Source organism: Corynebacterium sp. SCR221107, from assembly GCF_027886475.1.
In the GTDB taxonomy this organism is placed as follows: Bacteria; Actinomycetota; Actinomycetes; order Mycobacteriales; family Mycobacteriaceae; genus Corynebacterium.
In genome coordinates, this window is the sequence record NZ_CP115670.1 from 2760970 (window position 1) to 2818640 (window position 57671).

Genomic DNA, 57671 nt, shown 5'->3' on the forward strand with positions numbered 1-57671 from the left:
GGCGATGGCGTCAACGACACCCCAGCGCTCGCGCAGGCTGACATCGGCGTGGCGATGGGCGCGGCCGGCTCTCCTGCCGCGATCGAAACCGCCGACGTGGCGCTCATGTCGGATCGCCTCACCCGCCTGCCCTATGCCTTCGAGCTCGCCCAGCGCACGGTTGGCACCATGCGGCTGAATATCTCCCTCGCCCTGGCCACGGTGGCGCTGCTGCTCGCTGGCGTCATCGCCGGTGGGGTCACCATGGCGATCGGCATGCTCGTTCACGAGGCCAGCGTCCTCGTCGTCATCGGCATCGCGATGCTGCTCATGCGCCCCACGCTTAGGGCAGCTGACCGCACCCAGGCTGCGCCCGCGGAAGTTGAATCACCCGCCGATAGGCGTCGGCAAGCAACGGCTACTCGCCCAGCGTGATCTGCTCCATGACGGTTTCGGTGACCTCGAGGCTTGGCTGGCCTGAGCGCTCCAGCTGCGGGGTCATGCCGAAGTACTTCTCCAGCCCCTTGACGTTGAACTGAGTGGTGGTATAGACGGAGTTGTCGCCGGTGTTCCACTGAGAGACCAGGATGTTCATGTTCGACAGCGTGGAACCCGGCACGATGAAACCGCCGTAGAGCTGCGTGAAGTTGCTTGCGGTCTGGGCGGCACCCCAGCCGCCGGTACCGGCGATGACCACGTTGGCCGGGATGATCGAGTCCCAATCGGCGGTGATGCTGCGGGCCGCGCGCACCTCGATCGCCATCGTCTTTTCGTTAAAGAGCACGAGCACCCAGTAGCCGTCGATATAGCGCAGAGACATCTCCCCGGCTTCGACGTTGGTATAGATCACCGGGCTGGCCGTCGATCCCCACGAGCGGGAGGCGGGATCGTAGAGCTGCCACTTGGTGCGATCGCCGATCTCTGCCGGCCTAAAGCGCGACAGGTAGACCGGGTCATTGCGCTGGAAACGGGTGGACATCACGTAGATGTAGCCGTCCGGACCGCGCTCCCAGGACAGGAGATCGCCCATGCCGTCCATGTAGCTCTTTGAGGTGCGCCCTGCATTGCGCCAGGTTTGGCCGTTGTCATCGGAGGCGAAGATCTGAGTGGAGTCCACGTTCCCGATGCCGCGGTTCCAGCTACCTTGCATGTACAGCACCCCGTCGATGTTGATGATGTCCGAGGGCAGGAAGGTCAGCATATTGGTGTGGGTGTAGCTGATGAGCTGACGAACCTGCGTGCCGGAGTTGAGCGGGCGCTCGATGGTGATGGTGCCGTCCGCACCCATCGTGGCCACCACACCAACCGGGCTCATCCACGTGCCCTGCAGCCGCTCGGCGGTGAAGGAATCGCCGAAGACGATGGCGAATTCTTCCCCGTCCATGATCGGCGCCATGACACCCAGGTCGCTGCCGACCAGCCCAAGGTCGCCGGTTTGCTGGCGGCCGATAATGTTTCCGACCTTGGTCACATCCAGCCCTGCGGTAATCGACGTGACCCAATTGTCCACCGGGTTAGCGGTATTTGCCGTCTTCTGGGAGGACCCGCCCGAAGATCCTGTGGCCTGGGCACCCGCCGGTGCGGCCAGTGCCATGCTCGTGGCCGCCACGATGAGGGTGGCGGCCATCAGTGAGTTTCGGCGAGGGGAAAAGTGCATGGGGAAAACCTTCGGGACATTGTCAAAAGGGGAAAACTCACCGCCTAGGCTAGGCGATGGTGCGTGACACTCGCAAAAAGGAGGCGCATGGTAAGCATGTTTGTGCTTGCCGACGCCTCCCCCACGCCACAGGTGCGTGCTGCCTACATGGGCGAAATGGTGTGCTTCTTTTCCAGATCCTTTTCCTGCTTGTCCGCAAGCTGGCGCAGTGCCTGGCGCAGCATGATCCTGGTCTGGTTTGGCTCGATGATGGCATCTAGGTAGCCACGCTCGGCGGCGACATAGGGGCTGGTCATGTTCTCATCGTAGAAGTCCATGAAGACTTTCTTCATGTAGTTGCGCTGGTTCTCGTCCTCGATCTGGGCGAGCTGCTTGCCCTGGATCATCACCACGGCCGCCGCCGAGCCCATCACCGCGATCTGCGCAGTCGGCCAGGCCAGGTTGATATCGCCGGTCAGATTCTTCGAACCCATGACGGCATAGGCTCCGCCGTAGGCCTTGCGCACGATGAGCGAAATCTTCGGCACGGTGGCCTCCACGAGGGCGAACGCCAGCTTGGCACCACGGTGGATGAGGCCAACCTGCTCCTGCTGAACACCCGGCAGGTAACCGGGGGTATCCACCACGAAGATGAGCGGGATGTTGTAGGCGTCGCAGATGCGGATGAAGCGGGCTGCCTTGTCGGCGGCGTCGGCGTCGATGCACCCAGCGAACTCGAGCGGCTGGTTGGCGACAACACCCACGCTGCGTCCGTCGACGCGCGCGAAGGCGGTGATGATATTCGGTGCGAAGTTCGGCTGGATCTCCTGGACGTCATCGCTGTCGAAGAGCTTGTCCAGCAGGGTGTGCATGTCATAGCCGGCGTTGGTGTCGTCCGGCATGAACTTGTCCAAAGCCTCGTCACCGGCAACGTCCTCGTCGGCAGGCGCCCAATATTCCGGTGCCGGATCGTTGCAGGTCAGCGGCAGGCGATCGAGCAGGTCGTGGACCCAGTTGAAGGCGTCTTCCTCATCGCGGGCGACGTAGGAGACGTTGCCGTTGAGCTCTTGCTGTCGCGCGCCGCCGAGTTCGGCGGAGGTGATCTCCTCGCCGGTGACCTCCTTGATCACGGCGGGGCCGGTGACATACATCTCGGCCTCACCATCGACGGCGATGACGAAGTCCGTGGTCACCGGGGCATACACCGCGCCACCGGCGGACTTGCCCATCATGATGGAGATTTGCGGGCTGCGCCCGGACAGCGGAAGTTGGCGCCGGGCGATCTCTGAGTACATGGCCAGCGAGGTCACCGCGTCCTGGATGCGGGCGCCGCCGGAATCCTGAATGCCGATGACCGGGCAGCCGATCTTAATCGCCATGTCCATGACCTCACAGACCTTGCGGCCGAAGGTTTCGCCGACGGAGCCACCGTAGACGGTCTTATCGTGGGCGTAGACCGCGACGGGACGCCCGTCAATGCGGCCATAGCCGGTCACCACGCCGTCGGAATACGGTGCCTCCGGGTCATCCGGGGTGCGCCCGAGGGCACCGATCTCGACGAAGGAGCCTTTGTCCAGCAGCCGGTTGATGCGCTGACGCGGGGTGGTGCGCCCGGCCTCATCGCGCTTAGCGCGGGCGCGTTCGCTGCCCGGATCCTGTGCCTTTTCCAGACGGGCACGTAAATCCGCCAGCTTATCGGCTGTGGTGTTCAGGCTCACTGTGGTCTCCTGCCTTATGTGTGTTTGGTCCCGGACTTGGCGCTACTTGTTCCCCAGCTCGGCGATGCGCTTGGTCAGCGCCACGCCGACCTTGCCGATCTCCGGCTCGTCGACGACCGCCAGATGGTCACCCCGAAGGTGAACAATCTCCAACTCATTAACGATAGTCGACCAGCCGCCGTCTTCCGCAATTTCGGCGTAGGCCGGTTCCAACTCGATGGCGCCGTCATGCATCCGCTCCGCGCGGAAGAGGATCACCGGGGCATCAACGTCAACCCAGCGCTGCATGTCCATGCGGTCGAGGATGCGGTTGTCCACGAAGGAGGCACGCTGATGTTCAAGCACGCCTGCGGACAGCCCATGCTCGGAGGCGTCGGTGTTGGCCAAGAACTCCGCCATCATCGTCAGCAGCGCGTCCTCGCCGGCGGTCTCCAGCAGCTCATAGGGAACCGGGAAGTCCAGGCCGTAGGTCTTCTTGGCGAAGCTGGAGTAGCGCTCCCAACGCTTCTTGGTCTCCTCCATGGTGTCCGGAGTCGGGTTCTTCGGGGAGACCGTGTCCAGCAGCGCGATGGTGGCCACCTTAACGCCCGAGTTCGTCGTCTGCAGCTGATGTGCGACCTCGTAGGCCAGCGCACCGCCGAAGCTCCAGCCGCCCAGGATAATGGGCAGGCCGTCGGAATACTGCTTGATCTCGTCCAAGTACTGTGCGGCGCGTTCCTCGAGGCTGCCCTCGAGGCGTTCGACGCCGTAGACCGGCACCTCCGCGGGCAGTCGACGCATGAGGGGCTGGTAGACCACAGACGAGCCACCGGCCGGGTGGAACATGAACACCGCGGGCGCGGTCGAGCCCTCCGGGCGGGCGCGCAGCACGCGGATGTTGCCCTCGACCTCGGTCTCGAGGCCTTCGCGCACGATGTTAGCCAGCGGCTCTAAGGTATCGGCACCCAGCACGTCATCGACGGTGACGGTGGCGCCGGAGCGCTCGGTGAGGCGATCGGCGATCTCCTTGGCCTTATCCTCCCCGATGGTCGGCAGATTGCTGGTGACACCGGCTGCCGCCACGCCCGTCATGCCCGCCCAGGTGGCGAACACGAGGCGCTCGGAGGCATCGCGCGGGGCCACGCCCACGCCCTTGGCACCGTCGTCGCCCACGCCCGCGTTTTCTTCAGTGGCAATGGTGTCGGCCCCTGCCTCCTGCTCAGGGCTCTCGGCCACGCCAGCGGTTCCGGTGCCACGCTGGGCTACGATGCCCTCAACCAGCTTGACCGCGTCCGCCACCGAGGCGTCGCGCAGGGCTTGGACCTGCAGCTCGGGGATGTCGAAGTCGTGCTCGATGCGGTTTTTGATGCGCATGCCCATGAGCGAATCCAGGCCAAGGTCGATCAGCGGCAGCTCACGCGGGAGGTCTTCGACGTCATAGCCCATGGCCTCGGAGACGATCGTGCGCATGCGTTGTTCCACCGTCTCCCCGCTGGAGGGATCCCACTTGAAGGTCTCCTCGCCGACGAAGTCGGAGGGCTCCTCGTGGGCGAGCTCACCTCGCGGTGCCTCGATGACCGGGGCATCTACCTGCAGCCCCGCCTTGGCGGCGAAGCCCTCGGCGATGAGCACGGAGGCCTCGTCCATGATGCGGTGGACGGTCACGCTGACACCGCCGACGTTGGTGGAGACCACGGTGGTCAGCTCGCCCGTCGGCGGTAAGGTGCCGCGTTCCTCCACGGCGATCAGCGCCGCGCCCGGGCTAACCTGTTCGACGGCTGCCTCCAGCAAGGCGACCGGGCTCGGCACGAGCTCGGCCGAGACGCTAAAGGCGATGCGCCCGTCGGGAAGCGTGACCTTGGCGCCAGGCAGCTCGGTCTCGCCGCCGGTGGCGGGACGGGCGGCGGTCCAGTAACGGCCCTTCTTCCACGGCATACCCGGCGCGGCCAGCAGCTCGCCCTCGCCGTAGAGCTTGCCGAAGTCGATCGGCGCGCCCGCAACATACATCTTGGCGAGCAGGTCGCGCAGGGTCTCGCCCGCGGGGAACTTCCGCTTGAGGCTAAACAGCAGCTGCGCATCCGGCTTGCCGACGCTAAAGGCGGTGTTCATCATGCCCATCAGCGCCACCGGGTTCGGGGAGATTTCCACGAGCATCGTGTGGCCCGCGGCAAAGGCCTGCTCCGTGGCGTCCTGGAACCACACCGAGTGGCGGGTGCAGGTCAGCCAATAGTCCACGTCGTGGACCACGCTGCCCGGCTGGTAGACCATGCCGCGATTGACGGAGCTAAACAAGGTGGTGTGCAGCGGTTTCGGCTCGATGCCCGCGATCTCGCCGGCGAGCTCGCCGAGCAGCGGCTCGACCGCGGAGGTGTGGCCTGCGCCCTTGACGTTGAGCAGGCGGGCGAACTTGCTTTCGGCCTCCAGCTTCTCCACGAGTGCCACCACGGCCTCGCGCGGGCCGCCCACGGTGGTCATGCCCGGGCCCGCGTAGACGGCGGGCTCGATGCCCGCGAACTCGGGGTTGGTGGCGATGAACTCGTCGAGTGCTTCCACGGAGAACTCCACCACGGCCATCGCGCCGAGTTGGTCCTCGGGCAGGGACTTCTCCCCCTCGCCCATCAGGCGCGAGCGGTGGCAGGCGATGAGCATGGCGTCCTTGTCGCTTAGGCCACCGGCGGCGTAGGCAGCGGCGATCTCGCCCATCGACATGCCCATCACGCCTGCGGGCTTGGCACCGAGCTCGGCGAGCAGGTCGGTCAGCGCGATCTGGATGGCGGTAATGGCCACCTGCGCGGTCTCGGTGTCGTAGGTCTGCTCGTCGTCGGCGACGAGGTCGAGGATGGACCAGCCGGACTCGAAGCCGACGATCTCGTCCAGCTCGGCCAGGCGCGTCTTGAACCACGGCGAGAGTTCGACTAAGTCCTTGACCATCTTGCGGTGCTGGGAGCCGAAGCCGGAGTAGACGAACACGGGGCCTACGGCCGAGGGGGCGTCGGCCGCGGCAATACCCACGGAGACCTTGCCGTCGGCGACCTGGCGCAGGCGCTTGACCGCATCGTCGACGGTGTCGGCGAGCACGACCGCGCGTGAGCGTCCGTGGTTGCGCTTGGCGAGGCTGCGCGCCAGCGGCACCAGCTCGGCGTCCGTGCGCCCGTCCAGGAAGTTCGCAAGCTCCGCCGCTGCGTGCCGACGCCTCGACGGCAGCAGGCCAGACACCGGCAGTGCGACGGCGGTGCCGTCGGCAAGCAATGCCTCCTGCGGGGTGTGCGTGGCCTCCGGGTAGTCGGCCGGGTCGAAGGAGGAGACGACCACGTGGGCGTTGGTGCCGCCGAAGCCGAAGCCGGAGACGCCGGCGAGCTTGCGGCCGGAGTATTCCGGCCACTCCCGCGGATCCTCGACCACCTCGAGGCGCTCGGCGTCGAAGTCGACGTAGCGGTTGGGCTCGGTGAAGTTCAGCGACGGCGGGAGCACGTCATGTTGCATGGAGAGCACGGTCTTGATGAGCCCGGCCGCGCCGGCGGCGGACTCGGTGTGGCCGAAGTTGGTCTTGGCAGAGCCTAACAAGGTGGGGCTGGCCACGTCGCGGCCACGGCCCAAGACGGCGCCGATAGCGGTGGCCTCGATGGGATCGCCCAGGATGGTGCCGGTGCCGTGGGCCTCGATGTAGTCCACGAGCTTCGGGTCCACGCCCGCGTCGGCGTAGGCGCGCTGCAGCACGTCGACCTGCGCGTCCGGGTTCGGGGCGGTCAGCCCGTTGGAGTGCCCATCGGAGTTGACGGCCGAGCCCTTGATCACGGCGAGGATCTCATCACCGTCGGCGATGGCATCGGCCACGCGCTTGAGCACGAGCACGCCGGCACCGTCGGCGCGCACGAAGCCGTCTGCGTCATCGGAGAAGGCGTGGACCTTGCCGGTGGGGCTAAATACGCCCAACTCACCGAAGGCCGTGGAGGCGAAAGGCGAAGCCATGATGTTGACACCGCCAGCCAAGGCGAGGTCGGCCTCGCCGTCGCGCAGGGCGCGCACCGCTTGGTGGGTGGACACCAGCGAGGAGGAACACGCGGTGTCCACGGCGACCGAGGGGCCGCGGAAGTCGAAGGCGTAGGACACGCGGTTGGCGATGATCGAAGAAGCGGCGCCGGTGAGCGCGTAAGGGTGCGACTCGGTGGAGTCCGCGGCGATCAGCATGCCGTAGTCATTGTTGGTCGAGCCCATGAACACGCCGACCTGCTTGCCGCGCAGACTTGAGGCCGGGATATGGGCGTTTTCCAGCGCCTCCCAGCTCAGCTCCAAGATGATGCGCTGCTGCGGGTCGATGTTGACGGCCTCCAGCGGGGACAGGCCAAAGAACTCCGGGTCGAAAGAGGAGATGTCGTCGAGGTAGCCGCCGGTGAAGTCCTGCTCGGCCATGCGCTTTTGCATGACCTCATCGCCGGCGTATTCGCTCCAGCGCCCGATCGGCAGCGGGCCTAGCCCGTCGCGACCCTCGATCAGCATCTGCCACATCTCGTCGATGTCATGCGCGCCCGGGTACTTCGCGGCCATGCCGATCACGGCGATGTCGTGGTTGCCGGGGGTCAGGGCGGAACCGGAGCCTAGCGAGGTGCGAAACGCCGCGGGTGCGGACACGCGGGAGGCCTGCTCGCCTTCGACCAGGCGGGTCGCCAGGGCTGCGATGGTGGGGTATTCATAGGCGATGGTGGCATCGAGGCTCACACCCAGCAGGTTCTCCAACTCGCCGGAAAGGATGACCACATCGCGCGAAGACAGCCCGAAGGACTGCATCGGCTTGTCGTCGGTGATCTCCTCGGCGGGCAGGCCCGTGGTGCTCATCACCCAATTGCGCAGCCAGGTGCGCAGCTCGGCAACCGTCATGGCCACCTTGTCGGCGCCGGATGGATCCTGCTGATCATGCATCGAAGAAAGTCCCTCGTTCCATAGGCGACACCCTCCCTGAGCTGGGATTTTAAAACACAGGCGGGAAAGGTCACCGTTTTATAACATAAGTCTGTCTATTCTATATCGTCCCACCGGCCACAAACGTTTCACCGGCGGCGCATCATTCTTGCCCGCAACCAATTGGGATGACAAAAGCACACCTAGTCGCGTGGCTCCGAGGCCAACAGCGCCTCATAATCGCCCACCGCCGCGGCGGCCTGGGTGATAGCTTGCCCCACCCAAGACTTCAGTTGCGCATCGCTGGCACCGGCAGGGGTCAAGATGGTAACTACCACCGCCGCCCCGATGCCCTTAGGCTCTTGCACGTGTCCGTCATAGAAGGGCTTCGGCGTGGCCCAGCGATTGCGGCGCGCGAAATCCGCACACCAGGAAAAGACCTTCTCCCTCTCATCCAGCGGGAGGAAGTGGCTGGGGTAGCCCGTTACAACGAGGGCATGCTCGGCAACCCCAGCGCTCAGCGAGATCCGCACGTCCTTATAGGTCACCGCGAGCATAGAGGCATCGGGGTTGGCCATGAGCGTGAGCCCGAGCGCCTCCACCGCCTGCTGCAGGCGCAAAAAATCGATTGTCGCCTGAGTCATGCCCGCTCCTTGTGCCAGGTCACCAATTCGGGGAAGCGCTGGTTGCACATGCCGACTGCGGCCGCGTGCAGCTGCAGCTGGGTGTGCAGCAGGGCGTCTAGCTGCTCGTAGTCGAGCCCCTCGGCCAGCGGGTGGTCGGACTTGAAAATGACGGAATCGACGGCATCCTCGAAGGCCATGGTGGGGGCGATCAGGTGGGAGTTTTGCTCGAGCACGAAAGCCTGCACCTGCTCGCGCAGGTGTGCTGGGACCTCAGCGCGCCAGCGGGCGGTGGAGCTCAACAACTGCTCGCCCACCTGATAGAACACCGCGAAGTCCTCGAAGGGGATGACAATTCCCTCCAGCCCGTTGGGGTCGTCGACGCGCGAGTGCCGCGCCTTGGCGAAGGCGGCCTCCACTCTCTCGAGCGTGATCTCGTTCATGCCTACTACGGTACTCACCTACCCTGCCACCGCACGCCGACGCATCCCTACTAAACCCAGCCCCGCGCAGGCCGCACCGATGATGACCAGCAAGATGGTCTGCGGCACGTGGGCGTCGGCAAGCGTATAGGTCATGCCGAAAGGCGAGGCCGCAACCAGCCACTCCGGGAAGGAAAACAGCTCCCCGAAGGTGGAAATCAGCGCGGCCACCACCACCGGCAGCCAGGCGAGGTTGGCCATCCGCGGCGCCACGCCCACCAGCAGGGCGCTTATTCCTAGGAAGAACACCGTGGGTCCCAGCTGCGAGGCCACGGCCTTGCCCAGCACATCCCACAGCTGCACATCGAGGCTCAACGCCCCGCCTGCGAACACGCCCAGCAGCATCAAGACGAGCGTGGCGAAGACCACGGCGATCTCCTCGGCTAGCGGGCTGATGCGCGCCCGCCCGGCCGCGCGGAAGAGGTCAACCTTTCCCTCGCGCTCCATCGAACGATGCCCCAGCATGAGCGAGACGGTGGCCACGGTTATCAGCATCGCAGAAAACATCGTGATGTAGATGATAAAGCCGCTAATCAGGTCCCCCTCCGGCACGAGCTGCGCGAACATCTGCCCGGTGTTGGCATCCTGCGCGATCATCTCCTTAATCGAGCCCGACAGCGAGACCATGAACGCCTCCACCGCCGTCACCGCGATTAGCCACGTCACCCGCGGGCTGCGGCTTAGCCGCCACAGGATCGCGGGCACCGTCGCATACTCGCGCGCTTTCCTTGCTTTCCGACGCCTACGGTTGCCGACCAACGATTGCGAATAGGGGCGGTGGGCGTCGGCAAGCGCGAGTACCGCGCAGGCAACCAGGCACGCTCCTGCCACCCCGGCGCACGCGGCGGCGCTGTTGGCACCATAGGGGTCGATCACCGCCTTCCAGCCCAGCGGGCTGAGCCAATTGAGCCACGCGGCATCATCGGTGGCGTCCGCATAGGCGCGCGCGCAATAAGACAGCCCTAGACTAGCCATCCCCACCCTCCCCGGAGAAGACTGGGAGAAAAGCTGGAAAAGGCCAGCTAGAAGCACCGAGCCGCAGCACGATAGCGTCACCATCAGCGCGAAAAAGCCCGCACCCGACCAGGTGAGCTCGTCGAAGATGAGCGACTGGGTACCCAAAGCCAAAAAGGCTAACACCCCAAGCCCCACGCACAGCGCGACCGAGGACACCAGGGCCGCGGAAAGCGGGACATGCCGGCGCGAGCCCGCGGCGCGCACGAGCTCCAGCTGGCCGGACTGCTCCCAGCCACGATAGACCGCCGAGAAATGCAGCACCGCCATGACCGCCCCCAGCAGCACGATCCACAGCGCCACCTCCCAGTTGATGAGCTGGCCGAGCGTGCCCGGCTCCCCCAGCACCCCGTACAGGGCACGGGTGGCGGTGTTGGTGCGCATCGATTCCACCAGCACCGCGCGGTCGTCGACGTTGGGATAGTAGTTGTAGTAGGCCGCGGGGAACATCGCCAGGCAGGCCCCCAAGCTCAGCAGCCAGATGGCATTAACCTTGCGGCGCGCCCGCAGCTGGAACCGGGCCAGCGCTAGAACCTCACTCATGGCCGGCTTCCCTGGTAATGGGACCGGAAGGTCTCCTCCAGCGATTCGGTCTGGCAGGCAAAGTCCTGCGCCCCGAGTTCGACGAGTTCCTTGAGCAGTGCCGGGACCTCATCGCGGGCGGCGGTGCGCTCGATGCGCTCCCCGTGGCGGGTCCAGGTGCCCAGGTGCGCGGGCGGATCCTGCAGCAGGCGCACGGAAATCTTTTCCGCGCTCAGCCGTGCAATGTCGGACATGGCGCCGGATTCGATGGCTCGCCCGGACTTGATGAGGGTGACCGAGTCGCAGAGCTTTTCCACCTGGCTCATGATGTGGCTGGACAAAAGAACCGTCACGCCGTTGCGGACCATTGCCCGCGCCTCATCGACAAACACCTGCTCCATCAGCGGATCCAGGCCCGCGGTGGGCTCGTCGAGCAACAACAGTTCCGCCGGCGCCGACAGCGCTGCCACCAGCATCACCTTGCGGCGGTTACCCGTGGAATACTCCTTGATCCGCTTGCCGGTATCCAGGCAGAAAGCCTCGATAAGGTGGGCCTCGCGCGCGCGGTCGCTGCTGACACCGCGCAGTCGCTCCAGCACCCGCAGGGTTTCCGCGCCCGTCAGCTGCGGCCACAGGCTTACATCACCGGGCACGTAGGCCGTGCGCTTTAACACCTCCGGATGCTGCCACGGGTCCTGGCCAAGAACGCGCACCCGCCCCGATTGTGGCTTCAGTAGGCCCAGCAGCGTGCGGATCGTGGTGGACTTGCCCGCCCCGTTGGGTCCGAGGAAGCCGTGGATGGTGCCTGGTAATACCTGCAGGTCAAGATGGTCGAGTACGAGGGCGGGACCGAAACCCACACACAGGTCGCGCACCTCGATTGCTGGTGTGGCGGCAGCGAGAGTAGCCATGCATTCAATCGTATACGCGCATACTGACGCACAAAGGGAAAAGGAGCCAGGCACACTGTGCCTAGCTCCTCACACCCGGGGTGGTACGAACGCGGGGACTAGCCCTCCAGGTAAATCCGCTTGTTTACGCGGCGCGCGATCTTGCCTGAGGAGGAACGCGCGATGGTATCCGGATCCACCATCCGGATATCCGCAGGTGTCACGCCGTGGGCGTCGACCACCGCCGCGCGGATTGCCTCGATGGCTGCGGCGTCGCCCGAAGGGTCGGCCTGCTCGTCGCGCTCGGCCAAGATGATGAGCTTTTCCACGTCGTCGCCGGGGATGGCGAAGGCGGCCACCGCGCCCGCACGCACCTGCTCGGAGGCGTGGTCGACGGTGTACTCGATGTCGGCCGGGTAGTGGTTGCGGCCGGCGATGATAACGAGGTCCTTGAGGCGGCCGGTGATATACACCTCATTGTCCACGATCACCGCGAGGTCGCCGGAGGCCATCCAGTTGTCATCCGGCGCGCCCTGTGCGCGGGAGTTTTCCGGCAGGCGGCCGGCCAGGGTGTTGCGGAAGGTCTCCTCAGTGTCGGCCGGGCGATCGAGGTAACCGGCGGCGGTGTTGGCGCCGTTGGTCCACAGCTCGCCGACGTGGCCGTCGGGAAGCTCCTGCTTGGTCTCCGGATCAACAATGACCAAAAACTGCGGGCGCACGACCTGACCACAAGAGGCGATCGAGACAGCGTCCGGACCCTTGTCCACCAGCTTGGCCTGGCCCTGCGCCAGTGCCTCGCGGTCGAACTGGCCAAACAGCGGGCGATTCTCGGTCTGCGGGGTGGTCACCAGCAGCGATGCCTCCGCAAGGCCATAGGATGGGCGCATCACATTCCGGCGCAGGCCGAACGGGCCAAAGACCTCGAAGAAGGCGTCCACTGCCTTTTCTGTCACCGGCTCGGAACCGATTACCAGGCCCTCCACGGCGCTGAAGTCCAGCTGCTCACCGTCGGCCGGCTTGCCGTAGCGGGCTGCAAGCTCGAGTGCGAAGTTCGGAATCACGGTGTAGACGTTGACATCGCCGTCGTGGCGGTTGAGCTGGTCAATCCAGCGCTTGGGCTGCTGAATGAAATCGCGCGGTGCCATCAGCTCGAAATCGAGGCCAAGGATCGTGATGAAGGCGGCCAAGATGATACCCATGTCATGGTGCAGCGGCAGCCAGCTCACCAGTCGCAGCGGGGTCTTAAGCTGCACCGCGGTAAAGATCTGCAGCACGTTGGTGATGATCGAGCGGTTCGTCAGCACCACGCCCGCGGGAGTGCGGGTGGAGCCGGAAGTGTACTGCAAGAACGCGGTCAGGTCCACCGGGGCCACACCCTTGGCCGCCAGCGCTTGGCCTGCCTCGGTGGCAAAGGGGTTCACGAAGCTTGCCGCAAGGGAGTCCGGCAGCGAATCCACCGCCAGGATGCGCGGACGCTCGCGTCCCGGCACGCTGGCAAAGAAGCTGCGCACAGCAGCGGCCGAGTGGGAGTTGGTCAGCACCACCTTCGGGGAAGAATCTCCGATGACGGCTTTCAAGTGATCGGCATGGCCTGGCTCCGTCGGATCATACAGCGGGATTGGCACCATGCCCGCGTAGAGGGCGCCGAGGAAGCTGAACAGGTACTCCGGGGAGTTGTTGCACAAGATCACCGCGCGGTCGCCGATGGTGCCCACCTGCTGCAGGCGCGCGGCCACAGCCTTGATGCGGGTGTTGATTTCCTTGCGCGTGTAATCGCGCGCGACACCTTCGCGGGACTGGGTGAAGTCCCAGTAACGCATCGTGGTGCGGCCGTCGGTACCCTGCGCGGCCTCCGCCTGGTAGAAAACCTCACACAGCCCGGCGAGGGTCAGTTCTGGCTTGAGGGAGATATTTCCCGTTTCGTCAAAGAATTGGCCCATGGCCGCATGTAAATCCATTGTTCTCCTTGGATTGGTGTCAACGTATCAGTTACTTCATCGTAAGTTTTGTTCCCAATATTACTTTTAGGGAAAACTTTTTTTCGTTGAGCTTCACGTGCCCCAAATGTTACACCCGGCCCAGGTTGCTTTCCGACGGTCACCGCGCCGCAGCCGGGTACGGTTACTGAGAGTGTGGTAAGTCCTATCAATGTGTCGCATTGTGGTTGTAGCGCCTATGAACCCATTGCGTTTCGATTTTTTGGCGTTTGTGGACCGCGGACCGGCGGGAAGTTATCCACAGGACGGTGCTGAGAAACACTCAGATGGTCGGGTTATCCACAGGCCCCAGGCCAGCTACTCGAGGAATCCTTGACACCTCGTTAGCGTTGAGGGCATGAATCCGATCGACCAGCTAGCAGCAATACTCAACAACCCGCTCGCCCTCATCCAGGACGCCACCGGGTCCACTACCGCTGCCCTTGTCGCACGCGGACTACCCGAAAACACAGCCACCCAACTGAAAACCCTAGCCAAGGTGTACTACGGCACCACCTCCTACACCAGGATGCAAGCCACCTGCCGGGAAACCATAGACTCCCTCGGGCTCACCCTCGCCCACCTCGAAATCATCGAAAACTGCACCCGCAGAGTCAAAGGCGACAAAACCACCTGGCAACTACGCAGCGAGCTGATCAACCTCGGCAACCTCTCCACCGGACAATTCGCCACCCAAGCACGAAAAATCACCAACGGCTACACCACCCCACCAGCACCGTTGGCCAAAGGCGTGTACCTCAACCGCAACCGCAACAACCTCTGGCAACTAAAAATCAACGGCGAACCAGCCGACATCGACCTCCTCTACGAAACACTCAAAGACCTCCCCGACCCAGCCAAAAACTTCCCCCACACCGGCACCATCACCAAAACACTCCGACCCATCGTCGCCATCCCCCTAGACAAACTCACCACCGTCCTCGATGCCACCAGCGATGAAACCACCTTCACCTGCTCCGACGGAGTCACACGCACCAGCACCCAAATCGTTGCCGCCCTACTAGATAAAGAATGGGGGTTCGGGCTTATCCACCCCGTAGAAGGACCCGTCGACCTCGTACGCTCCTCCCGGTTCGCCAACAAAAAGCAACGCGACCTAGCCACCCTGGAATCCTTAACCTGCGCCCACCCAGACTGCAATCAACCAGCAGACACATGCCAAGTCCACCACATCCACGCCTGGAATCGCGGCGGGACTACTACAAGCAGCAACCTGACGATGCTGTGCCCCTTCCACAACGGAAAAAACGACGATGACCCCAGCAAACCCAAACACGGCCGCATCGAAAGAACAAACGGCACACCCACCTGGACCTACCCACCCTGGCACCCCAAAGCCTAAACACACACAAAAGGCCCCCACCAGGGGGCCTACGAGGCGTGCCGAGATTAGCCGATGAGCTGTTTTGCCCAGTCCACGATCCACAAGCTAGCCGTGGTGCCCGGGATGACATCCGGGTTCGTGGCGTAGGTGGCATGGGCAACGTTTGGCTGGATGAGCGACTGAGCACGCGCCAACGCATCGTTGACACCAATCGGCGCATCACAGATGGAATCACCGGGGGCACAGATGTTGAATACGCGGTCGTTGAGTTCGCCGAATCCGCCGACGCGCTCGCCGCGCATGGTGGCGCCCGGCACCACTGCCTGGACGACTAGGTTGAGAGGCTGCAAGGAGATCTCCGCCCCGACACCGGACACCGGGTTGCCGACAGTCTGGCCCACACCATTCTGCCTGCGGCCGTCGGCAACAAGGGCGACACCCCTTACGCGTTCGGCCGGGATGACTCCCGAACCCGTTCCGATTTCGTTGGCGATATCGCCCACGATCACTGCCCCCTGGGAGAAGCCGGTGAGGATAAAGTCCGTCAGCGGGCACTCCGCATGGGTTGCCACGAGCTCCGCATTGAGGGTGTTGGTGCCCTCCGTACGGGAGTCGTCGTAGCTCATCTCCTGCATGGAATTGATGTTGCGGAATTGCGCCGTATACGGCAGCGTCCATACCTTGACCTGATCCGCCGGGTAAGTGGCCTGCAGAGGCTGCGTGATCGTCAGCATGTAGGAAGCCGGGTTGGCGGTCGGATTGACCGGATCGTCCATGGCGCTGGACTCCCAGGTACCCGGCGCCGCGATGACCTCCACGTCCGGGCACCATTCCGGCTGCAACGGGGAGGTCGGTGCGGCGGTTTCCGTTCCCGTCTCGCTGGATCCGTTGCGGTTATTAACCCAGCGGGTAATCCCGGTGAGGATGAGCACCAGCACGAGGATGGTGGCGATGACGGTAATAGCTTTCTTCATAACTTCCTAGCAGTACGCGCTTCGTGCAGCGGTTTCAATCGCGGCGATGGTGTGCTCGTGGTCGAGGCTGGTGCGGCCTTGCTCGATGAGCTGGCCTGCCAGCCCCTGCACGGTTGCAGGTCCAAGGCCTTCTGTCTCACCCACACAGACGATGCCCGCGGCACCGAGCATCTGGGCCTCCACGCCGGTGACGTCCACGCCAGCTTGGGTGAGCTGGTCGATGAAAGCGCGTTCCTTCGCGGAGAAGTTGTCGGTGGTGGCTGGTATCCCGCTGATTTGCTGCCCCTGATCTAGCATTGGCTCAGCGGTATCGATTGCCGAAGCGCTTGCCGACGTCCCCGTGGCCGTCACCGTTGCCGACACGCTTGCCGATGACGTGCTTGAGGAGCTGCTGGCTGCAGCAGTGTTCGCTTGACTGCGGGTCAACGGGGGGATGGAGGTCTGCTCCGAGTTATCCACCGCCGCACCGCCACACGCCGCAAGGGTGGTTGCGGATGTGAGCATGACGGCGGCCATCAGCCTAGATCGCATGCTACTTCAGGTCTTCCTTGACTACACCTGCGACCTCGGTGATGGTGCCGTGTTGGAAGGTGACCGTGGAGACGCCAGCGGTGTTGGTCTGGTCGCTGGTGGGGTATCCGTAGGCACCCTGCTCCCACTGCTTGGTGCCCCAGGCGTTGAAGATGGCGCCCTTGAGGATGTAGTGAGCCCCGGTGGTCGCAGACCAGTAGATGTTGCCGTTCTCGAACTCCTGGAAGGCGCCGCCGTTGATGAGGCGTTCGTTGCCGACCGGGTAACCGAGTGCGGAGCTGGCCGTGTCCATCTCCCCGTACTTCTTCGCGATCTCGCCGCGCAGCCAGTAGTTCTTGCCGTCGGCGGTGCGCACGACATAGCCGTTTTGGAATTGCTGGACCAGGCCGCCGTCGATCGCTTCGGCCTCGGCGGTCGGGTAGCCCAGGTCACCGTTTTCCCAGTTGAGCTCGCCCCAGGCGTCGATAATGTCATTCGGCACGGCGACAGCGCCAGTGGTGGGCGACCAGTAGATGTTTCCGTTTTGGAAGCGCACGAAGCGGCCACCGTCCTTGATCGCCATCTCTTCGCTGGTCGGGAAGCCTAGCCAAGACTTCTCGGCGCCGAGTTGGTTGTAGAGCGCACTGATGGAACCCCACAGGGCGTGGGCGCCGGTGGCGGTGGAGTAGAAGACTCGGCCTTCGAGGAAGTCCTGTGCCTTGCCGCCTTCGATGTCGTATTCGCTGGTCAAGCATCCTCCCAGAGCTGCTGCATTGGCGGAGGCCACGTCGGCAAGCTCGCCGCCGGAGGTGCATTCCGTGCCGCGGTCGGCATCGCTTAAGCCCAGTGCGGTGGCGGTCTGCGACCAGGACTGTGCCATCTCAAACTGCCAGTAAGGCCAGTCATGGACGCCGGTTGGGCGGAAGACGGCGGTGACCGGAATTCCCGCATCCTTGGCGGCTCGGACGAAGGTATCGGTGGTCATGCGCGATAGAGCCTCGAGTCCCACGCCTGCATAGTTGGCAGGCCCCTTGGCCACGGATCCCGCGGTGCCATAGTCATCCTTGCCGGAGCCTGCGGAGACGTAGACAGACATGCCCTTAAGATCCGCGACGCCCAGCTTCGGGTCGTGGTCGATCCAGTCCTGAGAGCCCGCCTGGCCCCACATGGCGGTGGAGTCAAAACCACCGGCATCGCTCTGCGCGGCCGCAATAGCGACGGGCATGCCAAGTGAGGTGGTGTCCAAGTAACCGGAGAAGGAACCGACGAACTTGAACAGGGATGGGTGGCGCTCCGCAATGTTGACGGCGGCGGTGCCACCCATGGACAGGCCGACGATGGCGCGGTCATCGTTGGTGCGGAAGCCCTCGCGCAGGACGGGGATCAGCTCGTTGATGAGGAAGGACTCCCACTGGTAGTTCTTGCCGTTGTTGGGCTGCTGCCAGTCGGAGTAGAAGGAAGACTGTCCACCCACGGGGAGGATAACGTTGATGTTCTTGTCGGCGTAGAACTGCTCGACGTTGGTGTTGATGGTCCAGCCGGACTCATCATCCTGGGCGCGCAGGCCGTCCAGCATCCAGATGGATGGGAAGGTGCGCGAGGAGTCACTGTTCCAGTCGCGGGCCAGGAGCACCTGCACCTGAATGAGTTCCTTGGGCATGGCCGCAGACTTGATGAAGATGGCGATGCGGCGGCTGGTCAGCCAGTCCACGTGGTCGACGCTGACGCCTTCGGGCAGGCCGGAGATCACCGGGTAGGTGGTTTTGACCGGGGTGCGGGTGGTGCCTGGATTATCCAGATAGTCGGTGGAGCTGCCCAGCGCGGAGCTGAGACCCCCGAAGTCTTGGGCCTGGGCGGCCGGGGGCAACAGGCTCGCACCCAATGCGAGGATCGTGGGAACGGTCAACACTGCGATCCGAGCCGGACCGCGCTTCTTCGATGCGGTGTCGCGCATGTACTTCATCCTTATTCAGGTGTAGAGGTAAGTGGTGCTTTGATGGGTGGCACTAGCTTCTCCTACCGCCCGAGGGTTCCCCTCCCCCGGCCAAGTAGCATCAACATAGCTTTTATGTCTCCCTCGTTCTCTTCGGCATGTGGGTACCGGGAGAAGCAGCAGACAAGACGCACTCAAGTTTAAGTTGAACTTGAGACTTTGGGTAGTGACACTCCGTAACTTTAGTCCCAAGAACTGACATTCTTTCACTTTTTTCTCACCACCGGGACTTGGCTTTGACATTTCCCAGCTGAATGACAAGGACGCAAGCACCGATTAGAACCGGTGCTTGCGTCCCTGCGAAAGATTCTTACCAAGCGTTCATGACGTTAAGAATCTGCCCCTGAGACTGCCGTAGCTGATACTCCCATTGCAGCCAGTTATGCAAGCCGGAGATCGGATAGTTAACAGTCGGATTAATACCGGAGGCGCGGGCCTTGAGCTCCCACAGGGTGGTGGTGTAGCGCGAGAACCACTCCAGCGGAATACCGTTGGCCACAACATTCGCCGGGTAGCGCTGGAAATCGGCGGCAGCGGGCAGCCCGTTTGCAGCGGAGATGTAGACGTCGGTGTTGCGCAGGCCGTCCATGTTCAGGTACGGGTCATTGGCGAAGCGGGTGGGGGTAATCCATCCGCCGTACATGTTGTTGAAGTTGAATGCGCCCGCATCCATCATCGCCAGCGACAGCAGCGGTCCCATGCCGGGGTGGCTCATGGTGAGGTAGCCAGAGTAGGACAATGCCTGGCGGAACTGATCCGGGTGGCGGGCAGCCAGGTTCAGGGCTGCGGTGCCCCCCATGGACAAACCGGCGATGGAGTTGTTGTTTCGAGCCACGCCGAAGTTAGCCTCCAGGTAGGCCGGCAGTTCCGAGGTGAGGAAGGTCTCCCACTGGTAGTTGCCGGTACCGTCCATTTTTGCTGGTCCTTGCCAGTCGGCATAGAAGGAGCTTGCGCCACCCACCGGCATGACGAGGGTGATGTTGTTACCTACGAACATCGACGGGGCGCTGGTCTCCACGGTCCACGCGTTAGCCCAATCGGTGGCGCGCATGCCATCAAGCAGGTAGAGGCCGGCGTTGCCGCCGCGCTCGGCCGGCTGGATCTGCACGGCGATGTTGTGTCCCATGGATGCCGACCAGACGTCACAACGCTGCACCCAGTAGCCGTGAGCATCCCAGTCACAGCTTCCGGTGGCGTCGGCACGCAGCCAGTCACGGTTTGCGGCGGCTGCCGTTCCGGCTCCGGCAACCATGAGGGAGGCTGCAGTGGCAACGGCGGCGACGGAGGCAGAAATCTTCTTTATGACGCCTTTGATTCCGGCGGATAAAGTCATGTCTCTCCTTGGCGTTTCTCTTCTTCGTTCGGCTTTACTTCATCATTCTCTTGGCATGTCGCGAAGCGAGACCGATTCGTTACAATGCAGACAGCACTTATCGTAGCCCATATAACGGTTGAATAAACAACGCTTTTACTTTTCAACAACATCCCTTGCCCCCACTTTCCGGCGCTACCTGCCCTTTTGCCCTTCACACTACTGGCGCGGCTGGTCGAGCTTGATCTCATAATCCCAGCGAATGGGCTGCGGATCATCGACCGGAGTCTGGTCGGCGTAGGAGTAGACGTCAGGGTTGAGCTCGAGGGTGCGGCCAAGCGTGAGCGAGAACTTGATGTTGGAGAAGAATCGGGAGGCATTCATCGGCGCACGGTAGGAGGCAAACAGGCGCTGGAAGTCCTCCGTGTAGAGATCCTGGCGGGCCTGGACCACGCCGTCTTGGTTGTAGTAATCCGGGGTGGCCTCGACAGGCATGGCGGAATCGGCGAGCTGCCATTCGATGGGCAGATTCTTGTCGTGGCCGATGCGCCCGTCGGGGTTGCGCGGTTGGCGGGCCGCGATCGGGTTGGCCAGGCCCATGTTGTCCACCACGCGCACATTCAGCGGGGAGTTCATGCCAGTCATGCCGAGGTTGATGAGGGTCATCGTCAGTGGGGTGCCCGCCAGGTCGGTGTCTTCGGTGGTGCGCGGCAGCGTCTTCCAGCTCACGGTGCCGCTGTCGGGGTCGACGCTGTACTGGATGAACTGGGAGTCGTTGTTGGCTAGGCCTTCTTCCATCGCCTCCTGCCATCCGTTCAGCGCGCCCATGCCGAGGTAGTCTTGGGCGGTTTGTGGCGCATGACCGGTGGCGGTCAAGATCGTCCAGAAGGCGCGTTCATCGACCACACCCAGGTTGACGGTGTCTTGAGGGAGGGTATAGGGGTGCCCACCGATGACGGCGGACCCCGACCACCAGATGCCACCGGCCACCGAGGCCAGCGCGCCGGCGTGCGCGAACCCGAATCGTGTGTCCGTGTCCCACACCTTGACCACCGCCACCGGTAGAAGCAGGGTGAACATGGGAAGCAGCAGCATGCGTCCGTGCATGAAGTCGCCGCCGACGCGCAGCACGTAGAGCACGTGCAGGCTTGCGCAGACTACCACGAGCACGATGATGCCCACCGTGCTGCGCAGTCGAAATCGGCTGGCCACGCGGTGGCCGTCGGAAAGCAATTGCAACACCACGAACGCACCGGCCAGCGCGGCGGCGGCAAGACCCAGATACAGCGCGTAGGGGTCGGCGAAGTCGCGTAGGTACTCCATGCCGGATCCCCACGCGGATCCCGATGCCGACTTCGCTACCGCGGTATGCGGCACGATGAGTCCGTAGTAACCCATGCGGAAGATTTGGTAGGCGGCCGGGATCGGCAATGCCCATGCCAGGATCGCGGCGGCCTTGCGCGCGCCACCCGCGGTCACCAGCAGCAACAGCCCGGTCATGCCACCGTAGAGGGCGAGCTCCGGGCGAACGAGCCAGGACAGACCCGACCACAGAGCCAACAGGTAGGTTGCCCAATCGCGGCTGGGCTTGGCGTGCGCGCCAGGCGCACTGTCGCCCGCCTGAACCCAGCGTACGAGCAGCAGCCATTGCACCGCGATCCAGAAGATGCTTAAGCCCCACTCCAGTCCGGAGGTGGCAAAGTCCCTGGCCGGCGGGGTGGCGATGTACATGAGCCCGCCCAGCGGGACCAGCAGCGCGCCGGTGCGGTAGAGCTTGGCGGTGGCCCAGGCGGCGATCGCCAGCGCGAGGGTGGTGAGGGTAAGCGCGCACCACATGGCGATGGTTTCCAGCGGGGCATCGCTGATGAGCGCGACCACATATATAAGGTATTGCCAAAGCGTTGAGGTGTTGGTTTCTACCCTCTCCCCGGCGTTGAACACGGGCCCGTTTCCGGCGAGCAGGTTGCGGACGGTGCGTAGGACAATGAGCCCGTCGTCGCTGATCCAGCGACGGTGCCATCCGCCAACGAACCCCAGCACCCCGACAGTCACCGCCGACAGCACGGCGGTGACAACAGTAAGGTCGCGCGCTTTAGTCATGGGGAAAACTCTAGCAAAGCCCACCTGCGGCCTCGCTTTACCTTGCCCGCAGGCCGGTGAGGCTTTCCGACGTCCACCCCGCCGCACTCCGATAGGGTCTTCTGAAGCAAAAAAGACCCCGCCTGCGCGGGGTCGAAGCGGTACTAAATTACAGCGCCGGGGTGATGTAGACGGCCATGATGATGCAGGCCACCCAGGCAAGCGCGAGGATTTGCAGGGCACGGTCGGTCAGCGCCAGCTCGTCGGGGGCGCCGCCGTTGCCGCGGTCGATGTCCATGGCGTAGCGCAGGATCGCCACGGTAAACGGCACCATGGAGATCTGGTACCACACGGCACCGGCGCCGGTGGCGGCGCTTGCCATCTCAAAGCCCCACAGGGAGTAGGAAATGACCACGGCCGAAGCCGCCAGCGTCCACACGAAACGCAGGTAGGTCGCGGTATAGCCCTCGAGGGCCTTGCGGATCTTGGCGCCGGAGCGCTCGGCGAGCAGCAGCTCGGCATAGCGTTTGCCGGAGGCCATAAACAGCGAGCCGAAGGCGGCCACCAAGAGGAACCACTGAGAAAACTCGATGCCCGCGGCGACACCGCCGCCCATCGCGCGCAGCATGAATCCGGAGCTGACCAGCGCGATGTCGATGACCGGCTGGTGTTTCCACCCGAAGCAGTAGCCCAGCTGCAAGACGATGTAGACGGCGATGACGATGGCCAGCCCATGCCCGGAGCTTGCCGTGTAACTGATGGCGAGCGCTGCGATGATGAGCACCACCGCCATCACATAGGCAAGGTTGACCGGCAGCACGCCCGAGGCAATCGGGCGGAAGCGCTTGGTGGGATGGGCGCGGTCGGCCTCCACGTCACGGGCGTCGTTGATGAGGTAAATGGACGACGCGGCGAGGCAGAACGCGATGAAGGCGATGGCTACGTCGATGAGCGTGGACTTGTTGAACAGGTGCTCAGCACCCGCCGACATCGGCGCGGCCAACACCAGCACGTTTTTGACCCACTGCTTCGGGCGCAGGGCCTTGATCATGCCGTCGACCAGGTTCTTCGGCGGCTTGCGCTTGGATTCTACGTCGGCGACCGGCGCGGTTTCCACGTCAAGCCCGAGGGTGTGTGGCTCCGATCCAATGATGCGATCATTATCGGCCATGTTCTTAGTTTGCCTTCCCGTATCGTGCGACAGCCTCCGCGGTCGCGGCCCCTGCGACGGCGCCGGTGAGGACGTCGGTGGGGTAATGCACCCCGAGTACCATACGCGAAATCATCATCACCGGCACACCGAGCAGCGGCAGGGGGTTGTGGCTTAGCTTCGCCAGGCTCACCAGAGCCGCCGAGGTGGAGGTGGCATGTGAGCTGGGGAAACTCAGCTTGCTGGGGGTGGAAACCCCGATGCGGATGCGCTCGTCGTGGGGGCGCTTGCGGCGCACGACACGCTTGACAACCACGGAAATCGCATGCGCGATGACAGCGGCCACGGCCAGCCGCACCCAGTCGGCGCGGCGCTTGCTATCAACGAGTGCGCCCACCGCGCCGAGGGCAATCCATCCCAGGGCGTGCTCGCCGAAGTGAGACAGGCCCCGGGCCAGCGAAAGCACGCCCGGCTTGTCGGCGATGGTCTCCTGGAGGGCGACCAGCAGGTCCGCCTCGTTGACAATCTTCTTATTACCCACCGAAGCCACCGTTAGCTCTCCCCACCCGGCTCGAAGATGGCGGACCATGCCGTGCGGCTGGTCAGCTCGCCGTGGGCTGCCCGGTAGGTGGCCTTGAGTTCCTCGAAGCGCTCGGCGACCTCCTTTTGCAGGCGGCGGGACTCGGCAAGCAGCTCCTTGGCCTTGTCCAGGTCACGCTTGCGGTAGACCACGCCGCGGCCGTCAGCGGTAGTCACGGTCGCGCCGTCGAGGCGCGACAGGCTAAACCAGCGGGCCTCGATGGGTGCGAGGTTGGCCTGCGGAACCTCCCAGTGGGCCGGGTCGGCCTTGGTAAGCGAGTGCTTGAGGCCCTTGGCCAGCCACACCGCCTTCTTTACCGGGGCCAGGCGCCCGCCGATGTCCTTGATCGGCACGCCGGGGATGCCGGAGGGCTTGGGCAGGTCGGCGGCGGTGGGCAGGACCACGGCGTCCGGGTAGCCCTTGCGGATCGCCGCGATGCGCGGGAGGGAGGATTCGAGGATGTCGAAGAGCTGGTCGGGGCCCGCGAGGAAGTCCTTCATGGCCTCGTTCTGGATGGCCACGGTGGAATACTCCAGGCACAACAGGTGCTTGATCGTGGCCTTTTGCATGCTCTTGATGATGCCGTCGACCGGGCCCTCGTGGTAGTTTGCCGCGACCACCAGGCGGTTGCGCAGGTGGAAGTAGGCCTGCCAGTCGATGGCGTCGTCCTTGTCGGACCAGGCCATGTGCCAAATGGCGATGCCGGGCCAGGTGGCCGTCGGGAAGCCATGCTTGGCGGCGCGCAGGCCATATTCGGCGTCGTCCCACTTGATAAACAGCGGCAGCGGCTGGCCAATCTCTTGGGCCACCACGCGCGGGATCATGCACATCCACCAGCCGTTGAACTCGGCGTCGATGCGGCGGTGCAGGTCCACGGAGTTGGGCATGTCGGGCTTGTCGCCGGGCTTGCCGCGGTCGGACAGCGGGTGCGCGGAGAAGTCGTGGTCGTAGTGGACGTGCGGGGCCGAGGTCCACATGAAGTCGTGGCGGCCGATGACCTCGCCCATGGTGTGCAGGTGGCTGCGTTCCTGGAGGTTGAGCATCTGCCCGCCGACGAGGATCGGGCTCTTGGCGTAGCGGGCCACCTGAAGCGCGCGCAGCACGGAGTCCGGCTCGATGGCGATGTCATCGTCCATATAGAGGATGTAGGGGCTTTCCGCGGCGCCGGCTGGCTTGGTGCCGTCCACGCCGCCCAAGGCCTCGTACATGATGCGCGAGTAGCCGCCGGAGCCGCCGAGGTTGCCCTGCCGGAACTCGAAGAAACGGTCCCCGAAGGCCGCCACGGCCTGGGCGTAGCCGGGCTCGTCGGCGGGGTGCTTGTTGCCCTGGTCGGGCATGATGACGGTATCGATGACCGCGTCGACCTCGGGGTCGCTGGCCAGGGCCTCCAACGCGGCCACGGCGTCGGCCGGGCGGTTGAAGGTGGGGATGCCGACGGTCACGCGTGGCTCGAAGGGGCCGACCCGCTGGCCGTCGGGAAGCACCTGCGCACCCGGCGCAGTGGGGGCATACCAGCCGGCCTCGACGATGCGGGCGTCGGTCTGCGCGGTGAGGTCGAACCAGAGCCAGCCGCCGTCCTCAAAAGGCTGCAGGGACAGCTCGAATTCGACCGCGTCGTCGCTGACCACCGCACCCTCGACCGCTATGCGGGCGCCGTCGATCTTGGAGCGGTAGACGTCCACGCGGGCGGTTCCCTCGATGACCACGCGCAGCACCACGGTGTCGAGCTGCGACCAGCGGCGCCAGTAGCTGGCGGGGAAGGCGTTGAAGTAGGTCAGGAAGCTCAGTTCGTTGCCTGCCTTGACCGCGATGGATCCGCGATCTTCCCATGCCGCCCGGCTTGTGTTGTGCTCGTCCTCGATCAGGTAGAGCCTGCGCACGTCATAAGGCTCGCCTGCGCGCGGGAGCAGGAATCTTTGCAGCTTCTCTACGGCCTTGGAGGCCTGGGTGGCCAACGTGTCGGTGCCGGTGTCAGCGCTCATGTAAGGCGGATACCTTTCTTCGAAAGTCTGTTTTGCCCGTCTAGGTAAAGGGCACAGTATATATCCAGCATAGTGGGTGGCATAGACGGTGTCGGCGACACACGCACCACGCCACAGCAATACTGCGATGCTGCAATGCTGCAACACGAAGGCGCTCGTGGTGTGCGCTATGACTTCAGCCGGGTTTCCTAGCCCCCGATGCAGGTTTTCAGTAGAGTCGGGTTCAGCACAGCCACAGCGTCACTGCCCTGCTTCCCACTTGCTTGCCGACGTAGCCCGCCGCCGCATCGCTTCGCACAGACGGCCTGGTACCGGGGGCGGTGAGTGTGGAAGTCACTGAGGAGGAGAATGTATGCGCGTCCGATTTGTCGTTTTGTCCCGTCCACCGGTAATTTTTGCCGCCGGAGTGGCGTTGTTGTGGATGATTGCCCTCACCGCCATATCGGCGCTGCCGCTCTATGCCCACGCCGGAGTAGGCGCAATAGCGCACGCGCAGTCCGTGCAGCAGGTCACGGTCTACGATCCGGACAACGTGCTCAGCGACCAGGAGGAGGCCCGGCTGGTCGAGGAAACCCGCGCGCTGGAGTTTGCCACCGACGTCCCCCACGTGGATTACATCGTCAGCGCCACCGCCACGGAACCCTATGACGATTGGATCAAGGACTTCGGCTTACAGTCCCATCGCGAGCTCATCAACGCCGAGGGCAATAAGTTCGCCGACGGCCACGTCATGTTCACCGTGGACACGAATCTGCGCCGGATGGGCACCTACGTGGGTGAGGACTTAAAGGAGCCGCTGGGATACCTCAAGCACGCCAACGAGTATTCGGATTCCATGCAGGAGGACTTCCGCAACGGCGACTGGGTGGGCGGGCTGCTCACGGGGGCATCCACGGTGGCCGATTATGACCTATCGGACGATGAGTTCGGCGCGGATGATTGGGCCATTGTCGGTGGCATCGGCGCGCTTGCCGTCGCCGCGACCGGCGGTGTGGCGACGAAGGTGCGCAGGTCCAAGCGCAAGAAGGCGCGGGACAACTATGAGGTGGTCGCGCGCAACTACGGTCGGTTGGCCGGCGAGTTGGACTCCATCGACGTGCGTGCGCATTCGCTGTCTTCCCCCATTGCCGACGCTGCCCTGCGCCGTGAATGGGAGGAGATCCGCGACGGCTTCCTCGCCCACCACGACGCCATGATGGCGCTTCCGGAAAAGGCCGACGACAAGGCCATCTATGCCCGCCGCAAGGAGTTCGCCGAGGCGGCCGCGAGCGTCACGTCACTCAAGAATGCCGAAGCCAATATCGAGACCATCTTCCAGATGGAAAACGGCAACACCGACACCCGCCTCAAGGAGCTGCTCACCCTACACGAGGACCTGCTCAAGGCGCAGGTTGAGGCCCAGGATCCCACGATCGCGGCGCGGATTAGCACCCTTGCCGATCGCTGCCAGGCACTGATGAAGAACCTATCCTCCCCCACCCTCATGGATGAGTATTCAATGATCGTCTCCGAATTCAGCACGCTCGGCCGCGCGCTGGCGAAGAAGCAACTGACCAAGGCAAACCTGGATACTCATCGCGCCCCTGGCCTGGCCTCCAGCGGCTGGCACCCCGGCTATGGCTACAACAACTACGTGCCCTACGTCATGATCTCTACCTGGCACAATGACGCAGTCAGCGCCGCTAGTTCCAGCTCCTCGAGCAGCGCCAGCTTCTCCGGTGGCTTCTCCGGTTCGGGTTCCTCGGGCAGCTTCTAACCCGCGCGGACTGTGCCTTTTCCTGCGTGCCGACGCCCATGAGGCCCCACCGGTGAAGGCTACAGCCCCAGCCCGGCGCCAGCGCGTCGCCGTGGCACCGTGACTCCCAGATTCGCACCACCTGCCACGACACCCACGCCCACGATCGCGCCGGCGAGGATATCCGTTGCCCAGTGGACCCCCAGGTACACCCTGCTGGTGGCGATGAGGATGGCCGCAATCCACGCCAGGGGGAGCCACGCCTTACACCAGCCTAGCCGCCAGGCGAGCACGCTCAGGATGGTAGCGAAGGCGAACGCACAGGTGGCATGTCCGGAGGGGAAGGAGTAGTTATGCTCGGCTACCAACCGGTACTGCTCTGCTGGGCGCTCTCGCCCAACGATGACCTTCAGCAGGCTGCTTGTGCCCCAGGCTAGCCCCTGGGCGATAAGGGGGAAGGCGGCAATTCGGAACCCTTGGCGTCGGTAAGCAAGAAAAGCCGATAAGACAGCGGCCGCAACGAGCACGACCGCCGGGCGCCCGGCATGCGTCAGCGCCACCACAAAGGGGGTCAACCCCTCGTGGCGGCGCTGAATGACAAAGTGCAGGATGGCCGTATCCACGGATCTCAATCGTAGATCAAGGCGCGCTTAGGCGACCTGAAGCTCCTTGAGCAGGCCACGCACCTGGTTCTCGATGTCGTCGGCGATGGCGCGGACCTCGTGGAGTTGCTTACCCTCGGGGTCGGCGACGTCCCACTTCACGGTGCGCTGGCCAGGAACGCCCGGGATCTCATCGACACCCATGAGCACAACCACGTCCGAGCTATGGACTACGCGCGGCACGATACCCTTCTGATAAAGGTGCTGGTGGTCGATGCCGCGCTCGTTGAGCACCTCGATGACCTGCGGGTTGATACCGCCGGTGGGGTGCAGGCCAACCGAGCGGTAGACCACCTTGTCCCCTGCCAGGTGGCGGGTGATGGCGGCGGCCAGCTGGGAGCGGCCCGCGTTGTGCTCGCAGACGTAAAGGATCTCCTTGCGCGAGGTCGAGTTCGCGCTGTTGGCCTCGGCAAGGTCGTGGAGGCGCTCGCTGGCGTCGCGCTCGACCATCACGGGAACAAAGTCGGCGATCTTGGCGTCCTTGTGGGACTCAATGGCCTCGTCGATGACGCGATCGATCGTTTCTGCGTCAAAGGCGTGGCCGTAACGGCGGTGGAGGTCCTCGCGCACGATGGCAAACTTATCAATCATTTCGTCAACCTCTTGTTCATGTAGTTCACCTTAAATTTACATTAATAAGGGTGAATATGCATAAATAGACAAGCCACCGTAGCACGGAAATCCCCCTCCCCATGCACAGGATCACACCGGCGCGGCCACCAACCTCAATTCAAAGACAACAAAAGGCACCAAACCGCCCACAAAAAGGCGGCATAGTGCCTGGTAGTGGCGCGATATTACGCGTCGTCGCCGGTCAGTGCGTTGTGGCTAAAGCCAGCAATCAGGGCACCCACGATCGGCGCAACGAAGAACAGCCACACCTGCGACAGCGGCTCAGAGCCGGCATAGACGGCAACACCAAGGGAACGGGCCGGGTTCACGGAGGTATTGGCCACGGGAATGGAGATCAGGTGGATCAGCGTAAGCGTGAGGCCGATGGCCAGCGGCGCGAAACCAGCCGGTGCCCGCTTGGAAGTAACACCCAGGATCACCCAGAGGAAGACCGCAGTGGGCACAACCTCAATGAGCAGCGCAGCCATCATGGAATAGCCATGCGGCGACAGGTCGCCATAGCCATTGGTGGCAAAACCGGACTCGACGGCACTGAAGCCGTCCACACCGGAGGCGATGACATACAGCACTCCACCGGCAACGATGCCAGCCACCAGCTGGGTAATGATGTACGGAATAACGGCGGCCGACTCAATGCGCTTGGCCACCCAGCAGCCCAGGGTCACAGCAGGGTTAAAGTGACCACCGGAGATATGACCGACGGCATAGGCGCCGGTCACCACGGTCAAACCGAAGGCCAAGGCCACGCCGAGGTAGCCAATACCAACTGGGAAGCCAGAATCCGTCTGCGCGGTGGCAGCTAAGACGGCGGAGCCACAGCCACCGAAGACAAGCCAGAAGGTACCGAGAAATTCAGCCCAGAGGCGCTTGGACATGGGAACCTACATGAGAGAAGTCTCCTTTTGAGATGAAAAAGCACAAGGTTGTACACTCTGAGAAATGGAGCAAATCCCTACCCCACTTTCTTACATTCTTCTAAGCGTTTCACAGAATTGATATATCCGCAAACCCTGCGGAGATTCCTTCGCTCCCATTGTGACCCCGAACACAATGCTGTGACTGTGGAATTATTGCGGGCGGGGCGCCCTTCTTCACAAACCCTTCACAAGTTCACCACCCAAAGGTGAATTTCAGGTTTGCCCGAGTTGAAGAACTGTAGAAAAACGCAAGGCCAGATGGGGTACAACCCCTTGGGAACAAGTTTTTTGAAAGGTCTTCCGTTTCAATCATCTTGTGTTTATTATCTTCTCCTAACTAAGCGTCTAGATTGGAGATTCCCTTGTCCCAAAGCTTTCTCGGCTGGCATCGACTTCTCGATTGGCGGCCCTCCTCCGTGTTTGCACGTATCGGAATCGTGCTGCTTCTCGTCGCGCCAATTTCCATTGCCGGAACGATGATGTGGGCGATGTGGGACCCTTCAAAGTACATGCGCGACATTGAGCTCGCCGTGGTCAACGAGGATGCCGGCGTCACCGCCGGCGGCGAGTACACCAACTACGGCGAGCAGATCGTCGAAGGACTGCTGGAGACCGAGTATCTCAACTTCACCGCTACCAGCTCCGACCTCGCGGAGGAAGGCCTTACCCGGGGCAAGTACATGATGGTTGTAACCATTCCCCAGGACTTCTCCGAGGAGGCCGTAACCATCATCAGTGACAATCCGGTGCGCCCGGAGATTGAGTTCGCCTCCAATGACTACTACGGAACCAACAGCTCCGTTATCACCGCAAGCCTCACGCCGAAGGTGCAGACTAGCGTCGAAAACGCGATCACGAAGAAGTACGCCGATAAGGTCATAACCGGCCTTGGCAAGCTCAGCGGTGGTCTCGGGCAAGCGGCCGAGGGCGCCGGCAAGCTCGACGAGGGTGCCGCGAAGCTGCAGGCAGGCGGTGCACAGGCGGTCGAAGGCATCGCCAAGGTGGATGATGGTGCCGGCCAGCTTGCCAATGGCATGGATTCTTTGGTCAACGGCACGGCCCAGCTTGCCGACGGTGCCGGCCAGATCGAAGGCGGCGTCACCCAGCTCACCGACATGCTAATCCCCATGCTTACCCAGGCACAGCAGGTCACCCCGGAGCTCTACCAGGCCGAACAGACCTTGCGGCAGGTAGGCCTGGTGGAGCAGGCGGACAAGATCGCTGGAATCGTCGGCAAGCTTGATCCTGCCAATAGCGACAACATGGTGGCACAGCTGGGCAAGCTGCGCGACGGTACCGCGTTGCTGCATGACAACCTTTCCAACCCGAACTCCGCCTATCTCAGCGGCGTGCTGAAGTTGCAGGATGGCGCGCATCAGCTTGCCGACGGGACCGGGCAGCTTCGCGCCGGCGGCGCGGCCTTAAAGGACGGCCTCGACCAACTCAAGGATGGCACCGGCGAGCTGTCTACCAAGCTTGCCGACGGCGCCGCCGCCGCACCCGCGATCGCACAGCCGGACACCTCGGCGCAAAACATGGCGGTACCGATCACGTTTACCATGTCCAACGCCCATCCGGTTCAGACGGTAATCAGCGATACCGATCCCACCGCAAAGAAGGTCACCGGCGGCGTATCCATGCTACTCATCCAGGTCTTCGGCTTCCTCATCATGCTGTTGATTTCCCTGTTGCTGCCCTACTATTTCGGGCGTAGCGAACGCACCGGCGTAGCGGTCATGAGTGCCTGGCTTGTTAAGGCAGTGGCCAACGCCGCGGTCCTGGGAATCCTCGCGGTGATCTCGCGCGGTCTGGGCTGGGATCCGGTCTCACCAGGGGCAGTTGCGTGGGTGATCGTGGCGATGTCCGCTGCGGGCGCCGCAGTGTATCAGCTCCTGCAGGTCCTGTTCGGCCGCGGGGCCGGTGGCGCGGTGGGCCTTGCCTTCTACGCGCTCGGTGTGATGGTGTTTGGTGGCGTGTGGCCGATCGCGGCGGTGCCATCGTTTTTGCGGGCCTTCCACTTCGTCCACCCGATGACCTACACGAAAATGGCCTTCACCCGCGGCACCGACGGCATTCTCGATGCCTCCTACTGGCAGCCTCTGGGCGCGCTGGTGGCGTTTACCGTCATCGCGCTGGCGATCTCCGTGGTCGCACTTCACGCCCGGCGCGTGGGTCCCGCCCGGCCGCTACCGGGCCAGGACAAGGTCACCGTCTCCCGTCCCCAGGCGCAGCAGGTCTTCGCATAGTACGACGCTAGATATCCAGAGCCTGTGCCAAAGATAGGCCAAGGCCCGCAGCAATACAGCTGCGGGCCTTGAATTGTGGGCGCAGCAAGCGATGGCACCCACGCCTCGGATATGTCGATTCATTCGACACATCACGCGGATATGTCGAATTTTTCGCAAAAATTAAACATATTGGTGCGAGCATCGGCCACTTCCTTTCGGACAGCAGCCGTCCTGACTGGTCCTTAAGGCGCCCAGCACTGCGGCGCGTGGGAACGTCGAAAAGCATTGCGACATGCAAAACGGCGCCGCAAGCGAACCTGCGACGCCACAAAGCTATTGGCTAGTGCCCGCGCTCCTGTTCGAGGGCAACGCCCTCGTTCCAGTAGGGGGCGAGCTTGTTGTCGAACATGCTCAGCGCGCTGGCGATGGCCATGTGCATGTCGAGGTACTGGTAGGTGCCAAGCCGCCCGCCGAACAGCACCTTGTTCTCGCGGGCCTCGGCGGCGGCGAGCTTGCGATAGGCCTCCAGCTTGGCGCGGTCGTCGGGGGTGTTGATCGGGTAGTACGGCTCGTCGCTGTCCTCGGCGAAGCGGGAGTACTCCTTCATAATGACCGTCTTGTCGCTGGGGTACTTGTCCGCGCGCTCCGGGTGGAAGTGGCGGAACTCGTGGATGCGGGTATAGGGATACTCAGCGTCGTTGTAATTCATGACCGGGGTTCCCTGGAAATCGCCGGTGGGCAAGACCTCGGTCTCGAAGTCGAGGGTGCGCCAGCCGAGCTTGCCTTCGGCGTAGTCGAAGTAGCGATCAAGGGGGCCGGTGTAGATGACCGGCGCATCCGGGTTGGCCGCGCGCAGCTCGTCGCGGACCTCGAACCAGTCGGTATCCAGGCGCACCTCGATGTTGTCGTGGTCGGCCATGGTGTTCAGCCACGCGGCATAGCCGTCGACGGGAAGGCCCTCGTAGGTGTCGTTGAAGTAGCGATTGTCGAAGGTGTAGCGCACGGGCAGGCGAGTGATATTGCCTGCTGGTAGCTCCTTCGGGTCGGTCTGCCACTGCTTAGCGGTGTAGTCGCGGATGAAGGCCTCATACAGCGGGCGGCCGATGAGCGAGATGGCTTTTTCCTCCAGGTTGGTGGCGTCCTCGGAGTTAATCTCGCTGGCCTGCTCGGCGATGAGTTTGCGGGCCTCGTCCGGGGAGTAGTAGCGGCCAAAAAACTGGTTGATCAGGCCGAGCCCCATCGGGAACTGGTAGGCGGTGCCATTGTGCATGGCAAACACGCGGTGCTGGTAGCCGGTGAAGCTGGTGAACTGGTTGACGTAGTCCCACACGCGCTTGTTCGAGGTATGGAACAGGTGTGCGCCGTACTTGTGGATCTCGATGCCGGTCTCCGGCTCGGCCTCCGAGTAGGCGTTGCCACCCAGGTGGCTACGGCGCTCGACGATGAGCACCTTCTTGTCCAGCTGGCTGGCAGCACGCTCGGCGACGGTGAGGCCAAAAAGGCCCGAGCCTACAACGATTAGGTCAAAGTCAGTCATACGTAGACCCTAACGCAGCAAGCCCGGTTCGCACGACCAAAACGCCTGAACGGCAGACGGCGCCTGTTGGAGGTTTCCGCGCACTCGGTGAGCCCACGCGACCGATCCTGTGGCTTCCCATGGATTCCCTATAGATAAGGAATAGCCGGTGGGCTTGTGGGCCAGCCCCCGTTAGGCGTCGATAAGCAACCAATGCCGCGCAAAGGCGGGATTTCCTGCAGCATCCATGAAACTCACAGGATAAGGATGCCCCGCTGCCACAGCAGCACGGCGAGGGCCAGTGTCGACCGTGGCTTTCCTCGTATTATCCATGCTCAGAGGCGTTTTTTCGGTCGAGCGTGAACGATCGGCGGCCGTGCGGACACGGCGCGAGGTACCAGGAAACACCCAGCGAACCCCCAGCACCTTCCGACACAGCCGTTTCAATATTCACAGTCGTGTACTACTGTTTACTGGAGTGATCTGAAGTATGCACGGATTAACGTGAGTTGACTCGCGCCGCTGCACCAACACTTATCAAGACGATGCAATCCACGCTGCATTAGGGAGACAATTATCGTGCTGCAAAGACGCCGCCTCGGCACCGCACAGGCGCGGCCGGTCACTTCGGTGGTTCTCGCAACCGCCCTGGTAGCCTCCGCCGCCGTCGGACTTGGTGCCAACCGCATCCTGCAAACCCAAGGCTCGGCCATCGACCCGGTCACGGCCACCACCAACACCGAAAGCTTCGCCGCGGGCGCCAACGTTGTTGTTGATGACCCCGCGATCGCTGCCCAGGGCGAGGGCGACGGCCCCCGCACGGTCAAGGAATTCACCCAAGAAGAGCAGTTCTCCCAGTTCGCACTGACGTGGACTGGCGAGAAGGACATCGCCGCCTACTTCCGCTCCCAGCGCGAGGACGGTTCCTGGTCCGAGTGGTTTAGCGCCCCGCCGCTGGACTACGCATCCGATTCCCCGAATGCCAAGAACGGCACCGACCTCATCTACATCGAGCCGACCCACAAGGTTCAGGTCTCGGTCTCCGGCGTTGACCTTTTCGCGGACACCGCCGCCACCGAGGCAGCACCTGCACAAGATGCTGCTGCTCCTGCACAAGAGGCTGCTCCTGCACAAGAGGCTGCTCCGGCAGAGTCCGCAACCCCTGCTGAGGCTGCTCCAGCCGAGTCCGCACCGGCGGCTGAGCAGGCACCGGCTGCCGACTATTCCGCAGGCACCACTTCGGGCAACGGCACCGCTCCACTGCCGACCAACTTCGGCGATATCAAGCCGGTTGCGGACGTGGAGGATACGGCCGGGGTAGCGTCGGCAAGCGATATCGAGGCAGTGTTTATGGACGGCGGCGAATCGCAGCTGCCCGCTGGCGGCATTGAGCTCACCGCCGATTCCGACGGCATGCCGCGGGTGATCTCCCGCCAGGGCTGGGGCGCCAACGAGTCCCTGCGCTGCTCCTCGCCGACGTATGACGACGGCGTCTCCGCCGTGGTCATTCACCACACTGCAGGCTCCAATAACTACACCGAATCCCAGGCCCCGGGCATTGTTCGTGGCATTTACCAGTACCACGCGCAGACTTTGGGCTGGTGCGACATCGGATACAACGCCTTCGCCGACAAGTACGGCAACCTCTACGAGGGCCGCTACGGCGGGCTAAACAAGGCCGTTCACGGCGCCCACGCCGGTGGCTTTAACACCAACACCTGGGCGATCTCCATGATCGGCAACTACGACACCGCCCAGACCACTCCCGCCATGATCCAGTCCGTCGGTGAGCTCGCCGGCTGGCGCGCCAAGGTCGCAGGCTTTGACCCCAAGGGCACTGATACCCACTACTCTGAGGGCTCGAACTTCACCTTCTACCCCTACGGCCAGGCCGTGACCCTGCCGAACATCTTCGCCCACCGCGACGTCGGTACGACCGCCTGCCCCGGCCAGTACGGCTATGCACAGATGGGTAATATCCGCGACATCGCCAAGCAGAAGTACAACTCCATCCTGTCCGGCTCGACTGGTTCCACCACGACGAAGACAACGACCGCGGCTGCGCCGACGACGGTGGGTAGCCCTGCTGCCACGCCGAACACGCAGGCACCGGTTGTCAGCAACGGCGACAACGGGACTGCGCCGAACAACAGCAACGGCACCACCACCGGGGGCGTCAACAACGCCGCAGGTCTCGACGCCGCCGCCCTGCTGACCAATCTCGCCAGCAGCTCCAACAGCACCGATGCCTCCGCTTTCGGTTCCTTGATCTCCGTCGCTTTGGCGATCGCCTCGATCCTGCCGGGCACTGTTTCCGTGCTTGGCGACGTCCAGATCGCCGATGGTCTCAAGCTTTCCCAGCTGATCCCGGTGGTCACGGCCGTCAGCAACTTCCTCAGCAACTCCGACAACCTGGCTGCTGCCACGACCCTTATCAACTACCTGGGCAACGCTCGCACCGGTGTCGCATCCTATGCCGCCGCCAACGGTGAGACGGTCTCCTACCAGCTGTTCGACAACGGCATCGTGCTGGATTCCTCTTCCACCGGCCAGCAGGCACTATGGGGTGCCATCGGCGATGCGTGGGCGGCTCAAGGCTTCGACCGCGGCCCGCTCGGCCTGCCGGTCAACCAGGAGTACGACGCAGGAGGACTCAAGCGCGTCGACTTCCAGGGTGGTTACATCACCTACAACCCAGCGACCGGCGCGGTCGATATTCAGACCAATTAGTCGCTGGGCTCTCCCACACAAAGAAAAGGAGGCCTACCCATTTGGGTGGGTCTCCTTTTGTGGGATCTGAAGCCGTCCTCGTCTTTGTTGAATAGCCCTCCTTGTCTTGTTGAAGGAGATGGCTCATGGGTCGGGGGCAAAGATTCTCTGCAGCTAGTCTTCTGTGCGGTAGGCAGCACTGAGGAACTTATGGGAGCATTCTTTCTTCAAGCCAGCCTTAGTAGCTTTTGGCCACGGCTTTCTCCCACTGGCTTTTCAGCTTGGCCACCTTGGCCGCATCCATGTGCGGGCTCCAGGTGCGATCGATTTTGGCATGCTCGGCGATCACATCGAGGGTCTGCCACACCCCGGCGCCGAGACCGGCAGCGTAAGCAACGCCGCTGGCCGTGGTTTCGATGTCGACGGGGCGCACCACGTCCACGCCCAGCACATCGGCCTGCAGCTGCATAAGCAGCCCGTTGGCAACCATGCCGCCATCCACCCGCAGGGTCTCCAACGGAACCTCGGAATCGGCGACCATCGCGTCGGCGACCTCCCTTACCTGCATGGCAGTGGCCTCTAAGGCGGCGCGGGCGATATGCGCCTTGTTGGCAAAGCGGGTCAGCCCGGTGATCACGCCGTGGGCGTCCGGCACCCAGCGCGGGGCGAACAGCCCGGAAAAGGCCGGTACGATGGCCACCCCGCCGTTGTCAGGCACAGAGGCCGCCAGGGATTCCACCTCCGGGGCAGAGTTGATGATGCCTAGGTTGTCGCGCAGCCACTGGATAAGCGCCCCGCCCACGGCAACGGAGCCCTCGAGGGCGTAGACGGGTCGTTCGTTTCTGATCTTGTAGCAGACAGTCGTCAGCATGCCGTTGGCACTGGTGACCTTCTCCGAACCGGTGTTAAGCAGCAGGAACAGACCGGTGCCGTAGGTGCACTTGGCAAGACCCGGTTCGAAACACCCCTGCCCGAACATCGCGGCCTGCTGATCCCCTAGGACAGCGGTGATCGGCACGCCTTCGAGCGGGCCATGGTGGGTGATGGTGCCGAAGTCATCCACGCTCGACCGTATCCGCGGCAGCATGGTCATGGGTACGCCGAGCAGGTTGCACAGCTGCGGATCCCAGGCCAGCGTGTCGAGATCCATGAGCAGGGTGCGCGAGGCGTTGGTGACATCGGTTTCGTGTCGCCCGGTGAGCTTGTATAACAGCCAGGAATCGATCGTGCCGAAGGCCAGCTCGCCGCGCAGTGCGCGTTCCCGCGCGCGGGGGACGTGGTTCAGGATCCATGCGATCTTCGGCCCGGAGGGGTAGGAATTGATGAGCAACCCGGTGCGTTCCAGCCAGGAGGTCTGCGCGAGTGCGAGGTCTTCGGCGATGCGTGCGGTGCGGGTATCTTGCCACACGATGGCGTTGTAGATGGGCTCGCCGGTTGCCTTGTCCCACACGACGGTGGTTTCGCGCTGGTTGGTGATGCCGACCGCGGCGATGTCGCAGGCATCGATGTCCGCGTTGGCGATCGCGGTGGCGATGACCAGCCGGGTGTTGTCCCAGATTTGTTTTGCATCGTGTTCGACCCATCCCTGCCGCGGGAAGATCTGGTCGTGTTCGCGCTGGCCAATACCTATGCCGACCCCGGATTCGTTGTAGATGATGCAACGGGTGGAGGTGGTTCCTTGGTCGATGGCAAGAACGAACTTGGGCATATTTCATTTAATCATTTCTTGCCTTGTTATTTGTGGCACGCGGTTGCCCTTTGTGCTTACCGACGCCCACCGCCGCAGCACCCCTGCGCCCCCTGCGCCCCTGCGCCGCAGCATCCTTGCGCTGCCCGTTACCCCCCGCAGAGCATGTGTTTAGAAGCGCTGCACGAGCACGTGGTAGCCATGCTCTGAATCGTAGGCGACCTCCTCGAAGCCCATGCGCAGGTAGAGCTTGTGGGCGCCGGGGTTATCGTCGTCCACACACAGGGAGATTCCCGGCGCGCCGGATTCGCGCACCTGGTCGATCGCGGCCGTGAGCAGGCGGGTGCCAAGACCTTGGCCTTGGTTGCGGTTTTCCACGGCGATGGCTAGCTCGGGGATTCCTTCCTCGACATGACCATAGCCGTGTTCTTCCTCGGTGCCATAGATGAGCCAGATGCCGCCGCAGGGGATGCCGAGGCTATCGACCGCGATGAATCCACCGCCTGTGGGACGCCAGTTTTCCACGTAGAGGTGGTAGTCATCAACGAAGTGGGCGCTGGGTGTCGCGGATTCATCGCCGAAGACGTCGGTGAGGAAATTTAGTCGCGCGATGTAGGTGCGGTCGGACTCGGTGGTTGGTCGAAGATCGACGGAAAGCTCGCTCATGGACACCAGCATAACAATCAATGGGGGCACTATTGCCACACAAACCTATAAATTGATAGAAATTTACCCCTGCTACACGCTCCCACCGCACCCCCGCCCCACCTGCGCAAATGTTTCTACTTAATCGCTTCTCCGCTACCCCCACAACATCTACCTGTTGACCTATAGATTTTTGGTTGCTTTAGTTGAGTCTAGTTGAGAGCCGGTCACGCCTTGCAGGCAACCATGCAAGTTCGGCGTGTTTTCATCCCCCTTGCACCCTTGCTTTTTAGCCCCGGCACTGCTCCCAACGCACACCCTATTAGCGCCGCCGCCCGGGCCTTACACCTAAAGTCCCGCGGGGTGGTCCCTCCACAGCGGTCACGCTGCGAAGCGACAAACATTCGAAAAAACGAGAGAAGGTGTGGCAATGTCATCACCCATCCTCGTTGGCTACCTCGCCAACGAACAAGGCAAGGCCGCGCTCACGCTCGGCTGCCAGCTTGCCCGAAGCATCGGCACCAGCGTCGAAATAGTCATGGTGACCGGGCATCCGGCCACCTCCGGGGGTGCCTACCCACACGCGGTGGGCCCGGATCCCATCGTCGAAAAGCAATTGAGCGAATGGCTAGCAGAGGCGTTGAGCTTCGTCCCCGGCGATGTTGCCGCCCAGGCCCGCATCGTGGCAGGGCGCAGCAGCGCGAAGGCGCTGGCCACCACCGCCCAGTACTTGGGCTGCCAGATGATCGTGGTCGGCAGTGCAGAAACGTCTATTTTCACCCGGCTGCTGGCAGGATCCGTCAGCCACGCCCTGTTGTCCGGTTCGCCGGTGCCGGTGGCCGTGGCCCCCTTGGGCTATAACGATCCCTCACTGGTATCCAGGGTCTCTTGCATGTACGACCCGCTGCACGGGGATTTTCAGCTGTTTCGCTACGCGCTCGAGCACGCCGAAGACTTCGACGTGGAGCTGCGCGTTATCACCCTCGGTGTCGGCGATGACCTCAAGGGTTCTACCGGGGTGGTGGACACAGCAGAAAGCCTGCGCTCGCTGGGCATCGATGTCGATGGTCTCGTGCAATCCGGGCGCATGGCCTTCGTGAAGGCAATCGGTAAGACGCTGCGCCACGCCATCACGGAGATTACCTGGCGCGACGGGGAGATTACGATCATCGGCTCTACCCGCGAGGCTTCCGACGGACGCGTCTCCGCAGGCCCTTTCGCCACCAAGCTCATCTCCGCCATCCCCACCCCCGCCATCATGTGCCCCGCGGGCCAGTTCGCCCTGCATGGAAAGTGAGTTCGTGCCATGACCATCCTGGATAAACCCAATCCCACCGGCGCCCCGGTCATCCTCGGCCCGCTCGACGCCGATTCCGTCTCCTCCGGTTCCTCGGGCTCCTCGGGTAAAGGCCTCGCGCTGGGCAAGGTGGGCCTTTTCGGCGCGGTGATGATCGGCATTAGCTGCATCGCCCCCTCCTACACGCTCACCAGCGGACTGGGGCCGACGATCTCGGCGGTTGGCCAGTACGCACCCGCCATCTTCATCCTCGGCTTCATCCCCATGCTGCTGGTGGCCTTCGCCTACCGCGAGCTCAACAACCGAATGCCGGACTCGGGCACCACCTTTACGTGGGTGACCAAGGCCTTTGGCCCCTGGGCTGGGTGGATGGCCGGGTGGGGTCTCATTGCGGCGACCATCTGCGTGCTTTCCAACCTCGCCGCCGTTGCGGTCGACTTCTTTTTCATTTTGCTTGCCGACGTTTTCCGCCGCCCTGAGCTTGCCGATCTGACCACCAACCTATGGATCAACATCCCGATGACGATCCTCTTTTTGGTACTCGCCTCCGGCATCGCCTACCGGGGCATGGACGCCACCCAAAACCTGCAGACGATTCTCGTCATCATCCAGTTGGTAGCGCTTGGCATGTTCGCTGGTTTCGCGCTCTACCAGGCCTATCACAACGGCGGATTCGACTTCACCCCGATTAGCCTGTCGTGGTTCAATCCGCTGGATGCCGGCGGCCTGAGCGTCATCGCCGCCGGAATCTCGCTGTCGATCTTCATGTTCTGGGGCTGGGACGTCACCTTGACTATGAACGAGGAGACCAAGAATCCCGCGAAGACCCCCGCGCGCGCCGCCACGATCACCGTGCTGATCACGATCGTGCTCTACATCGTCTCCGCGCTCGCCGTGGTGTCCTGGGCCGGCACGGGCACCCAGGGCCTGGGTGCAGGTAACCCCGACAATCAGGAGTCCATCTTCGCCGCGCTGGCCAGCCCGGTGCTGGGTCCGTGGTCGATCGTCATGTCGATCTCGATCCTCGCCAGCTCCTTCGCCTCCTTGCAGTCGACGATGGTCTCCCCGGCACGCACCCTGCTTGCCATGGGCTATTACAAGGCACTTCCGCCAAGCTTCGCCAAGGTCAGCGCTCGTTTCCACAGCCCGAGCACCGCAACGGCGGCCAGCGTGGTGGCAACCAGCGTCTTCTACACCGCCACCCGCTTAATCAGTGAGAATGCCCTCTGGGACACCATCGCGGCGCTGGGGCTCATGGTCTGCTTCTACTACGGCATGACCGCGATCGCCTGCGTGTGGTACTTCCGCCACGAGGCTTTGGCGTCCACCCGCGATCTCATCTACAAGTTCATCTGCCCGCTTCTCGGTGGGCTGATGCTGCTGGGTATGTTCCTGCTCACCGCCTATGACAGCATGGACCCGGAATATGGCTCTGGATCTTCTACCTTCGGCATCGGCAACGTCTTCATCCTCGGCATGGGAGTGCTCGGCCTCGGCGCCGCGCTGATGGTCTGGACCTCCAAGCGCTACCCAGCCTTCTTCCGGGGCCAGGTGATCGTCGCCTCCGACTCCCTGGCGGACTCGGCACGCATCGAGGGTTAGGGTAATAGCCCCACGACACGGACTTTACCCACAATGCACAGCGGAGCCCACGAAAGGGCCTGACAAAGAAAATCACCTCGTGCTGGTCAGTACCAGGCAGCACGCACTGGCGCTGAGTCAATATACCTGCGCCCCAACCGATAGTGACTCGGTTGGGGCGCAGGTCTTCTCACGTGTTCGCTTGGAATTGCTCGATGATCTTGGCAACCCCAAAGTCATCATTGCTGCTGGTGACAATGTTGGCCACGTCTTTGACTTCCTGTTTGGCGTTGTCCATCGCGCAGCCTAGTCCGCACCAGGAGAGCATCTCGATGTCATTGGGCATATCGCCAAAGGCGGCGATGTCGGTGGCCTCGATGCCAAGCAGTTCAGCCAAGTCGGCGACGCCGGTTTGCTTGGTCACCCCTGGGGCGGATACCTCCAGCAGGCCGTAACCGATGGAAAAGGTTACGTGCCCTAGCTCCTCGGGCACGGCTGGGCGCACGCGGTCGTACATTTCCTGCGCGCTGAGTGAATCGTTGCGCAGGAGCAATTTGATCGCCGGCTGCGAGAGCACCTCTTCCTCGGTGCCGATGCCGTGCTCCTCGCTGACCCACGCATGCTCATATTCCGGGGTGACGAGGAAGAGTTCGGCTTCCCGATCGAAGGCCGAGATGCCTGCGCGCTCGACGGCAACGCCGACACCGCCGACGTCGGCAAGCGCCTCGCGCGCAGCGCAAACAATCGCCCGCGACTGCCGAGGGGCGAGCGCGTGGGTGCGCAGGATGCGATCGGCGGCGGAGTCATACAACACCGCGCCGTTGGCGCACACGCAGACAGGCCGCGTGGGCAGCTGCTCAAGCACAGGAAACAGCCACCTCGGCGGGCGGCCTGTCGCTAAAGCAAAGTATCCGCCGTCGTGAGTAAAGTGGACGAGCGCATCGCGCAGGCGCGGGCTGATGCGCTCGCGGGAATCAATGAGGGTGCCGTCGACGTCGCTGACGATGAGCTTGGGGCTACCCGAAGCGAAAAACTGACCCACGTGTCCTCCTTGATTCACACAAATGGATGCGCTAACGCCGGCGCAGCGTCCCGATCATTCCCGCGACCTTTGCCGGAAGCTTTCTTGCCTGCGCGACCAGCTTGGCCGGCACGGACTTCTTCGGACGGACGGCCTTTTCGGCCTTGCGCAGCGCGCGCAGTCGCTTCTCTTCCGCATCGATTTCCGCGGCGCGCTCCATGGTGGGTGCGGAGCCCCCCATCGACGCTGGGCGCCAGAACTCGCCACCCGGGAACGGTCCGTAGGTACTTTCGTAGTCGGCGCGGACTTCGTCGAGAAGCTCCTGCATGGCCCTGCGCAAACGCGCGGTCGCCTCATCGGGGTCGCCGCTTGGGTCGATCGGGGCACCGACTTTGATCCATACCGGTAGGAAGCGACGGCCGAGCTTGCGCGGATGATCCTTCGTCCACAGCCGCTGCGAGCCCCACATGGCAACCGGAATCAGCGGAACATCCGCGCGCGAGGCGATGCGCACCGCGCCGGTCTTGATGTCCTTGATTTCGAAGGAACGCGAAATCGTCGCCTCCGGGAAGATTCCCACGAGGTGGCCTTCCTGCAGGCGCACCACCGCCTCGTCAAGCGACGCAGCGCCTGCGGAGCGATCCACCGGAATGTGGTGCATGCCGCGCATGAGCGCGCCGACGACCGGGCCCTCGAAGATTTCCTTCTTCGCCATGAAACGCACGAGTCGATGCCCCTTGAGCGCGGCAAACGTTCCGCCGAAGATGAAATCGAGATAACCCGTGTGGTTGTAGGCCAACAGCGCGCCGCCTTTCGCCGGCAGGTTCTCCGAACCTTCCAGCGTGAGTTGCACGCCCTGGAAGCGCATCGCCAGCTTGATTGCGGGCACGACGATGCGCCCGTAGAGCAGCTCGCGCGCCTCAGTGGGATGCAGCGCGTAGTGTGGGGTCCCCTTGGGGATCCGGAAGATACTGCGCTTTTCCCATCTGTCGCTGTTTGTCACCACGTTCTCCGTTTCTTCGTCTTCCGGCCTGTGCTTGCCGACGCCCACCGGCCCCTACTTGATGGGCTCGAGAACTTGCTTACCCACGAACGGGCGCAGGGCCTCTGGAACCACAACCGAACCATCGGCCTGCTGGTTGTTCTCAAGGATAGCCACCAGCCAGCGGGTGGTGGCCAGGGTGCCGTTGAGGGTAGCCGCGGTCTGTGCCTTGCCGTTTTCATCACGATAGCGGGTCGAGAGACGACGCGCCTGGAAGGTCGTGCAGTTCGAGGTGGAGGTCAGCTCGCGGTAGGTATTCTGCGAAGGCACCCACGCCTCGGTGTCGAACTTGCGGGCTGCCGAAGAACCCAAGTCCCCGCCGGCGACGTCGATAATGCGATAGGGCACCTCAACGGCAGAAAGCATGTCGCGCTCCATCGCCAACAGCTCCTGGTGCTGGGCTACCGCCTCCTCAGGCTTGCAGTAGACAAACATCTCCACCTTGTCGAACTGGTGGACGCGCAAGATACCCTTGGTGTCCTTGCCATAGGAACCCGCCTCGCGGCGGAAGCAGGAAGACCAGCCGGCATAGCGGATCGGTCCCTTAGACAGGTCGATGATCTCATCTTGGTGGTAACCGGCCAGGGCGACCTCGGAGGTACCGACTAAGTACAGGTCATCGCGCTCAAGGTAGTAAATCTCCTCGGCGTGCGCCCCGAGGAAGCCGGTACCCTGCATGACCTCCGGGCGCACCAGCACCGGCGGGATCATCAGCTGGAAGCCGTGCGCACGCGCCTTCTGCGCAGCCAAGGTCAACATACCCAGCTGCAAGAATGCGCCGTCGCCGGTCAGATAATAGAAGCGGGCGCCGCCGACCTTCGTGCCACGCTTGGTATCGATAAGACCCAGCGCCTCGCCCAAGTCCAGGTGGTCCTTCGGCTCGAAGTCGAACTTCTTCGGCTCGCCGACGTGCTCGAGGACAACGTAGTCATCCTCGCCTCCTACGGGCGCGCCTTCCACAATGTTGGAGATCTTCATCTGCAGCTCAAAGACCGCAGCCTCGGCGGCCTTCTGAGCTTCCTCGGCCTCCTTGACCTTTGCTTTCAGCTCATCGGAGCCGGCAAGAAGGGCCGGGCGATCCTCCGGGGAGGCCTGGCCGATCTTCTTGCCAAAAGCTTTTTGCTCGGAGCGAAGCTCATCAGCAACCTGGATAGCCTCACGACGAGACTCGTCGGCAGAGATCAGCTGGTCAACCAACTGTGGGTCTTCGCCACGAGTGCGCTGGGACTCGCGGACAACATCAGGGTTTTCGCGCAGGAACTTCAGATCAATCACAAAACTAGAGCCTACCTTGTTTATGTGCCACTATTGGCTCAACACGTGCTCGCGGCCGCGAATGGACTGGACTCAAGGCCCCTGCGCAGCTCACGGTAGGCCCACGGTGGTATCGAGAGCAGCGCATGCTGCAGGGTTTGGGTGTGACCACTGACAATTAGTGTGTTATCCCCAAAGCGCTAGCTGGTCATAACCAGTTCGACTAGGATTATCATCATGGTCGATACTCCGCTGGAGTTGCCCGCCAGGGCCCTGACTGACGGATCGAGCACTCCCAAGCACGCTCAACTCAGGGAAATATTGGAAGAGCTCTGCCGCGATCACCTACGCCCAGGTGACATGCTCCCCGGCGAGCGCATCCTGGAGGAAACCTACGGGGTAAGCCGCATCACCGTCCGCCGCGCCATCGGCGACCTCGTCGCCAGCGGATTGCTGCGTCGCGCGCGCGGCAAAGGCACCTTCGTCGCCCATGCACCCATGGTCGCCCGTCAGCACCTGGCATCCTTCAGCCAAGAAATGGCCCTCCAAAACCTCGAAGCCACCTCCAAGATCTTGGCCTCCGCGTGGACCACCGCGCCGAACGAAATCTCCGTCTTCTTCGACTCAGCACCTGATGCCCCGCACACCCACCTGCGCCGCCTGCGCCTAGGCGATGGCGAGCCACTGGCCATCGACGACGCCTGGTACAACTCCCGCTTCGCGCCTGACCTGCTCGAAAACGATATCTACAAATCCGTCTACTCCATCCTCGAGGCGCACTACGCAGTACCTATCACCGACGCCGAGCAGATCATCACGGCGGTCGCCGCCGACGAGGACGTCGCCCGGCTGCTTGACATCGATCCCGGCACCCCCTTGCTCAAGGTCATCCGGAAGGCCCGATCCGAGGCCCGCCCCATCGAGTGGTGCACCAGCCTGTACCGCACCGACCGCTACTCGCTGTCGACGGTGGTCACCAAGGAGTGACCGCCTCATGACAGTGACATGGTGACGGCATGCCGGGTGCGAATGAAGGAAGAAGGTGTGCCAGCAATCAGCTTCGCCAAGGTTCGCTTAGGCTTTCGCCCTCGACAATGGCAAGATTGAAGGCATTATGAGCACGAAGCGCAATTCCTCGGTGACCGCCCGCGTCGTCCTGTCCGCGGCTCTGACCGCCGCAGCCGGTCTGGGTGGCTACGCCTACACCAGCATGCAGGAAAACGGTGGCGACACCCCCACCGACACCTCCGCCAGCGCCGGAACAACCTCCACGGTCGCGGTGGCCTCCTTCACCACCGCCGACGCCGGATCCTGCCTGACCTGGGATAACTCCACCGGCACCGTCAGTGGCTTCGAGCAGACCGACTGCGAGGCCGAACACCGCTTCGAGGTCTCGAGCCGGGAAGACCTGTCTACCTATCCGAACTCCGAGTTCGGGGCGAATGCCTCCATGCCGGATCTGACCCGACAGGCCCAGCTGCGTGAGGAGCTCTGCCTCGCGCCCACCCTGGCCTACCTGGGTGGCACCTTCGACCAGCTAGGCAAGTACTCGGTCGCGTCCATCCTGCCGCCACAAGCAGCCTGGGATCAAGGCGATCGCACCCTGTTGTGTGGCGTCCAGGCAACCGATGAGGCCGGCCACGTGATCGCAACCGTTGGCAAGGCGGCAACCCAGGATCAGTCCCGGGTGTATCAAGCAGGAACCTGCGTGAGCATCGACGCCGCCAGCGCCACCTACCAGGTCGATTGCGGTGTCGACCACCAGCTGGAGACCACCCTCATCGTCGATCTGTTGCCGGTGTTCCCGCAGGGAACCCCGACGGTCGAAGATCAAGACAACTACCTGCGCGAGGTCTGCACCCAGGCAGCCCGCGATTACCTCGGCGGCGATGACCCGCTCTACTACTCCACCCTGCAGCCCTTCTGGGGCACCATCCAGGCCAACTCCTGGACCGGGGGCTCGCACTCGGTGAACTGCTCGCTCGTGTTCGCCAATGCCGACAACTCCTTCGGAATGCTCAACGGCTCAGCGAAGGGTGCCTTCACGATTAACGGCAATCCGCCGGAGTCCCGCGCCGAGCGCGCCCCGATCGTCAATCCGGAGGCGCTCACAGCCGCCACCCCAGCCGCCGAGCCGGCTGCAGTTACCCCATAACGACTCGCCGGCGCACAAACCCACAGGGCTGTGGGCGGGCAAGCTGGACGAACTGCGGCGCTGTGGGCGTCGGAAAGCAAAAATTGGTTAGGCTATAACCCATGATGGAGATTTCCGACGAAGACTTTGAAGAACTCGTCGACCAGGCGCTGGCGCAGATCCCCGAGGAAGTCTTAGAGCGCGTCACCAACGTCGCGATCCTCATCGAGGACTACCACCCATCCTCCCCCTACATCCTCGGCCTCTACCACGGAGTCGCCCTCCCCGAGCGCACCTTTGACCACACCGGCTACCTGCCGGATACGATCACGATCTACCGCGAGGCGCTCAAGCACTACTGCACCAGCGAAGAGGAGCTAGTCGAGCAGGTGCGGATCACCGTCATGCACGAGATCGGACACTACTTCGGCCTCGACGACGATGACCTGCACCGGCTGGGGTATGCGTAGATCGGGGTGAGCGTTACCTAGCACCGTGCTTCACGACGCCTACGGCATCTCATCCCACCGGCGCAAAAGTGCACCGATTCCCACAGCCGCCTATAACTCCACCCCAGCCCAGCTCTCACAGCGCCACTGCCCAAACTCGCCCTCCGGGTGCAAGACCACCATCGCGCAGTTGGCGAAGTAGGTCTCATAAGCGACGTCCGTGGGCACGGTGGAGCTATAGCGCCCGGCGATCCTGATTGCGGCGCCGTGGCCAACGATGAGGTAATCCCGATCGTCGGCGTCGATCCTGTGTGCCAGCTTCTCCATCACCGGCCGATAGCGATCGAGCACCTGCTGCGGGTTTTCCCCACCGGGCACGGCAACCCCCAGCCCGTTGTGCATCCACCCGTACAAAGCCTGGTTGTAGGCGCCGTGAGCGTCGGGGCTGTCGTGTCCTTCGAAATCGCCGAGGAAAATCTCCTGCAGGCCCGGGGTGACCTCCAGCGGAATGCTGCCCCGGTTCAGGCCGAGAGCCTGCTCATAGTAGGCCGTAACCCGCAGCGCGGTCTGCTGCGCGCGGATCGCCACCGAGCAGTACACCCCACCCAGGTTGTCCGTGACCTCCGCCAGACGCGGTCCCGCCAGGCGTGCCTGTTGCTTGCCGACGACCGTGAGCTCCGCCCCCGGCGGGCGCGAATCGAGGATCCGGTTCGCGTTGGAATAGGTGCGCCCATGGCGCATGAGGATGAGCCGGCCCATCAGCGGGTCCCTCCCCTCATGGCCGCGACCCAGGCGGTGGCCTCCTCGATGCGGGCGGTGTCGCGGGCCAAGCGCTCCTCGTCCTCGCCCACCCCGGCCGGCCAGGAGCCGAGGTAGATGATCTGCTCGCAGCGCAGGTACAGCGCGCGCAGCGCCTCGGCGACGGGAGCCTCGTCGATGTGCCCATTGAGATCGACGTGGAAACGGTAGGTCCCCAGTCCCCCCTCGATGGGGCGCGACTCGATGCGCGAGAGGTCGACCCCGCGCAGCGCGAACTCGGTGAGCGCGGCCACCAGCGAACCCGGGGAATTACGCACGGTAAACATCACGGCCGTGCGGTCGGCCCCGCTGCGTGCGGTGGGCTTGCCCGGCGCGCCGACGACCACGAATCGGGTGCGCGCCCCCGCAACGTCGGCCACGTTCTCGGCCACGACCGCTAGATCGAACAGCTCCGCCGCGCGCTTGGGCGCCACCGCCACATCCACCTTGCCCTCGGCCACCATCTGCGCAGCGGCGGCGTTAGAGGAGGCCGCGATGAATTCATGGTTCGGCAGGTGCGCACCCAGCCAGCCCTTGACCTGCTGGTACCCGACCGGGTGGGTGGCCACCGTCAGGCCGTCGTCAAGCGAAAAACCGCTTCGGACCATCACCGCAAAGGAAATGGCAAGGTCGAGCTCGTGATAGATCTGGACACCATCGCCGGCCGCCAGCGCGTCGAAGGCGGGAGTAACCGGGCCATCGACGGAGTTCTCGATCGCGATGCATGCGAACTCGGCGTGACCGTCGCGCACGGCATCGATCGCCTCCCGCGGTGAGGAGCACGCAAGCGGCGCGATCGATTCCGTCCCAAAGTAGCCGCGGGCAGCGCACTCCCGCACGGCGGCCTCGGTAAAGGTGCCCTCCGGGCCCAGATAAGCAACAGTCACACTCATGACTTACTAGCTTAAACGCACCTTGTACCCTTGGAAAGCATGTCCCCGTCATCACAGCTGCCGCCAGTAGCCCCCGCATTCATCGCGTCGGCGAACGCGCGCACGGCCACCTTTGCGCAGTTGCATCAGCTTATCGACGAACACGCCGCAGCCGTGGGCGCACTCGCCCCAGCCGAGCACGGCTACGCCACCTTCGCCCCGGACTTCGCCCACGAGCAACTCGAGCGCGAGGAGTATAAGGAAGCCCACCAACCGGGCTACGCCAGCCCCACCCGACGTGGGGATCTCGCCGGATGGATCATCCCCGCCAAGGACCTCAGCGACGTGGCGGGGCTTGCCACCTCCAACGGGTCGATCCACCGCCGCTACCGCGCTGCCACCACCGACGAGTTCATCGCCAACTACACCTCCCGCGGCGCGTTGATCACCGGCAAGACACTCGCCCCCGAGCTGGGGCTTTCCGCCTACACCGAGCCGGTGGGCATGGAGTGGCCGATCAATCCGCGCTTTACCGGACGCCGCACCCCGGGCGGCTCCTCCGGCGGCGCGGCGGTCATGGTCGCCCGCGGACTGGTGCGCGCCGCCCATGCCTCCGACGGCGGCGGTTCCATCCGGGTGCCTGCCGCCGCCTGCGGCCTCTACGGATTCAAGCCGGCCCACAACACCTCGCACGCCAACCCCGTCGCGCAGGGCTTCGTTGCGGGCACGCTTGCCGACGCCTACCATCTCGCCGCCGCCATCCCCGGCATCGGCGGGGTGGGCGCGCTGCCGCTTCACGGTCGACCGCTGCGCATCGCGGTTGTTACTGCACCCGTCCACGCCGAGGTGGAGGTCGCCGAGCACATGCTCGTCGCGGTCGACGCCGCAGCCTTAGCACTCAGTCGCGCGGGGCACGAGGTCTTCGATGCGCACGCGCCCTATGGGTCGAGCCCCTTTGCGGCCTTTAGCGACATCCTCGCCCTGCGTTCCGCGCCCATCCGCGGCGAGGCCTCGCCGCTTGTCGACTGGCTGCGCGAGCGCGGAAGGTCCATCTCCGATATCCGCAAGTCGGAGGCAGTCGAGACGTTCATGTCCGTGGCCCACCGGCTCATCCGCGGCTTCGAGGGCGCGGACTTGGTGCTATCCCCCACTCTCGCGTTCGACCCACCCGAGATCGGCTACTTTTCCTCCATGAGCCCCGAGGAGGACTTCCACGCACAGACCACCTGGACGCCCTGGGCCACGATGTTCAACATGTCCGGTGGCGCCGCGATGAGCATCCCAGTCGATGTCGTCGATCACGATCGAGTGGGGGTTCACCTCGGCGCAGGCGCCGGCTCCGCCGCCGACATCTTCCGCGCCGCAATCACGATCGACCAGCTCAACCACTAGACACCGCGAGAAGAGGCGATCCCCATGAGCAGCGATGCCCGCCCCGTCGACGACACCGCCAGCATGACCTCCGATCACTTCCCGCGGCCTGCGCGCAGGCTGTTGTTGATAGAGATCGCACTCCTGCTGACGGTCACCTTCGGCATGTCCGGATTACGATCGACGCTTCGCCTCATCTCCGCACTGCTGGATCCCACCCCGCTCAACGAGCAAGTCACGAGCCTTAACGCCAGCCAGTCGGCGATCCCCTGGCTCGACCTTGGCTTGCAGTTGGCAAGCGCGGCAGCGCTCACAAGCTGGGGCGGGCTCGCGCTTTTTGTGCTCTACGTCCACCAGCGACCGGCGTCGATCCCCATTGCGCGCCGTGGGCGATTAGGATCGCGCGCCGTGGCGTCGGCAAGCAAACCGCAAACGGGGGTGGTACCTTTTAGGATCCCCGCCCCTGCTGAGCTTGGTGGGCGCGGAGGCGCGCGCACCTGGGTGCAAGGGGCGGCGCTGGCGGCACTCATCGGCATCCCGGGACTTGCGCTGTATGTCGCGGCGATCCACCTCGGCTGGTCCAAGCAGGTGATCCCCGCCCCGCTCGAGCACCTGTGGTTTAGCGTGCCCGTGCTTGTGATCTGGTCCTTTGCCAATGCCTTCGCCGAGGAGATCGTGGTGGTCTTCTGGCTGGCCACCCGTATGCGGCAGCTAGGGTCCTCGTCGATCGTAATTGTGATCGCAAGCTCCCTGCTGCGCGGCAGCTACCACCTCTACCAAGGGGTCTCCGCCGGCTTCGGCAACATCGCCATGGGGGTCGTGTTTAGCTACTTCTTCCTGCGCACCGGGAAGGTGTGGCCACTGGTGGTGGCCCACTTCCTCATCGATGCGGTCGCCTTCGTGGGTTATCAGGCCCTAGGCGGGAACCTGGGTTGGCTGGGGCTATAGCAGTCGCACCGGAAAAATATGGCGAGCCGTCGATCGTGATTGCTTTCCGACGTTTCCTCACCGCCGACGGCACGCGTTTCAGTGATAGTCACTGTAACCGGGCGTATGCGGTAGCGTGTCGATTGCGATCGCGGTTTGACCGTTCGCATTCAGTGGACTCGTTGGGCCCGTTGGGCTCGTTGGGCACAGCGTGGTCATGGTCTGCTCGTATGTTGTTGGAGTGATGGGTGTTGCTCACGCTACGCTTATATCCATGACTTCCGAAGGACCCTCCTTCCGCGATGAGTATCTGCGCGACGCAAACGGCAAGCTGATCTACGATCGCTTCGGCCGACCCGTGCGCCGTCGCCCTGTATCGAACCCCGGTCAAGCCGGTGGCAGAATCCCCGGCGGTACGGTGGCTGGCAGTGGGTCTACTCGCCCAACGGGTTCCCAACCCGGCGCGAACGCGGGACGCGGCTTGTCCCAACCAGCGCCAACGCGCTTCGAGCAGTTTCCGGCCCAGCGCCCCCAGCAGCAAGCACCCGGTATGGGGCAGCCCGGAACCGTCGGGCAGGTCCGCCAACAAAGCCCCGCCTACTATGGTGGGCAATACGCTCAGTCGCCGCGCCAGCAACAAGGATTAGGATCGGGACCCGGCAATAGCGGGGCCGGCTTTGGAGGACCTAGTCAATTAGGATCGACGCCTTTGGGTGCCACAGCGCGCAGGCTTCCGCAACTTCCGAAGCTGCGAGTGCGGCCACGAGGCTGCTTGACGTCACTGGTGTGGCTTCTCGTGGTCGCGGTGGTGATCAGCATCGGAACAATTTTCTGGGTCGATTCGAAGCTCAATAGGATCGAGGCGTTTCCTTCCTCGCATATTTCCGACACTGCGGGCACAAACTGGCTGCTCGTCGGTTCGGATTCGCGCGAAGGATTCACTGAGGAAGACGTCGCACGGCTAGGTACCGGCGGCGACATTGGATCCATGCGCACCGACACCATCATGGTGCTACACCTGCCAGCTATCGGCAGCCCCACGCTTTTGTCGATCCCGCGCGACTCCTATGTAAGTATCCCCGGCTATGGGATGGACAAAATCAATGCTGCGTTTGCCGTCGGCGGCGCCCCCTTGCTGACGCAGACGGTTGAGCAGGCCACGGGGCTACGCATCAACCACTATGCGGAAATCGGCATGGCCGGTCTAGCCAACGTCGTCGATGCTGTAGGCGGAATCGAAGTCTGCCCGGCAGAGGCGATCGACGACCCCCTTGCCAACCTCAATATTCAGGCGGGTTGCCAGAAGATCGATGGGCCTACCGCCCTAGGCTATGTGCGCACCCGCGCGACGGCGATGGGCGATCTCGATCGAGTCGCACGCCAGAGGGAGTTCTTTAGCAGTCTCGTCGGCAAGCTTACTTCGACGTCGACCCTGATTAATCCCTTCCGGTTCTGGCCAACGGTGTCCTCGGTGGCAGGCTCGTTCACCGTCAACGAAAAGGATCACGCCTGGCAGCTGCTGCGCGTAGCACTAGCGATGCGCGGTGGAGTGGAAACCACGACGGTACCGGTCGGCGGATTTGAGGACACCGACGTCGGAAACGTCGTGCTCTGGGACGATACCGCCGCCCAGGAATTGTTCAACTCGCTGCGATAAACGCCAACAGGTAACCCCGCAGGTAGCTCTCGATCGTGATTGCTACCTGCGGGGTTACTGTTATGGATAATCATTCCGGTTGCGCCGGGGTACCGAGTCTTGTCGCGCTAGTGCGACATTATTGCAGTGCTATTACTTTGTTACGGCGACGTCGCCGACGCGTTACTGGACGCTTTCGGTTTCGAGGACGGATGCCGGGGCTGGGGCTTCACCCGCCTTCTTGACCTTCATCTCCCGGGTGCGCTCCTCCCAGAAGTCAGCATTCTTAATGCCCAGCGCAACAGGGTCGAACTGCGGATCCAGGCCTGCCTTCTTCTGGCGTCGGTAGTCCCACAGCGCCTTGTGCGCGGGAATCTGCAGGAACAGGATCGCAACAATGTTGAGCCATGCCGTAGCGCCGACGCCGATATCACCGATCGCCCACGTGGTGCCTGGGGTATTGAAGGTACCGACCAGTGCGGAGATGATCACCATAATGCGCAGCAGCCAAATGATGGTCTTGCGCGCAGTGGCGTTCTTGACCCAGCGGTTGAGGTAGACGAAGTTGACTTCTGCCAGGTAGTAGTAGGCCAGCACGGTGGTGAAGGCAAAGAACATGATCGCAAGGGCAACGAAGCTAGGTCCCACTCCGGACAGCAACGAGTCCATGCCGGACTGGACGAAGCCGGGGCCGACGGGAACGCCGTCGGGAAGCGAACCGGAGTAGAGCACGGCGCCGTCTTCACTCTCATCGGCGAAGACCTTGTACATGTCGGTGGAGATAATGATAAAAGCCGTAGCCGAGCACACCAGAAGCGTATCGACGTAAACCGCGAAGGCCTGGACGAAGCCCTGCTTGGCCGGGTGCGAGACCTCTGCAGCGGCAGCGGACTGCGGGCCGGTGCCCTGACCAGCCTCGTTGGAGTAGATGCCGCGCTTGACACCCCACATGATGGCAACACCCATCATGCCGGAGAAGGTGGCCTCCTTGTTAAACGCGGAGTTGAAGATCAAGGAGAACACGTGCGGGATCTCCTGGAAGTTGACGATCATAATCACGATCGCGGCGATGATGTAGGCACCCGCCATAAACGGAACAGCCAGGGAAGCGAACATGGCGATGCGCTTGACACCGCCGATGACGATGACAGCCAGGGTCAGCGCAAGAATGACGCCGGTGACCTTCGGGTCGATTCCCCAGGCATTGTTGACAGCAGCCGCCACGCCGTTAGCCTGAACGCCCGGAAGGAAGTAGCTGGTTGCGATGATCATCGCGACAGCGAAAATGATGGCGTACACCAACATGAACGGCCCGGCAGCAGTGTGCTTGTAGGCCTTCTCGATGTAATACGCCGGGCCGCCTCGGTACTCGCCGGTGTCGCGGTCTTTCTCCTTGTAGATCTGCGCGAGCGTACATTCAATGAAGGACGTGGCCGAGCCGAGGAAGGCCACCGTCCACATCCAGAAAACCGCGCCCGGGCCACCGAAAGCGATGGCGGTTGCCACACCTGCGATGTTGCCCACGCCGACGCGGTTTGCCAGCGAGATCATCAGCGACTGGAACGAGGAGATACCGTTGTCGGATTTCTCCCCCGACTTAATTTGCTTCACCATATCCGGCAGGCATCGCACCTGCAGAAAGCCTGTCGCCAGCGTGAAATACACACCTGCGGCAAGGCACAAGAACACCAACGCGGGGGACCATATCCACCCGTTGAGCGTATCAATCACGTTCGCCATCAGACTCCCGCCTTTCTTTTTAACCAGCCTCGCAAGCGAGGAACTACCCCGGATTAGATGTCAGAAACAACGTCACCATCTTAACCATGTGCCCTAAATCACAAAATGGATTTGGGGAGAAACTATCTGATTCATCTCTTCCATCCAGACAAGTGACCACCCGCCACGCTGAGGGTGTAAGTGGCCGACACGATCGGGATTCATTAACTATAAACCTATAGAAAATAGGGTCAAGTCAAATGCTCCGAAAATCTCACCCAATGCCACCGCAAACGATGCCTAGCAACCCCGAAAATACCCCCGAAGACCGCTGTAGTCGACGCCGGTGATCGTCGTAAAGCAAAAAACCGGCCACTCAAAGGCAGCCGGTCACGGGTCGATCGCAATTAGCGGATGGTCACCTGGCGGGACTTGATGTTTTCAAGCTGACGACGCTCATCGGCCGAAAGCTGCGCATCGTTGCCCAGTTCTTCGGCAATCTTCGCATCGAGCGCCTCAAGATCGGAGGCGTAGGAATCGAAGACGCGATCAGGATCGAGGTCCCACACCGGCACGCATAGGCCGTGGGTGCGGAATACACCCGCGAACTTGGTCTCTTCGCCGAGCTTGAGCTCGCCGCGGGCGGCGATGCGTGCCAGAGCGCGCAGCAACACGTCCTCTTCCTCGCTACGAATCCAACGCATGTGCGCCTTTCCGCCTGGGTTGATCCACCACACCGAGCCTGGGACGTCGGCAGTGATTCGACGCGAAGGCAGGATGGAATCGTTGGCGGCCTCGATGGCCGAAGCGTTGACCGGGTCGAGCTGGGCGCCTTCCGGCAGCCACCAATTGAAATCGTCGTACTCGGCGATCTCAATCGAGTCGACGCCCTCCAGGAAGGAAGACAGCGCCGGCTCGGTGCCATCGGCCACGCCGCGCTCCAGCGACTGACCCGGGGTAGCCCCGGCAACCCAATTGAGCACGAAGGCTAGATCGCGATGGGGATTGTTCGAACGCGCCTGGGTCTGCAGTGCGACGAATGCGGCGCCGCCGGCGGCTTCGTCGCGAACCAGGGCTGCAGCACCGCCGGGCAGTACGGTGCACAGGTAGACATCACGATCGATGCCCGTGACAGCGACCTTCGCGGTCGCCGAAGGGACGAATTCCTGCAATGCCACGAGGTCGGTCTCGAAGGACAGATCGCCGTAGGGGCGGGGATCGCGCTCGAGGGCGGCGCGCTCGGCGGCGCGTGCGGCAAGCTTTGCCTGGCGGCGGCTCATGCCCTCAGGCAGTTGCTCGTTCTTCTTATTCTTCTTGGCCATGCCCTCCAACTTACCTGGCGTGGTCTGCTGGATTGCGTTGCGCCCCGAAGCGTCGGCAAGCAAAAAATCCCCAGCCAAAGAAAGCAGCGCGCTAGCGCAGAACCTCCAGCGCCAAATCAGGGAAATCCGTGGCCATGACCTGCACGCCGTGATCGCGGGCAAAGCGCATATCCTCGGCCTCGTTGACGGTAAACAGGTAGGTAGGCATGCCGCGGCGGTTGATCAGCCACGGATCTTTCTTGGCGCGTTCGATCGACATCCCCGCACCGCTGGGCCGGGAGAGGAACACGTCTTTCGGGTTAACGTGCTGTTCCCATTCGCGGCGCAGGTAGAAGGTCTCCAACTTCGGCGCCAACCGTTTCATCCGGCGCATGCTGGCGTGGGAAAAAGAAATCACGTGAATACGATCGCTTGCCTGAAGCCCACGATATCTCAGGCGCATGACCAGCTGTTCTTCGAGCATCACGCCTTGGCGCACCGGGTGTTTCGGCTCGATGTAGATGTGCTTGTCGGTGGCAAAGACCATGTCCAGCAGTTCGTCGAGGGTCAGCAGTTGTTGCGGATTATCTTCCTCGCCGATGTTGCATTCTTTGAGCTTGCCGACGTCTGCAGCCGACACCGCAACGTCGACGCCTGCCACCCGGGCCATGGTGCGATCGTGTGTGCACACCACCACCCCGTCGCGGCTGAGCCGAATATCGCATTCGACTCCGTGAATCGGCAGTTCCAGGGCCTTCTCATAGGCCTGGGAGCTCATCTCCGGATAACGACCATTAAAGCCTCGGTGGGCGATGATGTGCATGAGTGCTAGTGTAGCGCCCAAAGCCGTACCGGGCTTGCCTCAAGCGCCCACACCACCTGCGGTTTTACTTCGCCCAACTGCGAATCTTGCGCAGCAGGATACGATTCTTGCGCTGCGAGCGCCCCATCTTTCGGTTGAGATAAGACAGCACGCCGATCGTTTCGTTGATATGTGGACCCTTGTTGAGCATCACGCACTCCGCGCGTAGGGCATAGGCGGCGTCGGTGATCTCCGCACGCGAAGGCAGACCCGATTTCGCCATCGTCTCGAGCACCTGCGTCGCCAAGATGGTGGGCACGTGTCCCGCCTCGGCGAGCGCCGAAATCAGGCGGGGCACCTCACCCATGCGCTCAAAACCCAACTCGACGGCGAGATCGCCGCGGGCAATCATGATACCTAGATTCTGATAGCGCATGCCCTCGAGGAGTACTTCGCGAATATTCTCATAGGCAGGAATGGTCTCAATCTTGAGCACGAGCCCGGTGTTGTGGGTATCGGCCCCTTCAGGCCCGCCCATCGCATCGATAACCGCCGCAACATCCCCGGCGTTGCGGATGAAAGAGATTGCTGCGATATCGGCATGCGCCTTCACAAACTCCAGATGCTGCAGATCCAGCGGGGTTAGCGAGGGCAGCGGCAAATCAGAATCGGGCAGGTTAATGCCCTTGTTGGCCGCAAGGGTAGTTCCGGAATCGGCCGCCCGGGTGACCACGAGTTTGACCTCAGTCTGATGAGAATCGACGACCTTCGCGGCGATACGACCATCGTCGAACAGCACGCGCTCCCCCGGCTTGATCGCCGGGATGATTTCCGGCAGCGAGAACGGGATACGCAAAGGGCCCGGCTGATCAGGATCGGCAACATCCACCTCGCCCGAGAGGAAGACCTCCTGGCCGGGGAACAATCGCAATCGACGCTCGGTATGCGCGATGCCCGTGGCACGGGTGCGAAGGTAATCGTGTTCGAATAACGTGCCTTCGGCGACGTAGGCGTTTTGCACGCCTTCGGCCAATATTCCATCGGCATCGATGCGAGAGACCGTAAAGGACCGGCGCGAACCGCGATTGTCATAGA

44 protein-coding genes (2 of these 44 only partly in view) are annotated in these 57671 nt (G+C 63.1%); 13 read left to right on the forward strand and 31 right to left on the reverse strand.

Translation table 11 applies throughout. From position 1 onward, the window contains the following. Positions 1–414: the 3' portion of a heavy metal translocating P-type ATPase gene (locus tag PAB09_RS12085; protein ID WP_271033885.1), read on the forward strand. 1494 nt of this gene lie to the left of the window's left edge; only the last 414 of its 1908 coding nucleotides appear in the window; its start codon lies off the left edge, out of view; the stop codon is at positions 412–414. Here the strand turns inward: PAB09_RS12085 and PAB09_RS12090 are convergent. The 8 genes from PAB09_RS12090 to PAB09_RS12125 all read right to left on the reverse strand — a co-directional run bounded on the left by PAB09_RS12090 (position 398) and on the right by PAB09_RS12125 (position 13697). Continuing rightward, a complete protein-coding gene (locus PAB09_RS12090; RefSeq protein WP_271033886.1) occupies positions 398–1636 on the reverse strand; it encodes a DUF4185 domain-containing protein in 1239 nt (412 codons plus the stop codon). The two genes, PAB09_RS12085 and PAB09_RS12090, sit on opposite strands and share 17 nt — an antisense overlap. A gap of 143 nt (positions 1637–1779) precedes the next feature. Then, the gene (locus PAB09_RS12095) at positions 1780–3333 is read right to left on the reverse strand and encodes an acyl-CoA carboxylase subunit beta (RefSeq protein WP_271033887.1); all 1554 of its coding nucleotides are present in this window, start codon (positions 3331–3333) and stop codon (positions 1780–1782) included. A gap of 42 nt (positions 3334–3375) precedes the next feature. Then, positions 3376–8229 (reverse strand): polyketide synthase Pks13, encoded by a 4854-nt coding sequence (pks13, locus tag PAB09_RS12100; protein WP_271033888.1) that lies wholly within the window; start codon positions 8227–8229, stop codon positions 3376–3378. A 182-nt stretch (positions 8230–8411) separates the two neighbouring features. Further along, positions 8412–8852 carry a YbjN domain-containing protein gene (locus PAB09_RS12105; protein ID WP_271033889.1) on the reverse strand — a complete coding sequence of 147 codons (441 nt, stop codon included), beginning with the start codon at positions 8850–8852 and terminating at the stop codon, positions 8412–8414. After that, complete coding sequence (locus PAB09_RS12110) at positions 8849–9274, reverse strand: YbjN domain-containing protein (protein ID WP_271033890.1); 426 nt, start codon at positions 9272–9274, stop codon at positions 8849–8851. The genes PAB09_RS12105 and PAB09_RS12110 overlap by 4 nt, the downstream gene beginning before the upstream one ends. A gap of 18 nt (positions 9275–9292) precedes the next feature. After that, entirely contained in the window at positions 9293–10870 is a 1578-nt protein-coding gene (locus PAB09_RS12115) for a hypothetical protein (protein ID WP_271033891.1), read from the reverse strand. Next, positions 10867–11760 carry an ABC transporter ATP-binding protein gene (locus tag PAB09_RS12120; protein WP_271033892.1) on the reverse strand — a complete coding sequence of 298 codons (894 nt, stop codon included), beginning with the start codon at positions 11758–11760 and terminating at the stop codon, positions 10867–10869. Before PAB09_RS12120 ends, PAB09_RS12115 begins: the two co-directional genes overlap by 4 nt. A 98-nt stretch (positions 11761–11858) precedes the next feature. Then, positions 11859–13697 (reverse strand): FadD32-like long-chain-fatty-acid--AMP ligase, encoded by a 1839-nt coding sequence (locus PAB09_RS12125; protein ID WP_271033893.1) that lies wholly within the window; start codon positions 13695–13697, stop codon positions 11859–11861. A 376-nt stretch (positions 13698–14073) separates the two neighbouring features. Between PAB09_RS12125 and PAB09_RS12130 the strand changes: the two genes are divergently transcribed. Then, complete coding sequence (locus PAB09_RS12130) at positions 14074–15078, forward strand: HNH endonuclease signature motif containing protein (RefSeq protein WP_271033894.1); 1005 nt, start codon at positions 14074–14076, stop codon at positions 15076–15078. 47 nt (positions 15079–15125) lie between these two features. Here PAB09_RS12130 and PAB09_RS12135 read toward each other — a convergent pair whose 3' ends face one another. From PAB09_RS12135 to PAB09_RS12170, 8 genes are all read right to left on the reverse strand, one after another. Then, entirely contained in the window at positions 15126–16034 is a 909-nt protein-coding gene (locus tag PAB09_RS12135; protein ID WP_271033895.1) for a cutinase family protein, read from the reverse strand. A 6-nt stretch (positions 16035–16040) separates the two neighbouring features. Further along, positions 16041–16565: a hypothetical protein gene (locus PAB09_RS12140; protein ID WP_271033896.1), complete on the reverse strand. Its 525-nt coding sequence runs from the start codon at positions 16563–16565 to the stop codon at positions 16041–16043. 1 nt (position 16566) lies between these two features. Beyond that, on the reverse strand, positions 16567–18498 hold the full coding sequence (locus PAB09_RS12145; protein WP_271033897.1) for an alpha/beta hydrolase-fold protein: 1932 nt from the start codon (positions 18496–18498) through the stop codon (positions 16567–16569). Positions 18499–18847: 349 nt separating this feature from the next. Next, a complete protein-coding gene (locus PAB09_RS12150) occupies positions 18848–19870 on the reverse strand; it encodes an alpha/beta hydrolase (RefSeq protein ID WP_271033898.1) in 1023 nt (340 codons plus the stop codon). Between the two features lie 198 nt (positions 19871–20068). Continuing rightward, entirely contained in the window at positions 20069–21949 is a 1881-nt protein-coding gene (gene zomB, locus PAB09_RS12155; protein ID WP_271033899.1) for a flagellar motor control protein ZomB, read from the reverse strand. A gap of 148 nt (positions 21950–22097) precedes the next feature. Beyond that, the gene (locus tag PAB09_RS12160; protein ID WP_271033900.1) at positions 22098–23099 is read right to left on the reverse strand and encodes a decaprenyl-phosphate phosphoribosyltransferase; all 1002 of its coding nucleotides are present in this window, start codon (positions 23097–23099) and stop codon (positions 22098–22100) included. A 4-nt stretch (positions 23100–23103) separates the two neighbouring features. Further along, positions 23104–23604: a phosphatase PAP2 family protein gene (locus tag PAB09_RS12165; protein ID WP_442873761.1), complete on the reverse strand. Its 501-nt coding sequence runs from the start codon at positions 23602–23604 to the stop codon at positions 23104–23106. 26 nt (positions 23605–23630) lie between these two features. Continuing rightward, positions 23631–25640: a glycosyltransferase gene (locus PAB09_RS12170; protein ID WP_271033902.1), complete on the reverse strand. Its 2010-nt coding sequence runs from the start codon at positions 25638–25640 to the stop codon at positions 23631–23633. Between the two features lie 421 nt (positions 25641–26061). Here PAB09_RS12170 and PAB09_RS12175 point away from each other — a divergent pair, with 421 nt between their 5' ends. Further along, positions 26062–27396: a DUF5129 domain-containing protein gene (locus tag PAB09_RS12175; protein ID WP_442873762.1), complete on the forward strand. Its 1335-nt coding sequence runs from the start codon at positions 26062–26064 to the stop codon at positions 27394–27396. Between the two features lie 59 nt (positions 27397–27455). Here the strand turns inward: PAB09_RS12175 and PAB09_RS12180 are convergent, their stop codons facing one another. From PAB09_RS12180 to aqpZ, 3 genes are all read right to left on the reverse strand, one after another. After that, positions 27456–27998, reverse strand: coding sequence for a phosphatase PAP2 family protein (locus PAB09_RS12180; RefSeq protein WP_271033904.1), 543 nt, complete (start codon positions 27996–27998; stop codon positions 27456–27458). Between the two features lie 27 nt (positions 27999–28025). After that, positions 28026–28628, reverse strand: coding sequence for an arsenate-mycothiol transferase ArsC (locus PAB09_RS12185; protein WP_271033905.1), 603 nt, complete (start codon positions 28626–28628; stop codon positions 28026–28028). A 206-nt stretch (positions 28629–28834) separates the two neighbouring features. Then, positions 28835–29545: an aquaporin Z gene (aqpZ, locus tag PAB09_RS12190; RefSeq protein WP_271033906.1), complete on the reverse strand. Its 711-nt coding sequence runs from the start codon at positions 29543–29545 to the stop codon at positions 28835–28837. A gap of 404 nt (positions 29546–29949) precedes the next feature. Between aqpZ and PAB09_RS12195 the strand changes: the two genes are divergently transcribed. Beyond that, positions 29950–31833, forward strand: coding sequence for a YhgE/Pip family protein (locus PAB09_RS12195; RefSeq protein ID WP_271033907.1), 1884 nt, complete (start codon positions 29950–29952; stop codon positions 31831–31833). Between the two features lie 322 nt (positions 31834–32155). On the opposite strand, the gene glf is transcribed toward PAB09_RS12195, so the two are convergent. Then, complete coding sequence (gene glf, locus PAB09_RS12200; protein ID WP_271033908.1) at positions 32156–33352, reverse strand: UDP-galactopyranose mutase; 1197 nt, start codon at positions 33350–33352, stop codon at positions 32156–32158. Between the two features lie 558 nt (positions 33353–33910). Here glf and PAB09_RS12205 point away from each other — a divergent pair. After that, a complete protein-coding gene (locus PAB09_RS12205; RefSeq protein WP_271033909.1) occupies positions 33911–36061 on the forward strand; it encodes an N-acetylmuramoyl-L-alanine amidase in 2151 nt (716 codons plus the stop codon). Between the two features lie 217 nt (positions 36062–36278). Here the strand turns inward: PAB09_RS12205 and glpK are convergent, their stop codons facing one another. Both glpK and PAB09_RS12215 read right to left on the reverse strand, forming a co-directional pair. Further along, complete coding sequence (gene glpK, locus PAB09_RS12210) at positions 36279–37748, reverse strand: glycerol kinase GlpK (RefSeq protein ID WP_271033910.1); 1470 nt, start codon at positions 37746–37748, stop codon at positions 36279–36281. 150 nt (positions 37749–37898) lie between these two features. Then, positions 37899–38393, reverse strand: coding sequence for a GNAT family N-acetyltransferase (locus PAB09_RS12215; RefSeq protein ID WP_271033911.1), 495 nt, complete (start codon positions 38391–38393; stop codon positions 37899–37901). Positions 38394–38802: 409 nt separating this feature from the next. Between PAB09_RS12215 and PAB09_RS12220 the strand changes: the two genes are divergently transcribed. Both PAB09_RS12220 and PAB09_RS12225 read left to right on the forward strand, forming a co-directional pair. Next, entirely contained in the window at positions 38803–39669 is an 867-nt protein-coding gene (locus PAB09_RS12220; RefSeq protein WP_271033912.1) for a universal stress protein, read from the forward strand. Between the two features lie 150 nt (positions 39670–39819). Next, entirely contained in the window at positions 39820–41271 is a 1452-nt protein-coding gene (locus tag PAB09_RS12225; protein ID WP_271035393.1) for an APC family permease, read from the forward strand. A gap of 169 nt (positions 41272–41440) precedes the next feature. Here the strand turns inward: PAB09_RS12225 and PAB09_RS12230 are convergent, their stop codons facing one another. The 3 genes from PAB09_RS12230 to serS are packed head-to-tail and all read right to left on the reverse strand — an operon-like array spanning position 41441 to position 44588. After that, on the reverse strand, positions 41441–42292 hold the full coding sequence (locus PAB09_RS12230) for an HAD family hydrolase (RefSeq protein ID WP_271033913.1): 852 nt from the start codon (positions 42290–42292) through the stop codon (positions 41441–41443). Positions 42293–42323: 31 nt separating this feature from the next. Continuing rightward, positions 42324–43274 (reverse strand): lysophospholipid acyltransferase family protein, encoded by a 951-nt coding sequence (locus PAB09_RS12235; protein ID WP_442873763.1) that lies wholly within the window; start codon positions 43272–43274, stop codon positions 42324–42326. Between the two features lie 54 nt (positions 43275–43328). Beyond that, positions 43329–44588, reverse strand: a complete 1260-nt coding sequence (gene serS / locus PAB09_RS12240; RefSeq protein WP_271033914.1) for a serine--tRNA ligase — start codon at positions 44586–44588, stop codon at positions 43329–43331. 216 nt (positions 44589–44804) lie between these two features. On the opposite strand from serS, the gene PAB09_RS12245 reads away from it, so the two are divergent. From PAB09_RS12245 to PAB09_RS12255, 3 genes are all read left to right on the forward strand, one after another. Then, positions 44805–45554: a GntR family transcriptional regulator gene (locus tag PAB09_RS12245; protein ID WP_271033915.1), complete on the forward strand. Its 750-nt coding sequence runs from the start codon at positions 44805–44807 to the stop codon at positions 45552–45554. A gap of 127 nt (positions 45555–45681) precedes the next feature. After that, positions 45682–46722 carry a septum formation family protein gene (locus PAB09_RS12250; protein WP_271033916.1) on the forward strand — a complete coding sequence of 347 codons (1041 nt, stop codon included), beginning with the start codon at positions 45682–45684 and terminating at the stop codon, positions 46720–46722. Between the two features lie 101 nt (positions 46723–46823). Then, positions 46824–47171: a metallopeptidase family protein gene (locus PAB09_RS12255; RefSeq protein WP_271033917.1), complete on the forward strand. Its 348-nt coding sequence runs from the start codon at positions 46824–46826 to the stop codon at positions 47169–47171. 90 nt (positions 47172–47261) lie between these two features. Here PAB09_RS12255 and PAB09_RS12260 read toward each other — a convergent pair whose 3' ends face one another. Continuing rightward, positions 47262–47909: a histidine phosphatase family protein gene (locus tag PAB09_RS12260; protein WP_271033918.1), complete on the reverse strand. Its 648-nt coding sequence runs from the start codon at positions 47907–47909 to the stop codon at positions 47262–47264. Further along, positions 47909–48835 carry a prephenate dehydratase gene (pheA, locus tag PAB09_RS12265; RefSeq protein WP_271035395.1) on the reverse strand — a complete coding sequence of 309 codons (927 nt, stop codon included), beginning with the start codon at positions 48833–48835 and terminating at the stop codon, positions 47909–47911. Before pheA ends, PAB09_RS12260 begins: the two co-directional genes overlap by 1 nt. Positions 48836–48880: 45 nt before the next feature. Here pheA and PAB09_RS12270 point away from each other — a divergent pair, with 45 nt between their 5' ends. From PAB09_RS12270 to PAB09_RS12280, 3 genes are all read left to right on the forward strand, one after another. Next, entirely contained in the window at positions 48881–50212 is a 1332-nt protein-coding gene (locus tag PAB09_RS12270; protein WP_271033919.1) for an amidase family protein, read from the forward strand. Positions 50213–50275: 63 nt separating this feature from the next. Next, complete coding sequence (locus tag PAB09_RS12275; RefSeq protein ID WP_271035396.1) at positions 50276–51139, forward strand: CPBP family intramembrane glutamic endopeptidase; 864 nt, start codon at positions 50276–50278, stop codon at positions 51137–51139. A gap of 253 nt (positions 51140–51392) precedes the next feature. After that, the gene (locus PAB09_RS12280) at positions 51393–52775 is read left to right on the forward strand and encodes an LCP family protein (protein WP_271033920.1); all 1383 of its coding nucleotides are present in this window, start codon (positions 51393–51395) and stop codon (positions 52773–52775) included. 162 nt (positions 52776–52937) lie between these two features. Here the strand turns inward: PAB09_RS12280 and PAB09_RS12285 are convergent, their stop codons facing one another. The 4 genes from PAB09_RS12285 to PAB09_RS12300 form a co-directional block, all read right to left on the reverse strand. Further along, a complete protein-coding gene (locus PAB09_RS12285) occupies positions 52938–54494 on the reverse strand; it encodes an alanine/glycine:cation symporter family protein (protein WP_271033921.1) in 1557 nt (518 codons plus the stop codon). A gap of 386 nt (positions 54495–54880) precedes the next feature. Continuing rightward, positions 54881–55795 (reverse strand): DUF5926 family protein, encoded by a 915-nt coding sequence (locus PAB09_RS12290; protein WP_271033922.1) that lies wholly within the window; start codon positions 55793–55795, stop codon positions 54881–54883. A gap of 91 nt (positions 55796–55886) precedes the next feature. Further along, on the reverse strand, positions 55887–56597 hold the full coding sequence (locus tag PAB09_RS12295; protein WP_271033923.1) for a glycerophosphodiester phosphodiesterase family protein: 711 nt from the start codon (positions 56595–56597) through the stop codon (positions 55887–55889). Between the two features lie 64 nt (positions 56598–56661). After that, positions 56662–57671, reverse strand: partial view of a pyruvate kinase gene (locus PAB09_RS12300; RefSeq protein WP_271033924.1) — the 3' portion only. It continues 853 nt past the right edge of the window; 1010 of the gene's 1863 nt are visible here — the last part of the coding sequence; the start codon falls outside the window, past its right edge — the gene reads right to left on this strand; the stop codon is at positions 56662–56664.

Coding starts and splice junctions, on each gene's coding strand:
- PAB09_RS12225 (WP_271035393.1), top strand. CDS start 39,820: ATGATCGGCATTAGCTGCATCGCCCCCTCCTACACGCTCACCAGCGGA.
- PAB09_RS12220 (WP_271033912.1), top strand. CDS start 38,803: ATGTCATCACCCATCCTCGTTGGCTACCTCGCCAACGAACAAGGCAAG.
- PAB09_RS12145 (WP_271033897.1), bottom strand. CDS start 18,498: ATGCGCGACACCGCATCGAAGAAGCGCGGTCCGGCTCGGATCGCAGTG.
- PAB09_RS12160 (WP_271033900.1), bottom strand. CDS start 23,099: ATGGCCGATAATGATCGCATCATTGGATCGGAGCCACACACCCTCGGG.
- PAB09_RS12110 (WP_271033890.1), bottom strand. CDS start 9,274: ATGAACGAGATCACGCTCGAGAGAGTGGAGGCCGCCTTCGCCAAGGCG.
- PAB09_RS12245 (WP_271033915.1), top strand. CDS start 44,805: ATGGTCGATACTCCGCTGGAGTTGCCCGCCAGGGCCCTGACTGACGGA.
- PAB09_RS12140 (WP_271033896.1), bottom strand. CDS start 16,565: ATGCGATCTAGGCTGATGGCCGCCGTCATGCTCACATCCGCAACCACC.
- aqpZ (WP_271033906.1), bottom strand. CDS start 29,545: ATGTCCAAGCGCCTCTGGGCTGAATTTCTCGGTACCTTCTGGCTTGTC.
- PAB09_RS12275 (WP_271035396.1), top strand. CDS start 50,276: ATGACCTCCGATCACTTCCCGCGGCCTGCGCGCAGGCTGTTGTTGATA.
- PAB09_RS12175 (WP_442873762.1), top strand. CDS start 26,062: ATGATTGCCCTCACCGCCATATCGGCGCTGCCGCTCTATGCCCACGCC.
- zomB (WP_271033899.1), bottom strand. CDS start 21,949: ATGACTAAAGCGCGCGACCTTACTGTTGTCACCGCCGTGCTGTCGGCG.
- PAB09_RS12250 (WP_271033916.1), top strand. CDS start 45,682: ATGAGCACGAAGCGCAATTCCTCGGTGACCGCCCGCGTCGTCCTGTCC.
- PAB09_RS12295 (WP_271033923.1), bottom strand. CDS start 56,597: ATGCACATCATCGCCCACCGAGGCTTTAATGGTCGTTATCCGGAGATG.
- PAB09_RS12280 (WP_271033920.1), top strand. CDS start 51,393: ATGACTTCCGAAGGACCCTCCTTCCGCGATGAGTATCTGCGCGACGCA.
- PAB09_RS12185 (WP_271033905.1), bottom strand. CDS start 28,628: ATGATTGATAAGTTTGCCATCGTGCGCGAGGACCTCCACCGCCGTTAC.
- PAB09_RS12285 (WP_271033921.1), bottom strand. CDS start 54,494: ATGGCGAACGTGATTGATACGCTCAACGGGTGGATATGGTCCCCCGCG.
- PAB09_RS12290 (WP_271033922.1), bottom strand. CDS start 55,795: ATGGCCAAGAAGAATAAGAAGAACGAGCAACTGCCTGAGGGCATGAGC.
- PAB09_RS12135 (WP_271033895.1), bottom strand. CDS start 16,034: ATGAAGAAAGCTATTACCGTCATCGCCACCATCCTCGTGCTGGTGCTC.
- glpK (WP_271033910.1), bottom strand. CDS start 37,748: ATGCCCAAGTTCGTTCTTGCCATCGACCAAGGAACCACCTCCACCCGT.
- PAB09_RS12255 (WP_271033917.1), top strand. CDS start 46,824: ATGATGGAGATTTCCGACGAAGACTTTGAAGAACTCGTCGACCAGGCG.
- PAB09_RS12090 (WP_271033886.1), bottom strand. CDS start 1,636: ATGCACTTTTCCCCTCGCCGAAACTCACTGATGGCCGCCACCCTCATC.
- PAB09_RS12260 (WP_271033918.1), bottom strand. CDS start 47,909: ATGGGCCGGCTCATCCTCATGCGCCATGGGCGCACCTATTCCAACGCG.
- PAB09_RS12105 (WP_271033889.1), bottom strand. CDS start 8,852: ATGACTCAGGCGACAATCGATTTTTTGCGCCTGCAGCAGGCGGTGGAG.
- glf (WP_271033908.1), bottom strand. CDS start 33,352: ATGACTGACTTTGACCTAATCGTTGTAGGCTCGGGCCTTTTTGGCCTC.
- PAB09_RS12270 (WP_271033919.1), top strand. CDS start 48,881: ATGTCCCCGTCATCACAGCTGCCGCCAGTAGCCCCCGCATTCATCGCG.
- PAB09_RS12215 (WP_271033911.1), bottom strand. CDS start 38,393: ATGAGCGAGCTTTCCGTCGATCTTCGACCAACCACCGAGTCCGACCGC.
- PAB09_RS12150 (WP_271033898.1), bottom strand. CDS start 19,870: ATGACTTTATCCGCCGGAATCAAAGGCGTCATAAAGAAGATTTCTGCC.
- pks13 (WP_271033888.1), bottom strand. CDS start 8,229: ATGCATGATCAGCAGGATCCATCCGGCGCCGACAAGGTGGCCATGACG.
- PAB09_RS12130 (WP_271033894.1), top strand. CDS start 14,074: ATGAATCCGATCGACCAGCTAGCAGCAATACTCAACAACCCGCTCGCC.
- PAB09_RS12120 (WP_271033892.1), bottom strand. CDS start 11,760: ATGGCTACTCTCGCTGCCGCCACACCAGCAATCGAGGTGCGCGACCTG.
- PAB09_RS12115 (WP_271033891.1), bottom strand. CDS start 10,870: ATGAGTGAGGTTCTAGCGCTGGCCCGGTTCCAGCTGCGGGCGCGCCGC.
- PAB09_RS12125 (WP_271033893.1), bottom strand. CDS start 13,697: ATGGATTTACATGCGGCCATGGGCCAATTCTTTGACGAAACGGGAAAT.
- PAB09_RS12170 (WP_271033902.1), bottom strand. CDS start 25,640: ATGAGCGCTGACACCGGCACCGACACGTTGGCCACCCAGGCCTCCAAG.